Annotated in this window: 51 protein-coding genes and 4 pseudogenes; 20 read left to right on the forward strand and 35 right to left on the reverse strand. The window is 69.7% G+C overall.

Annotation, left to right across the window (positions count from 1 at the left end; translation table 11 throughout):
• On the reverse strand, positions 1-874 hold an 874-nt coding region (locus ACFYXM_RS30375), incomplete at its 3' end, for a transposase (RefSeq protein ID WP_389294166.1).
• Between ACFYXM_RS30375 and ACFYXM_RS30380 the strand changes: the two genes are divergently transcribed.
• A complete protein-coding gene (locus ACFYXM_RS30380; protein ID WP_389294168.1) occupies positions 861-1,679 on the forward strand; it encodes an IS701 family transposase in 819 nt (272 codons plus the stop codon). The genes ACFYXM_RS30375 and ACFYXM_RS30380 overlap by 14 nt on opposite strands.
• On the opposite strand, the gene amaP is transcribed toward ACFYXM_RS30380, so the two are convergent.
• From amaP to ACFYXM_RS30405, 5 genes are read right to left on the reverse strand one after another with little or no spacing between them, the layout of a single operon-like run.
• A complete protein-coding gene (gene amaP / locus ACFYXM_RS30385) occupies positions 1,676-2,272 on the reverse strand; it encodes an alkaline shock response membrane anchor protein AmaP (protein WP_389294169.1) in 597 nt (198 codons plus the stop codon). The genes ACFYXM_RS30380 and amaP overlap by 4 nt on opposite strands.
• Positions 2,273-2,280: 8 nt before the next feature.
• Positions 2,281-2,964: a DUF6286 domain-containing protein gene (locus tag ACFYXM_RS30390; protein WP_389294171.1), complete on the reverse strand. Its 684-nt coding sequence runs from the start codon at positions 2,962-2,964 to the stop codon at positions 2,281-2,283.
• Complete coding sequence (locus ACFYXM_RS30395; protein WP_389294173.1) at positions 2,961-3,413, reverse strand: Asp23/Gls24 family envelope stress response protein; 453 nt, start codon at positions 3,411-3,413, stop codon at positions 2,961-2,963. The genes ACFYXM_RS30390 and ACFYXM_RS30395 overlap by 4 nt, the downstream gene beginning before the upstream one ends.
• Before the next feature lie 5 nt (positions 3,414-3,418).
• The gene (locus ACFYXM_RS30400) at positions 3,419-3,640 is read right to left on the reverse strand and encodes a hypothetical protein (RefSeq protein ID WP_389294175.1); all 222 of its coding nucleotides are present in this window, start codon (positions 3,638-3,640) and stop codon (positions 3,419-3,421) included.
• Between the two features lie 38 nt (positions 3,641-3,678).
• Complete coding sequence (locus tag ACFYXM_RS30405) at positions 3,679-4,110, reverse strand: Asp23/Gls24 family envelope stress response protein (RefSeq protein WP_389294177.1); 432 nt, start codon at positions 4,108-4,110, stop codon at positions 3,679-3,681.
• Between the two features lie 178 nt (positions 4,111-4,288).
• Between ACFYXM_RS30405 and ACFYXM_RS30410 the strand changes: the two genes are divergently transcribed.
• The gene (locus ACFYXM_RS30410) at positions 4,289-5,077 is read left to right on the forward strand and encodes a hypothetical protein (RefSeq protein WP_389294178.1); all 789 of its coding nucleotides are present in this window, start codon (positions 4,289-4,291) and stop codon (positions 5,075-5,077) included.
• A gap of 53 nt (positions 5,078-5,130) precedes the next feature.
• Here ACFYXM_RS30410 and ACFYXM_RS30415 read toward each other — a convergent pair.
• Positions 5,131-5,772, reverse strand: a pseudogene (locus ACFYXM_RS30415) (IS3 family transposase); the annotation flags it as partial.
• Here ACFYXM_RS30415 and ACFYXM_RS30420 point away from each other — a divergent pair.
• Positions 5,773-6,550, forward strand: a pseudogene (locus ACFYXM_RS30420) (transposase); the annotation flags it as partial.
• Positions 6,514-6,903 (forward strand): annotated as a pseudogene (locus ACFYXM_RS30425) (transposase); the annotation flags it as partial. The pseudogenes ACFYXM_RS30420 and ACFYXM_RS30425, both read left to right, overlap by 37 nt.
• A 974-nt stretch (positions 6,904-7,877) precedes the next feature.
• On the opposite strand, the gene ACFYXM_RS30430 reads toward ACFYXM_RS30425, so the two are convergent.
• From ACFYXM_RS30430 to acsA, 5 genes are read right to left on the reverse strand one after another with little or no spacing between them, the layout of a single operon-like run.
• On the reverse strand, positions 7,878-8,129 hold the full coding sequence (locus ACFYXM_RS30430; protein WP_389294180.1) for an acyl carrier protein: 252 nt from the start codon (positions 8,127-8,129) through the stop codon (positions 7,878-7,880).
• The gene (locus ACFYXM_RS30435) at positions 8,126-9,454 is read right to left on the reverse strand and encodes a dihydrolipoamide acetyltransferase family protein (RefSeq protein ID WP_389294182.1); all 1,329 of its coding nucleotides are present in this window, start codon (positions 9,452-9,454) and stop codon (positions 8,126-8,128) included. The genes ACFYXM_RS30430 and ACFYXM_RS30435 overlap by 4 nt, the downstream gene beginning before the upstream one ends.
• Position 9,455: 1 nt before the next feature.
• Positions 9,456-10,457 (reverse strand): alpha-ketoacid dehydrogenase subunit beta, encoded by a 1,002-nt coding sequence (locus ACFYXM_RS30440; protein WP_389294184.1) that lies wholly within the window; start codon positions 10,455-10,457, stop codon positions 9,456-9,458.
• Positions 10,454-11,521 (reverse strand): pyruvate dehydrogenase (acetyl-transferring) E1 component subunit alpha, encoded by a 1,068-nt coding sequence (gene pdhA / locus ACFYXM_RS30445; RefSeq protein WP_389294185.1) that lies wholly within the window; start codon positions 11,519-11,521, stop codon positions 10,454-10,456. Before pdhA ends, ACFYXM_RS30440 begins: the two co-directional genes overlap by 4 nt.
• 25 nt (positions 11,522-11,546) lie before the next feature.
• Positions 11,547-13,337: an acetate--CoA ligase gene (gene acsA, locus ACFYXM_RS30450; RefSeq protein ID WP_389294187.1), complete on the reverse strand. Its 1,791-nt coding sequence runs from the start codon at positions 13,335-13,337 to the stop codon at positions 11,547-11,549.
• Between the two features lie 480 nt (positions 13,338-13,817).
• Here acsA and ACFYXM_RS30455 point away from each other — a divergent pair, with 480 nt between their 5' ends.
• The 3 genes from ACFYXM_RS30455 to ACFYXM_RS30465 all read left to right on the forward strand — a co-directional run bounded on the left by ACFYXM_RS30455 (position 13,818) and on the right by ACFYXM_RS30465 (position 16,054).
• Entirely contained in the window at positions 13,818-14,282 is a 465-nt protein-coding gene (locus ACFYXM_RS30455; protein ID WP_389294188.1) for a universal stress protein, read from the forward strand.
• Positions 14,283-14,636: 354 nt separating this feature from the next.
• Complete coding sequence (locus ACFYXM_RS30460) at positions 14,637-15,014, forward strand: Hsp20/alpha crystallin family protein (protein ID WP_389294190.1); 378 nt, start codon at positions 14,637-14,639, stop codon at positions 15,012-15,014.
• A 362-nt stretch (positions 15,015-15,376) separates the two neighbouring features.
• A complete protein-coding gene (locus tag ACFYXM_RS30465) occupies positions 15,377-16,054 on the forward strand; it encodes a CBS domain-containing protein (RefSeq protein ID WP_389294192.1) in 678 nt (225 codons plus the stop codon).
• Positions 16,055-16,280: 226 nt separating this feature from the next.
• Here the strand turns inward: ACFYXM_RS30465 and ACFYXM_RS30470 are convergent, their stop codons facing one another.
• Positions 16,281-16,466, reverse strand: coding sequence for a CBS domain-containing protein (locus ACFYXM_RS30470; protein ID WP_389294257.1), 186 nt, complete (start codon positions 16,464-16,466; stop codon positions 16,281-16,283).
• A 924-nt stretch (positions 16,467-17,390) separates the two neighbouring features.
• Between ACFYXM_RS30470 and ACFYXM_RS30475 the strand changes: the two genes are divergently transcribed.
• Positions 17,391-18,812: a wax ester/triacylglycerol synthase family O-acyltransferase gene (locus tag ACFYXM_RS30475; RefSeq protein ID WP_389294194.1), complete on the forward strand. Its 1,422-nt coding sequence runs from the start codon at positions 17,391-17,393 to the stop codon at positions 18,810-18,812.
• A gap of 287 nt (positions 18,813-19,099) precedes the next feature.
• Here ACFYXM_RS30475 and ACFYXM_RS30480 read toward each other — a convergent pair whose 3' ends face one another.
• From ACFYXM_RS30480 to ACFYXM_RS30525, 10 genes are all read right to left on the reverse strand, one after another.
• A complete protein-coding gene (locus ACFYXM_RS30480; RefSeq protein ID WP_351633444.1) occupies positions 19,100-19,381 on the reverse strand; it encodes a dsRBD fold-containing protein in 282 nt (93 codons plus the stop codon).
• Between the two features lie 287 nt (positions 19,382-19,668).
• Complete coding sequence (locus ACFYXM_RS30485) at positions 19,669-20,304, reverse strand: V-type ATP synthase subunit D (RefSeq protein WP_351633447.1); 636 nt, start codon at positions 20,302-20,304, stop codon at positions 19,669-19,671.
• Positions 20,301-21,680: a V-type ATP synthase subunit B gene (locus ACFYXM_RS30490; RefSeq protein ID WP_389294196.1), complete on the reverse strand. Its 1,380-nt coding sequence runs from the start codon at positions 21,678-21,680 to the stop codon at positions 20,301-20,303. The genes ACFYXM_RS30485 and ACFYXM_RS30490 overlap by 4 nt, the downstream gene beginning before the upstream one ends.
• Positions 21,677-23,410 carry a V-type ATP synthase subunit A gene (locus ACFYXM_RS30495; protein ID WP_389294197.1) on the reverse strand — a complete coding sequence of 578 codons (1,734 nt, stop codon included), beginning with the start codon at positions 23,408-23,410 and terminating at the stop codon, positions 21,677-21,679. The genes ACFYXM_RS30490 and ACFYXM_RS30495 overlap by 4 nt, the downstream gene beginning before the upstream one ends.
• On the reverse strand, positions 23,407-23,931 hold the full coding sequence (locus ACFYXM_RS30500) for a hypothetical protein (RefSeq protein WP_389294199.1): 525 nt from the start codon (positions 23,929-23,931) through the stop codon (positions 23,407-23,409). The genes ACFYXM_RS30495 and ACFYXM_RS30500 overlap by 4 nt, the downstream gene beginning before the upstream one ends.
• The gene (locus ACFYXM_RS30505) at positions 23,928-24,140 is read right to left on the reverse strand and encodes a V-type ATP synthase subunit F (protein ID WP_389294201.1); all 213 of its coding nucleotides are present in this window, start codon (positions 24,138-24,140) and stop codon (positions 23,928-23,930) included. The genes ACFYXM_RS30500 and ACFYXM_RS30505 overlap by 4 nt, the downstream gene beginning before the upstream one ends.
• Before the next feature lie 11 nt (positions 24,141-24,151).
• Complete coding sequence (locus tag ACFYXM_RS30510; RefSeq protein ID WP_351633462.1) at positions 24,152-24,571, reverse strand: ATP synthase subunit C; 420 nt, start codon at positions 24,569-24,571, stop codon at positions 24,152-24,154.
• The gene (locus ACFYXM_RS30515) at positions 24,568-25,974 is read right to left on the reverse strand and encodes a V-type ATPase 116kDa subunit family protein (protein WP_389294203.1); all 1,407 of its coding nucleotides are present in this window, start codon (positions 25,972-25,974) and stop codon (positions 24,568-24,570) included. The genes ACFYXM_RS30510 and ACFYXM_RS30515 overlap by 4 nt, the downstream gene beginning before the upstream one ends.
• Positions 25,961-26,743 carry a hypothetical protein gene (locus ACFYXM_RS30520; protein WP_389294204.1) on the reverse strand — a complete coding sequence of 261 codons (783 nt, stop codon included), beginning with the start codon at positions 26,741-26,743 and terminating at the stop codon, positions 25,961-25,963. Before ACFYXM_RS30520 ends, ACFYXM_RS30515 begins: the two co-directional genes overlap by 14 nt.
• Before the next feature lie 116 nt (positions 26,744-26,859).
• Positions 26,860-27,351, reverse strand: coding sequence for a hypothetical protein (locus ACFYXM_RS30525; RefSeq protein ID WP_351633470.1), 492 nt, complete (start codon positions 27,349-27,351; stop codon positions 26,860-26,862).
• A gap of 380 nt (positions 27,352-27,731) precedes the next feature.
• On the opposite strand from ACFYXM_RS30525, the gene ACFYXM_RS30530 reads away from it, so the two are divergent.
• Positions 27,732-28,010, forward strand: a complete 279-nt coding sequence (locus tag ACFYXM_RS30530) for a hypothetical protein (protein WP_389294206.1) — start codon at positions 27,732-27,734, stop codon at positions 28,008-28,010.
• Between the two features lie 88 nt (positions 28,011-28,098).
• Here ACFYXM_RS30530 and ACFYXM_RS30535 read toward each other — a convergent pair whose 3' ends face one another.
• Positions 28,099-28,287 carry a hypothetical protein gene (locus ACFYXM_RS30535; protein WP_389294208.1) on the reverse strand — a complete coding sequence of 63 codons (189 nt, stop codon included), beginning with the start codon at positions 28,285-28,287 and terminating at the stop codon, positions 28,099-28,101.
• A gap of 39 nt (positions 28,288-28,326) precedes the next feature.
• Positions 28,327-29,025: a CBS domain-containing protein gene (locus tag ACFYXM_RS30540; protein ID WP_389294209.1), complete on the reverse strand. Its 699-nt coding sequence runs from the start codon at positions 29,023-29,025 to the stop codon at positions 28,327-28,329.
• A 358-nt stretch (positions 29,026-29,383) separates the two neighbouring features.
• On the opposite strand from ACFYXM_RS30540, the gene ACFYXM_RS30545 reads away from it, so the two are divergent.
• The 3 genes from ACFYXM_RS30545 (at position 29,384) to ppsA (ending at position 35,214) form a co-directional block, all read left to right on the forward strand.
• Positions 29,384-30,259, forward strand: coding sequence for a universal stress protein (locus ACFYXM_RS30545; RefSeq protein ID WP_389294211.1), 876 nt, complete (start codon positions 29,384-29,386; stop codon positions 30,257-30,259).
• A gap of 709 nt (positions 30,260-30,968) precedes the next feature.
• Complete coding sequence (locus ACFYXM_RS30550; protein ID WP_389294213.1) at positions 30,969-32,477, forward strand: ATP-binding protein; 1,509 nt, start codon at positions 30,969-30,971, stop codon at positions 32,475-32,477.
• Between the two features lie 259 nt (positions 32,478-32,736).
• A complete protein-coding gene (gene ppsA, locus ACFYXM_RS30555) occupies positions 32,737-35,214 on the forward strand; it encodes a phosphoenolpyruvate synthase (protein WP_389294215.1) in 2,478 nt (825 codons plus the stop codon).
• A 153-nt stretch (positions 35,215-35,367) separates the two neighbouring features.
• On the opposite strand, the gene ACFYXM_RS30560 is transcribed toward ppsA, so the two are convergent.
• From ACFYXM_RS30560 to ACFYXM_RS30585, 6 genes are all read right to left on the reverse strand, one after another.
• The gene (locus ACFYXM_RS30560) at positions 35,368-36,750 is read right to left on the reverse strand and encodes a Ni/Fe hydrogenase subunit alpha (protein WP_389294216.1); all 1,383 of its coding nucleotides are present in this window, start codon (positions 36,748-36,750) and stop codon (positions 35,368-35,370) included.
• Entirely contained in the window at positions 36,747-37,541 is a 795-nt protein-coding gene (locus tag ACFYXM_RS30565; protein ID WP_351633489.1) for an oxidoreductase, read from the reverse strand. Before ACFYXM_RS30565 ends, ACFYXM_RS30560 begins: the two co-directional genes overlap by 4 nt.
• 1 nt (position 37,542) lies before the next feature.
• Positions 37,543-38,349: an FAD/NAD(P)-binding protein gene (locus ACFYXM_RS30570; protein WP_389294218.1), complete on the reverse strand. Its 807-nt coding sequence runs from the start codon at positions 38,347-38,349 to the stop codon at positions 37,543-37,545.
• Complete coding sequence (locus tag ACFYXM_RS30575; protein ID WP_389294259.1) at positions 38,340-38,813, reverse strand: cyclic nucleotide-binding domain-containing protein; 474 nt, start codon at positions 38,811-38,813, stop codon at positions 38,340-38,342. Before ACFYXM_RS30575 ends, ACFYXM_RS30570 begins: the two co-directional genes overlap by 10 nt.
• Before the next feature lie 5 nt (positions 38,814-38,818).
• Positions 38,819-39,988, reverse strand: coding sequence for a 4Fe-4S dicluster domain-containing protein (locus tag ACFYXM_RS30580; RefSeq protein ID WP_389294220.1), 1,170 nt, complete (start codon positions 39,986-39,988; stop codon positions 38,819-38,821).
• 208 nt (positions 39,989-40,196) lie between these two features.
• The gene (locus ACFYXM_RS30585) at positions 40,197-40,715 is read right to left on the reverse strand and encodes a hydrogenase maturation protease (RefSeq protein ID WP_389294221.1); all 519 of its coding nucleotides are present in this window, start codon (positions 40,713-40,715) and stop codon (positions 40,197-40,199) included.
• A gap of 147 nt (positions 40,716-40,862) precedes the next feature.
• On the opposite strand from ACFYXM_RS30585, the gene ACFYXM_RS30590 reads away from it, so the two are divergent.
• The 5 genes from ACFYXM_RS30590 to ACFYXM_RS30610 all read left to right on the forward strand — a co-directional run bounded on the left by ACFYXM_RS30590 (position 40,863) and on the right by ACFYXM_RS30610 (position 46,444).
• Complete coding sequence (locus tag ACFYXM_RS30590) at positions 40,863-41,339, forward strand: Hsp20/alpha crystallin family protein (RefSeq protein WP_389294223.1); 477 nt, start codon at positions 40,863-40,865, stop codon at positions 41,337-41,339.
• A gap of 473 nt (positions 41,340-41,812) precedes the next feature.
• A complete protein-coding gene (locus tag ACFYXM_RS30595) occupies positions 41,813-42,487 on the forward strand; it encodes a CBS domain-containing protein (RefSeq protein ID WP_351636129.1) in 675 nt (224 codons plus the stop codon).
• A gap of 250 nt (positions 42,488-42,737) precedes the next feature.
• Positions 42,738-44,624 carry an ATP-dependent zinc metalloprotease FtsH gene (gene ftsH, locus ACFYXM_RS30600; RefSeq protein ID WP_389294225.1) on the forward strand — a complete coding sequence of 629 codons (1,887 nt, stop codon included), beginning with the start codon at positions 42,738-42,740 and terminating at the stop codon, positions 44,622-44,624.
• Positions 44,625-44,764: 140 nt separating this feature from the next.
• A complete protein-coding gene (locus tag ACFYXM_RS30605; protein ID WP_351635677.1) occupies positions 44,765-45,208 on the forward strand; it encodes a CBS domain-containing protein in 444 nt (147 codons plus the stop codon).
• Between the two features lie 318 nt (positions 45,209-45,526).
• Positions 45,527-46,444: a pyridoxamine 5'-phosphate oxidase family protein gene (locus ACFYXM_RS30610; RefSeq protein WP_389294227.1), complete on the forward strand. Its 918-nt coding sequence runs from the start codon at positions 45,527-45,529 to the stop codon at positions 46,442-46,444.
• A 389-nt stretch (positions 46,445-46,833) separates the two neighbouring features.
• Here the strand turns inward: ACFYXM_RS30610 and ACFYXM_RS30615 are convergent, their stop codons facing one another.
• Together ACFYXM_RS30615 and ACFYXM_RS30620 are read right to left on the reverse strand one after the other, a co-directional pair.
• A complete protein-coding gene (locus ACFYXM_RS30615; RefSeq protein ID WP_389294229.1) occupies positions 46,834-47,505 on the reverse strand; it encodes a CBS domain-containing protein in 672 nt (223 codons plus the stop codon).
• Between the two features lie 25 nt (positions 47,506-47,530).
• The gene (locus ACFYXM_RS30620) at positions 47,531-47,782 is read right to left on the reverse strand and encodes a hypothetical protein (RefSeq protein ID WP_351635664.1); all 252 of its coding nucleotides are present in this window, start codon (positions 47,780-47,782) and stop codon (positions 47,531-47,533) included.
• Positions 47,783-48,143: 361 nt separating this feature from the next.
• Here ACFYXM_RS30620 and ACFYXM_RS30625 point away from each other — a divergent pair, with 361 nt between their 5' ends.
• From ACFYXM_RS30625 to ACFYXM_RS30635, 3 genes and pseudogenes are all read left to right on the forward strand, one after another.
• Positions 48,144-50,567, forward strand: coding sequence for a DUF4118 domain-containing protein (locus ACFYXM_RS30625; RefSeq protein WP_389294232.1), 2,424 nt, complete (start codon positions 48,144-48,146; stop codon positions 50,565-50,567).
• Positions 50,568-51,031: 464 nt separating this feature from the next.
• Positions 51,032-51,272, forward strand: a pseudogene (locus ACFYXM_RS30630) (alpha/beta hydrolase); the annotation flags it as partial.
• Positions 51,273-51,818: 546 nt separating this feature from the next.
• Positions 51,819-52,790 (forward strand): ferritin family protein, encoded by a 972-nt coding sequence (locus ACFYXM_RS30635; RefSeq protein WP_389294234.1) that lies wholly within the window; start codon positions 51,819-51,821, stop codon positions 52,788-52,790.
• Between the two features lie 275 nt (positions 52,791-53,065).
• Here ACFYXM_RS30635 and ACFYXM_RS30640 read toward each other — a convergent pair whose 3' ends face one another.
• Both ACFYXM_RS30640 and ACFYXM_RS30645 read right to left on the reverse strand, forming a co-directional pair.
• A complete protein-coding gene (locus tag ACFYXM_RS30640; RefSeq protein ID WP_389294236.1) occupies positions 53,066-53,941 on the reverse strand; it encodes a universal stress protein in 876 nt (291 codons plus the stop codon).
• Between the two features lie 123 nt (positions 53,942-54,064).
• Positions 54,065-56,380 carry a heavy metal translocating P-type ATPase gene (locus tag ACFYXM_RS30645; protein WP_389294238.1) on the reverse strand — a complete coding sequence of 772 codons (2,316 nt, stop codon included), beginning with the start codon at positions 56,378-56,380 and terminating at the stop codon, positions 54,065-54,067.
• Positions 56,381-56,516: the final 136 nt, after the last annotated feature.

Raw genomic sequence — 56,516 nt, forward strand, 5'->3', positions numbered from 1 at the left:
CCCCCAGGTCATCGACTTCGACAGGGGGCACACAGCCATACCGGACCCGGGGGCCAGGCGCCCCATTGCGGGGCACGAAAAAGGTAACGGGGGGGGCTGCGGGTCGGCGAGCCGGTCGGGGGCCGCGCTGGCAGCGAGGGCGGTCAGGAACGCCAGGGCGAGCATGGCGAGCGTGATGTGCCGGTGCCACGAGGTCCAGTGTCTGACCTGGTAGTGGTCGAGTCCGACCTGTCCCTTGGCGGCCTGGAAGCATTCCTCGACGCTCCAGCGGACACCGGCGACGCGGACCAGCTCCGCAAGGGTGACCGTGGCAGGTGACCAGCACAGGTAGAAGGCGAGTTCCCTGGTGGTGCGGTTGCGGCGGACGAGCAGGTGGCGGTGGCTGTCGCTGCCGATGTGGATCCAGGCCCAGTCGTAGTAGCGCGGGCCTTTCGCACCAGGGCCGACGCTCTGCCGGGTGCCAGGCAGTGGCGGGCAGGTGGCCTGCGGCGGTGTCCGCGCGGACGGGGGTGCGGCCGTGGTTGATCCGCACCCTGGTCGAGCAGGCGACGGCCAGGACGTAGCCGATGCCGCGTTCTTCCAGGCGGGCACGCAGGTGCGGGTCCTGGCCGTAGGCTTCGTCGCCGGTCACCCAGGAAGCGGTGATCCCGGCGTCCAGTGCGGCGGCGATCATCTCCCCGGCCAGGCGGGGCTTGGTCGTGAACTGCACTTCATCGGGTATCCCGGCAGTGTGGCGGCGTTCGGGATCGGAGCACCAGGAGTCCTCGGGCAGGTAAAGCCGCCGGTCGATCAACGCCCGTCCCCGGCTGGCCTGGTGCACCGATGCCGAGCGTCGCGAGGCTGCCGGGATACCCGAGGCGGTGCGGTTCGCCACCAAGCCACGTCTGGCCTGGGAGATGATCGCCGCCGCGCTGGACGCCGGGGTGGAGGCACCGTGGGTGACCGGTGACGAGGCCTACGGGCAGGACCCGCAGCTGCGTGCCGCCCTGGAGGCACGCGGGACCGGCTACGTGCTGGCCGTCGCCTGCTCGACACGGGTACGGATCAACCACGGCCGCACTTCCCTGCGGGCGGACACCGTCGTCGGGCGCTTGCCGGTCACCGCCTGGCAACGGCAGAGCGCCGGAATCGGCGCGAAGGGCCCGCGCTACTACGACTGGGCCTGGATCCGCATCGGAACCGGCAACCGCCACCACCTGCTCGTCCGCCGCAACCGCACCACCGGCGAACTCGCCTTCTACCTGTGCTGGTCACCCACCGAAGTACCCCTGGCCGAGCTGGTCCGTGTCGCCGGTGCCCGCTGGAGCGTGGAGGAGTGCTTCCAAACTGCCAAGGGACAGGTCGGACTCGACCACTACCAGGTCAGACACTGGACCTCGTGGCACCGGCACATCACCCTCGCCATGCTCGCCCTGGCCTTCCTGACCGCCCTCGCCGCCGACGCGGCACCCGAACCACCCGCAGACACGTACCACTTCGCCCGCAGCCGCGATCCGATCACGCTGACCGTCCCGGAGATCCGACACCTACTCGTCACCGTCTTCAGACCACCAGCCGTAGCTACAGCCAGACTGCTGCACTGGTCCAACTGGCGCAGACACCACCAGGCAACAGCCCGCCGCAGCCACTACCGACGACGAACCCGCTGGATAGATCACGAAACCACACTGGAGTATTAGGCGACGCGGCGGGCGCGGTGGCGGACTTCCCGGAGCCGGATATCCGACGGAAGGCGGTCCAAGCCTGCCGAGTCCCGTGCGTGTGCGAGCGTTTCCCCGCTCAGTTGCTCCAGAGTCCGCGCCGGTTCTGCGTGAGGCCTGAGCAACAGCCGTACTCGTGCGGCCGGAGCAGCACGCCGACCCGTCAGCCGCACATGAGCCCGCGAGATCCCGTCCAGGACCTGCGCCTCTTCCTCGATTGCGTCCTCCAGCGCACGGCCATTGAGTCGGGCCGCCGCGTCGCCTTCGCTCTCGATGAGGACCTGGCCCAGCCGGTGTCTGTGCAGCTGCGCCAGAAGCCACCACAGCAGCAGGGCGAGAAGCACTGCGAGCACCGCAATGACGGTCGGCCACCACCAGTCCTCTTCCCGCCATCGGGTGCGTCCCTCGGTGCCCAGCACGACATCGTTCGGACCTCGGAAGGGCCACCAGCCCGGCACGTCGAATCCCCAGTGGCGCTGCAGATCCAGCCCACCCAGCAGCACACCGCCACCCAGGGCGAACAGTCCAAGGCCGAGTAGCCCCAGCAGCACCCGGTTCACTGCCTTTAGCATGGGACATCTCACCCCTTCTTCGGGCGCCGGACGCGCACGTCCAGCTTGGGCTGCTGGGCGAGACCCAAGTTCGCCACGGCTTTGCTCAGCGCGGCGTCCAGATCCGCGTGGACCTCGTTGAGATCGCGGAAATGGGCCTGTGCCCGGGCTTTGACCTTCCGGCGGCCGACATCGACCCGTGCCGATTGCACACCGGACACCCGTACGGCTCGGTCGCGCAGAATCAGGGCGGCTGCGTGGCGGTGGAGCCCGGCGCGGACCTCCCCTGTTCTGGGGATTCCGGTGGGCTGCCGCATGGGTAGCAGTCTGCGCAGTCCCGGCGTCACTGCCAGCAGGAAAAGCCACAGGCCAAGGGCCATTGCCACTGCGGCCCCGACGGTCATCCAGATGTCATGCAGTGGTCGTGTGGCCAGTTCCTCGGCGAGTCGCTGTCGCCAGCTCATCCCGGGGCGGTCTGCCCGCACCGAGACCACGTCGTACAGGAGCAGCCCAATGGCTGCGACGGACAGCAGCGCCACAATGGCTGCGGGGATCCGTCGCGCGCACCAGAAGCGGCGCGCCGGCCGGCCCGCTTTATGGACCGCTGCCGTCGCGCCCGTGCCCGGGGGGTCGCCCGGGGACGAAGCCGCATGTCCCGTACCGGAGGGAATGTTGCCTTCGCCGGTCGGCTGCCGCCTGGTGTTCGCGCTCATCTCACTCTCTCCCGGTCTCTATGCCGCGAGTGCACCGAGTGCAGCCTCTCGACCGACACCGTGAGTTCGGACACGTCCATGCCGGTCCATGTTCTGAGCCGCTCGATGATCTCGCGGCGCACCGCAGCGCACTGAGCCCCGATGTCGGACGGATAGCCGAGCTCCACGGCGATGTGCATCCGTACTTCGCCGAGCAGGGCTGGACGGCTATTGGCGGGATCGCCGCCCCGTCCTGCGGCGTGCTCGTTGCGCTCCGGTGCCGGCCGCACAGATGTCGTCACGCGTGGTGTCCGGCGGCCGGGCGGTACATGGCGGGCCGAATCGGTGAACCGGCTCAGCGCCTCGCGGGCCACGTGGGAAGCGATCTTCGCGACGGCATGGTCGGAGACGGTGGTCGCACCCCGCTCTCCGCGAGGAATGCCCGGCCGGCGATCGACGTCACTGGTCACTGCCGTCAGTCTCCCCGAGCCTGTCGCCGGTTATCGCGCATCCGCTGGTGGTCGTCATGGCGGCGGCGGATGAAGTCACCCGGCTCGAGATCACCTTCCATCAAGCGCCCGGCGACAAGGCCGACGGCGCCCAATACCAGCACCAGCAGGAAGGCCCAGAAGCCACCGAAGTACCCGGCGAAGCCCAGTGCCATTCCGGCAATCAAGCCGACCACAGCCTTGCTCATCACGCGCTCCTTCGCTCAAGCGGGCTGCTCCCCCTTGGCTACTGAACCCGCTGCCGCTCTTCCTCTTCGTCCTCCTCGTCGGGCAGCTTCACATCGCTGACCGCGATGTTGACTTCCACGACTTCCAGGCCCGCCATCCGCTCCACTGCGGAGATCACGTTCTCGCGCACGTCACTGGCCACGTCCGTGATTGAGACGCCGTAGTCGACGACGATCTCCAGATCGATGGCCGCCTGTACCTCTCCCACCTCGACACTGACCCCGCGCGTGACGGATCTGCCACTACCGGCGCCGGGAATCCGCTCCCGCATGGATCCCATCGAGCGTGCGAATCCACTGCCCAGGGCATGGACGCCGGGCACATCGCGTGCCGCCATTCCGGCGATCTTCTCTACCACTACGTCGGCAATGGTCGTCCGACCGCGAGAGCCGGGCGCGCTGCCGTGCTTTCCGCCGGTGTTCTCAGTCATCGGGCTGTTCCTCCCTGAAGGAGATCACCTAGCACTCTTTAATCGGATTATATTCGTTTTAGTGGGTTTTATCAGAGGTGTGGGTCATGAGACGGGGTGGTCCAACGAGTGGTCCGCAGTGCCCCTGCAGGGGCACTGCGGAGTCAGGGCGCAATGTGAGAGGAAGAGAACCGCGGCCATGGAAGAGGGTGAGAGGCCGGTGCAAACTGAGGCGTGGATGCAGGCAGTACGGCGCCAGCTCGACCTGGGTCGGTTGCTCCCTGTCGGAGGGCCTGACGACGGGACGTGGATCACCGAGCAAGCGGCCGTCCTGGCCCTCGGACGCACTGCCGCTGAGATTCCCGGCGTTTGGCTGGAAAGCCTGCGCATCGGACCGGCATCGCTCGGGCCCGTGTTCGAGCCGTCCGTCCGTCCGCCGGCCAGCGCGCTACCGCCTGGCCCGCTCAGGATCGAGGCGGCATTCACAGCATTCATGGGGCAGCCACTGCCCCGCACCGCGGAGCAGTTGAGGAACGCATTGCTCAACGTGGCCACTGAAAGGCTCGGTCTGGCCACTGAGGCAGCTGATCTGCGCGTCACGGATCTCCACGAAGGCCCGGAGAGAGGCGTCAGGCCACAGACCGCAGAGAAGGCCATGGGGCCCCCACCGGAGGCTGCAGCCGCGCGAAGCTCGCTCCCAACGACCGGAACGCGACCCATGCGGGGCCTCATCGGGGAGCTCGCCGATGTCGCAGCGGCTGTTCCGGGAGTGGCCCGCCTCACCGCCGTGCTGGGAAGCCGTCCGGTCAAAGTGGAGCAACATGACCATCCACCAGGCCGGCACATCGAGGTCCAGCTTGCGGTCGCACCCGGGTACCACCCGCTGGAAGTAGCACTCGCTGTCCGGGCGGCGGTAGCCGACGCAGCCACCAGTGACACCTCGGGCCCGGTAACCGCCGCCGTCCTCATCGCAGAAACCGCGGCCTAAGCTCAATACCGGTAACGGGCCTTGTCCCTTGAGGGTGGACACCATTCGTGTCGTTATGCGGCAAGTGTCAGGGTAGCTGACTGCTGCTCGTGGACGATCGGGGCTTGCTGTCCGTTGGCCGAGTGCCGTCGGCGGGTGTTGTAGCGGGTGAGCCAGCGGAAGACGGCCTGGCGGCAGGCGCGGGCGTCCTCGAAGCGGCGGGTGCCCTTGAGCGTCTCGCGTTTGAGGGCTGCGTTGAACGACTCGGCGAGGGCGTTGTCCGCCGATGTGCCCACCGCGCCCATGGACCGGCTCACTCCCAACTCGGCGCATACGGAAGCGAATTCACGAGACTTGTACTGCGACCCGTGATCGCTGTGGAAGATGGCTCCGGCCAGGCTGCCACGGGTGGCTGCGGCGGCCTGGAGAGCATCGCTTATCAGCGAGGTGCGCATGTGGTCGGCGATGGCCCAGCCCACCGGGCGGCGTGAGAAGCAGTCGATCACGGTCGCCGGATACAGAAACTCGCCGTCGCCCACTGGCAGGTAGGTGATGTCTCCGACGTACTTGGTGTTCGGTGCCGCAGCGGTGAAGTCGCGCCGCAGCAGGTCCGGCAGGGCAGCGGCAGACGGCTCGGGCACAGTGGTGACCTGGCGCCTGCGCAGCCGCAGTCCGGCGATGCCGTGCGTGCGCATCACCCGTCCGACGCGCTTGTGGTAGGTGTGTCGCTGCATCTGGCCTCGGCGTATGCATCGGCGGCGGTCGACTGGCGGCTGTTCCTGCCGGAGACCTGGGCGCCCGGCTCGCCGAAGGCGGATCCGCATAAGGTCGCCCGCCGCACCGCGTGCCGGATCCCCGAGGACGTCGGGCACGTGGAGAAGTGGCAGCTGGCCCTGGACATGCTCGATGAGACCCGCTCGTGGGGGATCGAGGTGCCATTGGCCGTCGCCGATGCCGGATACGCAGACGCCGCCGCTTTCCGGCACGGGGTGCAGGCCCGTGGCCTCAACTATGTGGTGGGGATCTTTACCACGCTTTCGGTCCAGCCCGGCGAAGCGGTGCCGGTGACCGAGCCCTACTGCGGGACCGGACGGCCGCCGGTGGCGAAGTACCCGGCCAAGCCACAGTCGGTGAAGCAGCTGGTCATCGCGGCGGGCCGGAAGGCGGCCAAACCCGTGCAATGGCGGGAGGGATCCCGCCCCGGCAAGAGCAAGAGCGGCCTGAAGCGGATGTACTCGCGGTTCGTCGCCCTGAGGATCCGGCCCGCCGGACGCGAGATCCGGCAGGCCATCGACGGTCCGGAACTGCCCACGTGCTGGCTGCTGGCCGAGTGGCCCGCCACCGCGCCCGAGCCGGTCCATTTCTGGCTCTCCGACCTGCCCGCTGACCACGCTGGTCCGCCTGGCCAAGCTCCGCTGGCGCGTTGAACACGACTACCGGGAGATGAAGCAGACCCTGCCTATATGCGTGGGCTGGTGTCGTCGCTGGAGCGGAAGAACGCGCGGACGGTCGCCGAGCAGGCGGGGCATGACCCGCCGGACCGCTTGCAGCAGCTGCTCAACACGTGTGACTGGGATGCTGACGAAGTCCGTGATGACGTGCGGGAGTTCGTGATCGGACACCTTGGCGACCAGGACGCGGTGCTCGTCGTGGACGACACCGGTTTCCTGAAGAGGGGGATTCGCTCGGCCGGGGTCCAGCGCCAGTACACCGGCATGGCGGGTCGGGTCGAGAACAGCCAGGTCGGCACATTCCTGGCCTATGCCACTGATGCCGGTCACACGCTGATCGACCGGGAGCTGTACCTGCCCGCGTCCTGGACCGATGACCGTGAACACTGCCGCGCCGGACCGCCTTGGAACGCGGCTTCTCAGCACGTGCAGAGCCGACCCTCTGCCCGCCCCGCATGGTCGGGGTCGCGACCGAGGTCCGGGTGGGCCGCCCGGCAGACCGGTGGGGGGAGTCGGCGTCTCTCAGCCGACCGCCGCGTACGACGGTGTGAATCCGGACAGGCCCGTCTGGCCACCACTCCGGCCGCCGACGCGTCCGTCATGGGCGGCTGCGGCGGCATCGGTCTGGGCCAGGTCCTCGCGACCCGCGTGTAAGCGGCAAGTCGTCTCGGCCTGCACGCCCCCATCCCCCACAGGCACGCGAATGTACCCAGTCCTTCAAGATCCAGTGCACGAATCACCTGTAAGCAATGAACGAATCGGAACAGACAAACCACCCGCCCCACTGCCCGTTGGTAGCCCATCACGGAACTCGGGAGCCGGGATGTGTTCCCGTCGGAACTCGGTGCGCTGATGACCAGCTATGTCGAAGGATGGATTCCGGACGGCCCGATCACGTTGGACGCGTGATCCCAGTGGACGCCGCTCGTGTCGGCCACGGTTTGCGGGCCCGGCCGCGCCGACCCTGTGCCGGCACGGCCGGGCCCGCGCCGATTGTCCGGAGCATACGCGGCTTCGTCCCGCTCCGACGCAGGCAGCGTCCGCTCGATGCCAGGACCGGACGCATCGGAAGCGACCATTCGGCCCTGCCGAACGGCGGGAACCGTGTTTCAATGAAATGTGCGGAGGGAGCCTGATTCGAGGATGCGGAGAAGCGGCTCACGGCCGCGCACCGCACAATCGGGAACCGCGAGAAGCGGTTGGCTTCTTCCGCCCCGCGTGTCCGGAGCCGCCCGTACGGGTCCGGACACGGAGCAAGGTGGCCGTCGGCGGGCGGAACTCCACTGAGGATGTCATGTTTCCGTGGCATGCCGCGACCGGAGACGCGAGTGAAGTGCCTTGAGACTTCCGGCCAGACCGTCGGCCGGCACCTACGCGCTTGACGTCCGCGATGCGACGTAGTCCGCGCAGCCGCTGAGCGTGGTCAGTGAGGGGTAGTCCTTCTCCGGGAGTGTGAGGCCCGTTCGCCCGCTCAGGCGCTCGACGAAGTTGAGGAAGTCCAGCGAATCCATCTCCAGTGCGACCCGGAAGTCCTCGTCGGGTGAGAGTGCTGAGATGTCGGCGCCGGGCACCACATCTGTCAGGATCTGTTTGATCAGTTCGAGGGCCTTGTCCTGGTTCACAGTTCCTCCGGTCGTTGGAGCAGTCGGTCGAGTGCTGTCAGGAAGCGGGCGCCGGTCGCGCCGTCGCTCGCCCGGTGGTCGGCGGAGAGCGTGGCTGTCACGGTCGGGTGCACCGTGAGCATCCCGTGCACGGCCACGGGGCGCTCGACGACACACCCGAGGCCCACGAGCGCCACCTGCGGCGGGTAGATCACCCCGAAGACGGTTTCGACTCCCTGGTCGCCGAGATTCGTCACCGTGAGCGTGGGATCAGCCGTCTCCGAGGCGCGCAGGTGCCCTCCACGGGCCCGTGAGACCAGGTCCCTGAGCGCCGCCATGAGTTCCGGCAGGGTCATGGTGTCGGCGTTCGCGAGCGCCGGTGCCGCGAGGCCGTCACCGCGCAGCGAGACCGCGACGCCGAGCCGCACGGTCGCGGCCTCCGCGAAGCTGTCGTCCTTCCAGTAGCCGTTCATCCGGGGTACCTGGCGTGCTGCGAGAGCGACGGACTTCAGAAGCAGGGCTGCGGGTACCAGGCGTTCTTGCACGGGGCTGCTCGCGTTCCGGTCGCGCATCCATGCCATGGCGGCCGCGAGGTCGATCGTCGTGGACAGGTAGTAGTGCGGTATCTCGCGGTTGGCGCGCGCCATCAGAGCGGAGATCGCCGCACGCGGGGCTGGTTCCTCCGTAGCGGGCCCGGCCGACCGCGGGGGAACCGGCCCCGGATGCTTCTCCGCTGTGGGGCGGCGGGCGTGGGAACGCGCAGTGCGTTGCTCCGCCGCGGCACGCACGTCGTCGGCTCTGATGGCACCATGACGTCCCGTTCCCCGGACCCGGCCCAGGTCCACGTCCAGCGACTCCGCCAGCCGACGGGCCAGCGGCGACGCCGGGACGCGGCCTCGCGGCCGGGACGCCGCCCGTTCCACGTCGGCGCGGGTGACGCGCCCTCCACTGCCCGAGCCGCGCACGGTGGCCAGGTTGACGTTCTTCTCCCGCGCCAGGTGTCGCGTCAGGGGCGTCGACACGGAGTCGGCGTCGAGGCCGAGGGGTGCCGGGCCGGTCTCGCCCCGCCGAACCGACAGGCCCCGTGCGGCGACAGGGGCGACTGGCTCGGCCGCCGTGTCGATGACCGCGAGGGGGGCGCCGACCGGCACGGTGGTACCCGGGGTGACCAGGAGGCGGCTGACGGTTCCCGAGTCGAAGCACTCGACCTCGATGGTGGACTTGGAGGTCTCGACGACTGCTACGACGTCGCCCCTCGACACCGTGTCGCCCTCGCCGACCAGCCACTCCAGCAGTCTTCCCGCGTCCATGTCGGCGCCCAGGGAAGGCATGGTGAACTCGGGCATGTCAGCTCACCACCTGGCGGACCGCGTCGACGATGGAGGCCGGTTGGGGCAGCGCCGCCTCCTCAAGCTGCCGGGCGTACGGGATGGGCACTTCCGCGCTGCACACGCGCTGCACCGGGGCGTCGAGGTCGAAGAACGCCTGCTCGGTGATGCGTGCGGAGATCTCGGCGGCGAGGCTTCCGCTGCGCCAGGCCTCGTCCACGATCACGGCCCGGTGGGTGCGGCCCACGGACTCCATGATCGTTGCGTCGTCCAGCGGGCGCAGGACGCGCAGGTCGAGGACTTCCGCGCTGACCCCCTCGCCGGAGAGGATGTCCGCGGCGGCCAGGGCCTTCGGCAGCGAGCCGCCGTAGGTGACGACGGAGACGTCCGTGCCGGGCCTGCGCACCGCCGCACGGTCGAGGTCGACGGCCTCGACTGCGGGGTCGAGAACGCCTGCGGCGTTGTAGAGGCTGCCGTGCTCGAAGAGCAGCACCGGGTCCGGGTCGGCGAGCGCGGCCGCCAGCATGTGCCGTGCGTCCTCCAAGGTCGCCGGGGCGAGGACGCGGATGCCCGGTATGTGGGCGTACCAGCCTTCCAGGCTGTGGGAGTGCTGTGCGCCGAGCTGCCGCCCGGCCCCCGTGGTCATGCGGATCACCACGGGCACGTTCAGTTGCCCGCCGGACATGTGCAGCAGGGTGGCCGCGTTGTTGAGGATCTGGTCCATTGCGAGGAGGCTGAAATTGACCGTCATGATCTCGACCACCGGCCGCATCCCGCCGATCGCGGCACCGATGCCCGCGCCGACGAACGCGGACTCCGAGAGCGGAGTGTCGCGGACGCGATCGGGGCCGAACTCCTCCAGAAGTCCGAGGCTGACTCCGAAGCAGCCGCCGTATCTGCCGATGTCCTCGCCCATGAGGAACACCCGTTCGTCCCGCAGCACTTCGCGTAGTGCTTCACGGAGCGCTTCCCGGTACGTCGTGGGCGGTGGAGTGCTCGTGGATGTCCGGCGTGTGGTCATGAGGTGTCCCTTGCTGCGCTTGTCACGCTGCGGAGCAGGTCCGCGACGGGCTCTGTCGGTCCGTCCTCCGCCGACTGGACGGCGCGCTCGATCACGTCGAGCACATCCTGTTCCATCTGCCGCATCGTGCTGTCGTCGAGATGTTCTGCGGAGCGCATCCGGTCGGCGAGCTCCTGGATCGGATCCCGCTTCTTCCACTGCTCGATCTCGGACTTGGGCCGGTAGCGGTCCGGGTCGTACATGGAATGGGCGCGGAACCGGTACGTCTGCGCTTCGAGGAAGTGCGGACCGCCGCCCCCGCGCACGGATTCCGCGGCCCGGTCGGCGGCCGATTCGACGGCGAGCACGTCCATGCCGTCGACGGTCCAGGCAGGCATGCCGTAGGACGCGGCACGCATCGCAAGATTGGTCTGCGCGTGTTCGCGGGCCAGGCTCGTCCCCATTGCGTACAGGTTGTTCTCGCACACCAGCAGCAGGGGCAGCTGCCACAGCGCCGCGAGATTGGCCGTCTCGTGAAACTCGCCTTCGGCGAAGGCTCCGTCGCCGAAGAAGCAGCAGGTGACACGTGCGCTTCCACGCATCCGGTCGGCGAGCGCGAGCCCGGCGGCCAGAGGCAGTCCGCCCGCCACGATCGCGTTGCCGCCGTAGAAGCGGCGATCCGCATCGAACAGGTGCATGGAGCCTCCGTGCCCGCGGCTGCAACCGGTGGCCTTTCCGTACATCTCGGCCATCACCGCGTCTGCGGGCACCCCGCGGGCCAGCGCGTGTCCGTGTTCCCGGTAGGTCGACACGACCGCGTCCTCCTGGCGCAGGGCGGCGTTGACGCCTACGGCGACGGCCTCCTCGCCGATGTAGAGGTGGACGAACCCCCGGATCTTCGTGCTGCTGTACAGCTCGACGCAGCGTTCCTCGAACCGGCGGATGACGAGCATGGCCCGCAGCAGCGACAGGCGGTGCCCGGAATCGGAAGTGATCCGCTCCGCCGTGGTGCCGACCTTCTTGCGTGTACTTCTGCGCACCGGCGGCTGGGCAGGTCGTTCGGTGCGCGCGGTGGTGCCGCTCATCGTCGTGCCTCCGTTCGTGGGCGGTTCACTCCGGCTTCTCGATCGTGGACAGGTCCCCTTCGGGCAGTCCGGTCTCCCGGGCGCGCAGGAGCCGGCGCATCACCTTGCCGCTCCGTGTCCTGGGGAGGTCCTGCTCGAACTCGATCTCCCGGGGGGCCACGGCCGGCCCCAGACGTCGGCGTGCGAACGCCAGGAGCTCGCGTTTCAGCGGCATGCCAGGGGTACACCCTGGTCGCAGTGACACGAATGCCTTGACGACCGAACCGGCCACGGGGTCCGGACGGCCGACGACCCCGGCCTCCGCGACGGCCGGGTGTTCCATGAGCGCGCTCTCCACTTCAAACGGTCCGATCAGATGCCCCGCCGACTTGATGACGTCGTCGGCACGGCCCACGAACCAATACCAGCCGTCTTGGTCCCGACTGGCGAGATCGCCCGTGAGATACCAGCCGTCGGCGAAACACGCCGCGTAGCGGGCTTCGTCATGCAGGTAGCCACGGAACATGGAGGGCCAGCCCGGACGCAGTGCGAGCTCCCCCACCCGGCCCGATTCACCGATCACACGCACGTGCCCCGCAGTGACCTCGGCGCGCCCGTCCTTGCCGCGTTCGAGCAGACCGGCTTCCACACCGGGCAGGGGGCGTCCCATGGACCCCGGACGGATGTCGCCGGAGGCGAAGTTGGCGATCATGATTGCGCCCGTCTCCGTCTGCCACCAGTTGTCGTGGATCGGCAGTCCGAGGACGTCCTGCCCCCACAGGATCGCTTCCGGGTTGAGCGGTTCTCCCACGCTGGCGATGAAACGCAGGGCCGACAGGTCGTATGGCCCCGGGAGCCCATTCGGCGCGCTACTGAGGGAGGCACGCATCAGCATGCGGATCGCCGTCGGTGCCGTGTACCAGACCGAGACTCTCTGGCGGGCCAGGATGCGGTACCAGCGGTGCACGTCGAACTCGCCCTCGTCCACCACCACGGTGACCCCGTGCGTGAGCGGAGCGATGATCCCGTACGAGGTACCGGTCACCCAACCGGGGTCAGCCGTGCACCAGTAGACGTCCCCCGGGCGCAGATCGAGCGCGAACTTTGCCGTCGCGTGGTGGGCGACGACCGCCTCGTGGACGTGGACCGCTCCTTTGGGCGCGCCGGTGGTACCGCTCGTGAAGTGCAGCAGTGCCATGTCCTCCGGCGAGGTGGGCGGAACGGTGTACTCGGGCGAAGCCCGTCTCAGCATCTCGTCGAACGACGCCGTTCCGGGTGGCGGATCCTCGACGGCACCGACGAGCAGGACGTGTTCCAGGGACGGCAGGCGGTGCCGGTTGTCCGCCACTTTGCGCCGGTACAGCTCCTCGGTGGTGACGAGAACGCGCGCGTCGCCCAGCGCCAGCCGCTGCCGGACGGGCTCCGGTCCGAATGCCGAGAACAACGGGCACAGCACCCTCGCCCCGCGCAGCGTGCCCAGAACCGTCGTGTAGAGCTCCGGGCAGCGGCCCAGCAGCGTGAACACCCTCTCCTGACGGGCCACCCCCATGAACGTGAGCGCGTTGGCGAATCGCCCGGTGAGGCGGGCGAGCTCGCCGTAACTGACGCGAGAGACCCTGTCCCCGGCGGTGACGCACCGTAGGGCCTCGCGCCCGCCCAGACCCGCCGCGACCTGACGGTCCACGGCTTCGTAACCCATGTTGAGCCCCCCGCCGGGGAGTCCGGCCAGCCGCGACCGGGCCTCTTCCCAGGTGAATTCGGCACGGGCCCGTTCATAGTCCTGGAGCTCGATGGCGAACCCGGGGGTCGGCCGTTGATGGATGACACGGTTGTCCATGACCGGGTCCTCGTCCTCGGTCCGCACTCCCGGAGCAGTGCGGGACGTGTCGTCGTGCCTGTTGCGGGCGGCAGCCGTTGGTCTCCGGGTGCGGCGGCCGGCCCGGGAACGGTGGTGCCGGGACACGCCGGGCACCGAACCCGCCGGGTTTACGGTCACACGGTTGACCACCGAGACCACCCGTTGATCTGCTCGGCGAGTCGGGTCAGGACCGCGACCCGTTCGGCGGCTTCCAGCCGACGCCCCAACGACAAGGCGATCGCCGGGACGGGCTCGTATGGCAGTCACCGCTTCCTCATGGTTCCGCTGTACTCAAACTGCCACGCATGGCGTGCCGCCGCATGAGAAGGAACACACAATGCCTGAGACCGGCCGCCCCGTCGCCGGGCCCTCTGCCCCAAGCAGTCCCCGGCACCGAGGCACTCCCCGCAGAGGAGACGGAAACGGCGGAAGAAGCCGAGCACGACCAGGAGGTGCGTGATGAACGATGAGGCACCGTCCGCTCCGCGGATCGTGGTGGGCATTGACGGCTCCGAACCGTCGAAGGCAGCCTTGCGGTGGGCGGTCGATCAGGCGGAGCTGACCAGTGGGGTGGTCGACGCGGTCACCGCCTGGGAATTCCCGACATCCTGGTACGGCCTGGCGCCGCCCACGGACAAGAAGCCGGAGGACTACGAGGCGCAGGCGCGTACGTTCCTGAACCAGGCGATCGACCAGGCCCTCGGCCCGAGTTCAGGGCGGCCGGTCCCCATCCACGCCCGCGCGGCGCACGGACACCCGGCCGCCGTCCTGCTCGATGCCGCCGCAGGAGCGCGAATGCTGGTCGTGGGCAACCGAGGCCACGGAGGGTTCACCGAGGCACTTCTGGGCTCGGTGAGCCAGCACTGCGTGCAGCACGCCCCCTGCCCCGTCGTCGTCATCCGCAGCCATACCCATGAAACGTGAACAGCCCGTCCCGACCGGGAGGGCACGTATGTCAGGGGCGGACGACGTCCTACCTGGGGGCTTCGCTCAGTGGTCTACACCTTTGTTGGGGCGCCCGGTGAGCCGCGGCCCATCCCTCAGCGGCTTCGGGGAGTTTCCATACCGAAGGGCACACAACGGCATGGACCACGTACCGGCCGGGTCAGGCCGAAGGCCCGTCGCCCGACAGCTCGTCCACGTGCTCAGCCCTGACCAGGTGCTGAAGCGCGAAGCCTGCACTCAAGGTGCTGCGGCACGGTCGCAAGCCGCCCGATTCGCGGGGCGATTCGAGACCACGCAGCATGGAAATCAACGCAAGGCTGTCGTTTCGTGGAGGTGAACCGCGATGACCCTGCCCGTACACCACCGGCCCGGCCCGCTCCTGGAACGCCCGCTCCCGGCCTTGAGCTGGGGAGAGCCGACCGCCGCCGAGTTCGACGACCTCTTCGAACGGATGACGCGCTTCCTGCAAGCCGCCAGCGTCACGCCCGCCGCCGGGGCCTGTGCATCACCGGTGAGTACAAGCAGTGCGAGCGCGAGGGCATCCTGCGCCGCAGCACCCGGCGTACCGGGCGCTTCGAGTACTGGGCACTGCTGCCTGCGGACGTCAAAGCCGAAGAGATCACAGCGGAACTGGTCGACGGGGTGCTGACCATCACCGCGCCCAAGGGCCAGGCGGCCAGGCCGCACCACATCGAGATCACCCAAGCATGAGGTGGAGAGAAACGTGGGGCCGGGCATCCTTCCCCACGTCCCGTGATGCCACTCACGCCTGGACGCGCGATACAGCTCTGCCGATCCTCTGCGGCCTCGCCGAGGCACAGCGCGACCTTATCCACGACGTGCACACCGCGGTCACCAACAAAGCCGACATCATGCGGTAAGACCCCCGCCTTTCCTAGGCGGTTTCCCGCCCGCACGTGTGAAACGGGCCCGGCACTTGATCGCACTCTGTTTGTCCATGTGGCCGGGGTGGGCGGACCGGGTCAGAGCCGCCAGAGTGCGGCTGCCGAACTTGTACGCGTCCTACGGCGCGGGCGATGTGCCCCGATGGGCGAAAGAAGGAAGGTCCGGACGTGCATGCAACTCCGCACATCGTGAGCGATGTGATGACCCGGAAGGTGGTCGCCGTCAGGCGCAACGCCCCCTTCAAGGAGCTCGTCCGGACCATGGGGCGATGGAAAGTCAGTGCCCTTCCGGTTCTGGAAGGCGAAGGACGCGTCATCGGTGTGGTCTCCGAGGCCGATCTGCTGCCCAAGGAGGAGTTCCGCAACGGCGCTCAGAGCTTGTACGGGCAGCATCAACGTCTGGCCGACATCACCAAGGCGGAAGCAGCGACCGCAGAGGAGGTCATGAGCTCGCCCGCCATCACGGTGCATCCCGACGTCACGCTGGCCCAGGCGGCCCGGATCATGGCAGTGAGGCATGTTAAGCGCCTTCCCGTGGTCGATGACGAGGACATTCTGAAGGGCATCGTCAGCCGCGGGGACCTGCTGAAGGTCTTCCTGCGAGCGGATAAGGACATCGAGGAAGAGGTGCGCCGCACGGTGGTGTCCTACCTGTTTCCCGCTCTCAGCCACACCATCCACGTGAATGTGTACGAGGGAGTCGTCACTCTCCGCGGGCAGGTCCAGGACACCTCGCTCGTCTCGGTTGCCGTGCGCCTCGCCAGCGCCGTGGAGGGCGTGGTGGGCGTCGAGCCGCACCTCACCGGCGAGTCCGGCCCCCTGGCCACACCCGAGGGCGGACAGTGACAGGACCGCCGAAGCGGGTGGGAGTCGCGCACCCGGCCCTTCTGCCTACTCATGAAAGGTCTCAGGGACCTTCCTGGCGACATCGACCACACCGCCAGATCCGCCAATTCCTGAGCCCCCAGCCGCCAGAACAGATCGTGGCCTACCGCGTGTTTGCTTGCCGAATGCGCCCCAAAGGACCCCACCGGGTGTCTGAGACGTGATCGGCATTCGTGATGTCGGCGAATCAGGAGGCTGCGCAGACAACCTCGACGAAGTGGCCCACCTGTTCATCCGGCAGGTGGCGTGCGAGATCCGCCTCACTGATCATCCCTACGAGGCGGTGGTTCTCGATGACTGGCAGCCGCCGGATCCTGTGCTCCTCCATGGTCCGAAGGACCCCTTCGGTGTCTGCGTCTGCGTCAACCGTGATCGGCTTGCCCTGTTCGAGCCTGTCAGCGCGCGGACCGCGTCACCGAGGCCTGCTGGGCTTCGTGGCTGCTCTGCACGCGCCACAGCGGGCGCCCGCTGTTCACCCCCGCGAGCGGTGCCCTTCGGTCCGCCGACGGGCACACGCCGACTCGCGGATTGATGAGCAAGCCCGCCGTCCTGGCCACGCGATCACGCCCTGATGCTTGACGCTCGCTCGGCGTGCATACGACATAGGAAGCGCCCAGAATGAACCATAAACGTGCGACCGAGGGTGGGCCGGACTCAGAGCTCTCTCGGTGCCGGATCCCTCGACGCTCTAGGGAGAAGGCCATGACCACTGCACGGGAGATCATGCACATCGGGCGCGACCTGCATCCGGGAGAACGAGACGCTTGGCCGACGCGGCGCGCACGATGAAAGAGCTGGGCATCGGAGCCCTCCCGACATTTCACCACGATGTCACGGTCGGTGATGATCCCGTGGAGGCGGTCGTCCTCCCCGCAGACCGCTCGCCCAGGGCAAGGACCCCCGGACGGTGACCGCAGGTGCTCGGCCGTTCCCAGGTACGTCCTGCCTTCGTAGGTCGACCAGGTGGGGCAGTTGTCTTCTTGGATACCGGCCAGGGCGGGCGCAGACGTGCTGGGCCGGGACCCGGATTGCGGGGCGGTTGGGGTCAGGTCAGGATGGAGGCGACCCGAATGCCGCAGTGCGGCGCGGATGTGACCTGCAATTCCGAGTGCCGCCGCCGTACGGAAGCCGGAGCCGGAGAGGCCAGCGCGTCCCACGATGAGGCCGACAGTAACCATCCTCGAGGCGTAGACCACCGAGCCCCGCTATCGAGATCAAGGGCTGAGCGGTCTCGGCTGCGATCGTCCCAGCACGGCGGGAGGCCAGTCGGTGGGGGCAAGGAGGGGTCTTGCGGCAATTGAGCGCGCTCGATACGCAGTTCCTCGGTTACGAGAGCGACATCAATGTCGCCAACATCGGAGGCTTGTCGATCGCCGACGGGCAGCTCTCCCGGGGCGACTTGATCGAACTGGCAAAGGAGCGCTGCGCGGTCACCCCGATGCTGCGGCAGAGACTGATGACGGTGCCGTTGGGCCTGGACCGTCCGTACTGGGTGGAGGACGAGGCCGTTGACCTTGGCTACCACGTACGCGAGCTGGCCCTGCCGCGACCCGGCAACGACCAACAGTTGGCTGAGCTGGTTGCTTGGCTGCACGAGCAGCGCCTGGACCGCCGCTATCCGCTGTGGGAGGTGTACGTGATCAGCGGGCTGCGCGGCAGGCGTGCAGCGGTGTACGTCAAGGCGCATCACGCGACGGTCGACGGCGTGGGCGGGGCGGTGCTGCTGAACGCTTTCATGGACCGGGAGCCGAGCCCGCCGCGCCAGCAATCCGGCCCGTGTGCGCAGCCTGATCGCGTCCCGCCCAGGGCTGAGATCCTGGCGAGGTCCGTCGCTGGGATGGTCGCCCTTCCCGCGCGCCTGACGCGGTCTGTCGTTGAGACAGTGCCGTATCTCGACGAGATTCCACTGGTCTCCCAGCTGCCGGGGGCGGTCCCGGTGTCGAGGGCGGTCCGGTCCGTGACCCGGCGCCTCGCTGGGCTTGAGAGGGTGCCGGAGCTGCCGAGCCTGGCCGTGCCGTGGACGCCCTTCAACGGACCGATCTCCCGACACCGGCGCTTCGCTTTCTCGGATCTTCCGCTGGACGAGGTGAAAGGCATCAAGAACGCTTTCGGCGTGACGGTCAACGACGTGATCGTGGATCTCGCCGCAACGGCCGTACGACGTTGGCTGATCGGCCACGACGCCCTGCCCGATGAGCCGCTGGTGGCCTGCGTTCCGTTCGCGCTGCGCAAGAAGGGCGCAGAGGAGACCGGTAATCGGGTCACCGTGATGCTCACCTCACTGGAGACCCAGATCGCCGACCCGCGTGAGCGGCTACAGGCCATCCACGAGGCGATGCAGAAGATCAAGGAACGCTTCGATCTGGCGCCGGCCCAGTGGCTGGAGGGGCTCTGCGAGAGCGTGCCTTGCGCGTTGACCGGTCTGGCTGATCGCGCGCTCTTCGGCCTGCTGGCCCGGGGGCGCCCGGCGGTGAATCTGACCGTCTCGAACGTCCCCGGCCCGCAGGTCCCGCTGTACGTGTGCGGCCGAGCGGTCCTCGTTCAGTACCCGGTGTCCCTGATCAACGATGCCGGCGGCGGCCTGAATATCACTGGGTTCTCCTACAACGGTGAGCTCGGGATGGGGATCGTGGTCGACCGTGCGATGGTTCCTGATGTCTGGCACATCGCCGACTACCTGCACGACGCGTTGGAGGAGTTGAGGTCGCTGGTCGGGTGAGGTGCCCGGGGGCCTTGGGGTCCGGGTCCGGTCCTACGGCAGCTCCTCGCGCTTCCGGTCACCGCGACCGGGCGCGGCGGTTGTCACGCCGTACCGCACGGTTCTGCTCGTGGCGCGGCCAAGCCTGCACCACGATCTCGGTGCGACCGTTGTGCGGGCCCCAGGGGGACCAGCGCCGGTCGGCGACGACGTCGTCCTGGAGTACGGACGGTGGCTCCGCGACGACCGCGACGCCTGGCAGGAGGCCGCCCGCCCGCTTCGCGGGCGGCTCCCAATCGTGCTCTTCCTCACTCGGGGGCGGCGAGGTCGCTCCGCGCGGCGTCCTTGCTTCCGGCGCGGAGCAGCTGATTGCCGAGGTCGATCAGGGCCCGGCCGGCAGCGTACTCGTCGCCTATCTCGGGGACGGGTACGTCGTGAGGGTTGCGTTGTGCGGAGGTGCGGCTCTGAAGCGTGGTGTCATCGGTGTCGAGTACGGCATGAGCCTTGGTGAGGTCACCTTCCTCGAAGAGGTCCAGACGCACGCTCCACTGCTTGGTGCGTGATTTCTCGGTGCTGGTGTGCCGGGGCATGGTCGGGTCCTTCCGCTGAATGCTGCAGGCTGACTGGAAGGCGTGCCACTCGGCGGCACCGTGCCTCTCCCCGCCGGCGAAGCGGCAACCGTCTCCTCGACCTGCTCAGGACTCCAGACTGTGCTGTGCGGGGCGTCCCCGGCTTGGGCCTATTGGAACCGCAAGGTGTGCCGGACGGGTCCGCCCGGTACGTCTTGCGGCCTGTCGGCGCCGGTACTGCATCCTGTGGGCGCAAGCCCGGAGGCCGGTGGCGCACACTGAGTTTCGTATCCGCGGTGGTCGGCGTTTCATCGGGAGGGCGGTCCTTCTTCCCGACGCACGCCAGAGGCCCAGCGCCGTCGGACAGCATCCTCATGTTCGCTCTCTTCCAGGGCGAGCTCGGTTTGGGCGAGTCTTTCGCGCAGATTCGGGATCCAGTGGCGTTGCAGGGCGCGAACCCGTTGGCGGGTGCTCAGCACCTCCGCGCCGATGATGCGGGCGGCGGCTGCGGCAACGGCGTGCTCGGCGGCCGCCCGGACCACCTCTCGGTACGCGGCCTCCGCGTGCACCAAGGCGGTGTTGGCCGGTGCGGCAGCGGCAGGCGGGCGCGTGGGCATGGTGCAGGAGACGTTCGCCGGGTATCGGGCGCCCATCGAGCTGGTCCAGCGGGCCGTTGCATCGGTTCGGTCCAGCGCTTGCGCCGCCGCCTCCAGGGCCCCCTCCCCGCTCAGCAGAACACCGCGTACCAGCCAGGTTTCGGCCTCCTTCACCCGCTCGTGCCAGACATGCGCGGCGGCTTCCTGGGCCTGTTGCAGACGCTGGTGCTCGGCGCGCAGGATGCGGAGCTTCTGTTCGAGGAGGTCCGCGCCGCGCTCGGCGACGTCCAGGCTGTGCCGAAGACGGAGGCGTCCGGCACGTCCGGGCGGGACGTGAAGGGTGCTCACGGCTCTGCCCCGTGCGCGTCGAGCAGGGCGGTTGGCAGCATGGCGAGCTGGCTGCGGGGCAAGGTGAGGAGCACCTGCCAGGCGTGGTCCAGGGTCTGGTCCAGGGTGCGCAGCTCGTCGGGTCGCTGATCCACGAAGCGGCGCAGGAAGGCCCGGTCGAACTCCAGGTACCGGCGGTCGGCCGGGCTCAGGGACGTCTCCCCGACCAGATCGGAGAGCTCGCGGACCTGGCGGGCGCGGGCGAGCGAGGCCAGCAGTTGCGCCGCGACATCGAGGTGGTCGTCGCGGGTGCGGCCGGGCCCGGCGCCCTTGCGCATCAGCCGGGAGAGCGAGGAAAGCGCGTCCACGGGAGGGTACACGCCCTGGGCGTGGGTCTCGCGGGAGAGGACGACCTGGCCTTCGGTGATGTACCCGGTCAGATCGGGAACCGGGTGGGTGATGTCGCCCGCGGGCATGGTCAGCACGGGCAGGACCGTGACGGAGCCCGGCCGGTCCTGGATCCGCCCGCAGCGCTCGTAGAGGGAGGCGAGGTCGCTGTAGAGGTAGCCGGGGTAGGCGCGACGCGCCGGGATCTCGCCGCGCGCCGCGGACACCTCGCGCAACGCCTCCGCATAGCTGGTCATGTCGGTCATCACCACGAGGACGTGCCTGCCACCGTCGAACGCGAGGTTCTCGGCGATGGTGAGTGCCAGACGCGGGGTGAGGATCCGCTCGATGACCGGTTCGTCAGCTGTGTTGAGCAGCAGCACCAGCTCGTGGGCGGCGGAGCGTCCTTCCAGGGCGTCCCGGACGAAGGAGGCATCGGCATGCGTGAGCCCCATACCGGCAAAGACCACGCAGAACGGCTCGCCAGCAGTGGTGGACTGAGCGGCGATCTGGACGGCCAGCTCCAGATGGGGCAGACCCGCGACGGAGAAGACCGGCAGCTTCTGCCCGCGTACCAGTGTGGTGAGCCCGTCGATGGCGGCGACACCGGTGAGTACGGGCTCTCCGGGTGGCTGTCGGCGCACCGGGTTGATCGGGGTGCCACCGACGGCCGCGGTGGTTGGCCCGAAGACCGGGGGACCGCCGTCGACCGGCTCGCCGCGGCCATTGCAGACGCGGCCCAGCCAGCCGGGGCCGACAGGGATGCGAAGCGGCCCTCCGGCGAAGGCCATGCGCACACATGCGGGATCCATGCCGGCGGTGTCTTCCAGGACCTGCACCACAGCGACCTCGCGGTCCACTTCCAGCACGAGGCCGTGCCGTTGCTCGCCGGACTCCAGGGTGACCAGGACGAACTCGTCCCAGCCGACTCCGCTCACCCCGTCCACGACGGCGAGCGGGCCGCGCAGCTCACGGATGGCCGTGTATTCGACCTCGCCCCAGGCGGTCACATCAGCTCCCGCAGTGCGGCGAGCACGGAGTCCCGCCGGAGGGCCACGCCCGCAGTATCGTGCGGGCCGACTTCCTCGCGGGCGCGCAGCAGGGGGCCGAAGTCCGCCTCCTCGATGGAGCCTGCCGGCACACCGGCCTCGGCCAGCTCCCGGCATTGCGCGATAACCGTGAGGACCGCTTCGGCCAGCGCAGCGGTCTTCTCCGGACCGCAGTAGGCGTCCCGGCCGGACAGGGCACTCTGTTGGAGGACCCCTTCGCGCACCAGTCGGCCACCGAGCACGCTGACACGTTCCTGGCTGGGGAGTGCGGTGATGCCGACCAGGTCGACGAGATCGGTGAGCCGGTCGGCCTCCGCCAGCAGGGAGCTGATCTCTGCCTGCCTGCCCGGCCACGCTGGGTCGCCGGCCTCCGCGTGCCCGGCCGCGAGGGCGTCGGCGTCGCGCGAGAAGGAGCCCGCCCAGGAGATGGCCGGGTAGCGGCGGGCATAGGCGAGCTCGCGGTCGAGCGTCCACAGGCAGCGTACGAAGCGCTCGGTGTGGGCGGTCACCGGCTCGGCCATGTCCGCCCCGGGTGGGGAGACCGCACCGATCACGGTGACCGAGCCCCGGTCACCCCCGAGGGTGGTCACCGCACCGGCGCGCTCGTAGAACGCGGCGATCGCCGAGGCGAGACCCGCTGGATAGCCCTCCTCGGCCGGCAGTGCGCCAGTGCGGGAGGCGAATTCGCGCAGCGCTTCGGCCCACCGCGACGTGGAGTCGGCGATGACCACTACGTCGCGCCCCATGTCCCGGAAGTACTCGGCGACCGTCGCACCGGTGTAGATGCTGGCCTCCCGGGCCATCATCGGCATGTTGGAGGTGTTGGCGATGACCACCGTGCGCTCGACCAGCCGGCCTCCGGTGCGCGGGTCCGCGAGATCGGAAAGTTCGGCGATGACATCGGCCATCTCGTTGCCGCGCTCGCCGCAGCCGACATAGACGATGACATCGGCTTCGCACCACTTGGCGATCTGCTGGAGCAGCAGGGTCTTGCCGGTCCCGAATCCGCCGGGGACGGCTACCGTGCTGCCCCGGGCGACAGGGAAGAGCAGGTCGATCGCACGCTGACCGGTGTGCAGCGGCTGGCGGGCGTCAAGGCGTTCACGCACGGGGCGCGGCCGGCGGATCGGCCAGTCGGCGGTCATCCGGACCTCGGCGCCGCCGACGACAGCCAGCAGCGAGTCCTGGGTGTAGTCCCCTTCCGGGACGATCTCCTCCACCGGGCCGGTGCAGCCGGGCGGTGCCAGGATCTGCGTCTGCACAGGGCCCGCCTCCCGGACCTCGCCGAGTGTTTGCCCCCCTGTCACCCGATCGCCGACCTCCACGGCAGGGGTGAATCCCCAGGCACGCGCCTCGTCCTCGCTCCCCCCGCTTCCGGGCAGCAGCCAGTCGCCAGAGCCGGACAGCGGGCGGAGGAGGCCATCGAAGATCCCGCCGAGCAGACCGGGGCCCAGCCGGGCCGACAGCGGGCTGCCCCGGGGGCGGGCGCGGTCTCCGGGTGCCAGGCCACCGGTGTACTCGTACGCCTGGACGGTCACCACCGTGTCAGTGATCGCCACCACCTCGCCGGGCAGTCCGGCCTGTCCGAGGGAGACCAGGTCGTTCATAGCGGTGTCTCCGGTGTACTCCAGCTCGACCAGCGGTCCCGTGACCCGCAGGATCGCGGGACCGGCTCGGGGCGAGCCGGTCATGGCGCCCACAAGGCTTCCGTGTCCGCGCCCAGGCGGTCGAGTGCGCGGCCGGCCAGGGCGTCCAAAGTGAAGTCGGCCCGACGGCCGGCAGCGTGGGCGGCCACCCCGCCACCGGGCTGTTCCGTAACGGTGGCGTCGGGACCGAGGAGCTGCCGCGCCCGCCGTTCCAACCTGTCGCGCAGGCCGGGGTAGTCCGCCGTGTACCGCAGGGCCCGGAAGCGTTCCGTCACCTGGCGCCGGAGCTCCTCGTAAGCTTCCAGGCGGGCGGCCTGCTCGCGGGCCCTGGCAGTGCGGCGGGCCCGCAGCAGCTCCGACGCTCCGGCGGCAGTGCCCTCTGCCGCACCCTCGCGACGGGCCTGTTCCACGATCTCCTCGGCCTCGTTCCTGGCGCGTTCGAGCACCGCCTCGGCATCGCATGCAGCCTGGACGATCAGTGCTTCGGCGTCGGCCCGGGCCGAGCGCAGCAATTCGGCCCGTACCGTCGTGAGGGTGTCTGTCCGGTCAGCGCCCGGTGTCGTCATTCCGGCATCACCGCGACCAGGGGCCGCGTGCCCTGCAACTGCGTCTGGCTGAGCACCTCGGCTGCTGCCGGGGTGACGATCACCAGCGTGACCTCGTCCGACACGCTCTGCCAGGCCCGGCGTACCGCCTCGGGGTCTTCTGCGACGAGGACGCCCACCCCCGCCAGCGACAGCCCGGCCACCCGTGCCTGTGCTCCGATGGCCACCACCCGTCCCATGATCAGGCCTTCCCCAGCAACAGGACCGCGACGACCAGCCCGTAGATGGCGATTCCTTCGGCGAGTCCGACGATGACCATCGCCCTGCCGAACAGCTCGGGACGCTCGCTCATGGCGGCCAGTGCCGCAGCCCCGGTGTAGGCGACGGCGATCGACGCGCCGATCGAGGCCCCTGCCACCGCGATCGCGGCGCCGATCAGAGCGGCGGACCCGGCACCGGACCCGGCAGCGGCCGTGCTGGATGCCGCCCGCGCCGCGCCGCCGCTGAGCGCGACGATCAGCACAGCGAGCGCGCCGCCGAACAGCAGGACGTCAGCCGCGATGATCAACCGGAGGGCGGCTCGTCCGTGCCGACGTGCCAACTGGCGGGTGACAGCACAGATGACCGCGAGGGAGGGAAGGGCGATGAGCCAGGCGATCACGGTGCCACCTCCGTGTGTTGCGTGGGTACATGCCAAGGGTGGAAGGGACGGCCCCAGGTTTCGAAGACCCGGGAGAAAAGCTCGTAGAACTCCAGCCGCAGGGCCTGTACCCCGGCGACCAGCGCCTCCAGTGAGAACGCCAGGGTATTGCCGATGGTGAAGACCGCAGCCGCTGCTATCAGCCCGCCCGGACCCATGTGCGCAAGTGTGGTCGTTCCCCTCCACACGACAGCGCCGAGCGCTGCGTGCGTCAGCCCGAAGGCGGCCAGCCGTGCGAAGGAGACGGTGTTCGAGAAGATCCGTACCACCGAGTCGAAGAGCTGAACCGCGGTCTGCATCACCCCGGCGACACCGCCCCCCGAAGTGGTGAACAGTCCCGAGGCGGCCAGCATGAGACCGCTGGCCGCGATCCCGGCTCCCGTGAGGGTCAGGTATGTGTGGTGCAGATACCCACCTGCGGCGAGGCCGACGAAGCCGACGAACAGGGCTGAACCCGCGATGCCGGAGACCGCATACAAAGCCCGCGCCGGGCCGCCCTCCCGCCAGCGATTGACGATGCCCGCGCCATATGCCCACGCGAGCAGCACTACGCCGACTCCGCCAGCGGCCACAAGCAGCCGTTCGGGGTGGTCCAGAGGGGCCAGCCACAGTACGGGGAGGACCTTCGTCGGACCCAAGAACTCGCCGTAGGCGAAGCCGAACGCAATGCTTGTGCCCCCAGCCCCTGCGAAGAAGGGCCACATCGCACGGAGCCGTCCCAGCCTGCGGGGGCGGCCGGTCCGCAGCAGGAGCGCCATCAGGAGCAGCAGTGCGCCGTGCCCCGCGTCGCCGAACATCATGCCGAACATCACCACGTACGCGATCCCGGAGGGCCACGTCGGGTCGACATCGACGTACGGCACTGTCCCGTAGGTGCGCACCAGCGAAGTGAACGAACGGTGCACCGGTCCGGTGCTGCGCAACAGGGTCGGCGGGTCGACACCCTGCGGCGCTTTCAACGCCACGAGCGCGCCGCCGAGTTCGGCCAGCCGCCCGGCCGTCGCTGGTACCTCGTCGGCTGGGCACCAGCCGGCCAGCGCCACCACGCTTCCGCGCCGCACAGCGCTGGCGGAACGCTCCTCAAGCTGTGCCTCGCCCGCCAGCAAACTCGCGTGGCCCTCGTGTTCGAGGGCGTCGAGGTCGGGAGGATCGGCGGAGAGCATCGCTCTCGGCGGCTCGGTGCGCAGGAGCTTCAGCCGACGCGCTGCCGGTCCACGCTCGCCCTGCCCGGAGCCTTCGGTCCGGTCGATCTCGACGCACCCGGCGTCCGCGAGCCGCACCAGCGTCTCCCGGAGTGCCTCACGCGGCGCGACGATCGCCACCCGCTGCATGCGGACCGGTGTCATGGCCTCAGCCCAGCGCATCGAATGCCTCCAGCGCGTCGCCCCGTGCGGCCGACTCCAGCGCCGCCCGTACCCGCCAGGCGTCCGTCGAGAGCAATGCGACAGCACCGACGACCGGGGCGGCGTCCAGGCGCGAGCCGCGCAGCAGCGCGGAGCCTTCCTTTTCGACCCGATTCCACCAGCGCGCCTCGGCTCGCCAGAGGTCGGCCGACTCGTCGATGCCGTCCACCGCCCAGCGCGCCGTGCCCGGCAGCTGCCGACGGAAGTCGACGAAGGAGGCGGCGCGAAGGACTCCGGGGCCGAGGACCCGGGCAGCGCGCCGACCGGACGGTTCCGTCAGCCGACGCCCGTGAACGAACAGCTCACGGGCGACCAGCAGGGCAAGACGTCCTGCTGCCCAGGACACTGCCTCCGGCACGGCCCCCGCTGTGCGGGTGGTGGCAGAGACCCGCATGCCGATGCCCACCGCAGCCGCCGAGTCGTCCCCCGGATCCCCCCATGCGCAGGAGGCCAGCGCGGCCCGGAGTTCGGCCGGGGACCGGCTTTCGGCCAACCGAGGCCAGGCCGTCGCCAACCCGCCGAGCCTGTACGGGCACGGCCTGTCGACGGCCGCGCCTGACAGCACCCGCAGGTGCTCCTCCACGTTGGAGATCTCGAAGCCCGCCGCCAGTAGGCGGACCGTGCCTGCCCCTTGACGCGGCAGCCAACCCGCGACCACCCGCAGATGCCACAGCAGGGTCGCTGCTACGGACCGCTGTGCGGCCGCCAGCCCGGCCTCTGTGTCGAGCATGCGCCGGTACGGCGTAGCTGCCAGCTGTCCGAGGGCATCATCGAGCGTGGCTGCGGCCGCCACTTCACGGGCCGCGCGGATTCCCGGACGGTGCGACGCCATGGCTCTGGCCCGGGTCACCCCCGCGACCCATTGCGCTCCCACCGAGACCTCCCCTCGGCGTGTTCCCCTGCGTGCACCGCCGAGGCGCTGATCTGTCCGATGTCCGCCAGCGCGTGCTCAACGAGGGAAGCCATGCGGTGCTGCGCTCGGCGCTTCAGCAGGACAGCTTTGCGCTCCGACTCCGCAAGACACTCCGCTGCCTCGGTCTTGGCCAGGCCGTAGGTATTCGCGGCGCTCTCCATCCGCACCTCACGTGCGCGGGTCCGGGCCAGCCCCACGATCTCCGCGGCTTTGTCGGCAGCGGCCCGTCGGTTCTGTTCCGCCAGCTGAGCGGCCGCTTCGCGGATCTGTTGTGCCTCGGTCTCCGCCTGTCCCAGGCACGAGAGCACTGGGTCCAGTTCGGCCGCGAGGTCCGCTGAACGATCTGCGGGCACACCCATTGTGGCCGCCGGGCCCGGCGAACCGGCCGGACGGAACCGCATCAGGAAGTCCCGGAACGCCGTCACGAAAGCTCCTCAAGCCGCGTCCCCTCTTCAGTCTCCATGGCTGCGGGGCCGCTGTCGCCCTGGACTGGGCCGATCGGCCCGCACCGAGGCATGCCTCTTCGCGGCTCATCCAGTGGCTGCCGGACTGATCACCGAAAGCTCCTCCCGTGACTGACCTGGAGATCCGCCTTGCCACCGAGCGATCTCGTCGAAGGCCGGCTGGTGGACCGTGACGGGATGACCGATCCCGACTGCCTGCGGACTGTGGTCACCGGTCTGGAGGAAACGCCCGACTGTATGGGCTGAGCCGATTGCAGTCCACGCGGTGCCGCTCGGCGTGCGCCCATTGCCGTGGAGGTGTGTGGCCCGCCCGGGATCCGCGGGAGTCACGACGGGGCACCGTGAGCGACAACGGAACCGACCGCTGCAGCAAGGAGCGCCATCGGCTCAGTACGTTGCCGGACGATCTCCTGGGGCGCCTCGATGTCGTGGAGCGTGGCCCTGCCGAAGCGGCCCTGCTGCTGGAGACCGGCATGTCGGTGGCCCGAGGGCTCGACCTGCTCCAGGTGCTGCGCTCAGGGCAACGGCCCAGGAGCGTGAACACCATTTCCTGCCGGGCCACCCCCAGGGACGTGAGTGCATTGGCGAAGCGCCCCGTGAGGCCGGCGAGCTCGCCATAACTGATACGAGTGACCGTGTCGTCCGCTGCGATGCAGCGCAACGCCTCCCGCCTGCTGATGCCTGAGGCCACCTGACGGTCCACGGCTCCTATCCCATGTTCAGCCCACCACCAGGCAGCCCGGCCGACTGCGACCGAACCTTGTCCCAGGCGAATTTGGTGCGGATCCGGTCATAGTCCTGGCGCATGAAGGCGGCGTCGGGCCCAGGCTGCTTGCGGATGCCGCGGTGGTTCATGGTCGAGTCCTTGTCCTCGCTCAGGAATCCTGAAGGAGGCATTCCGGCGTTCGTGGTGGCGGTGACGCCGCCAGTGCGGCGTCACGGCTCTGCGGACGGTCCGTGCGCGGTACGCGGCGGGGAATCGGGCACGGGGCCATCCACACGTGTGCTTACATGGTTCACGACCCCGACCACTCCGTCGAGTTGTTCGGCAAGGCGTGTCAGGATCAGGATCTGGCTCCGGCTCGCCAGCTGGCCTTCCAGGGTGACGACGCCGTCCACCACATGGATGGTGACCGCGGCGGATCCGATCCCCATGGTGTCTTCGAGCACGTCCTCGACGAGGCGTCGTCGTATCTCCGCGTCGGGTCGCAGGAAGAGACGCAGCAAATCCCGGCGTGTGACGATGCCGACGAGCCGTTCCTCGTCGTCCACGACCGGGAGCCTGTCCACGGCACGGCGGGTCATCAGACGGGCGGCGTCCGGTGCGGTCTTCTCCGCGTGGACGGTCACGGCCGGCGTCGACATGACTTCGGCAGCGGTGATTTCGGTGCCGGACGAGACCATGGTCCGGGTGTCGGCGTCAGGAGCATCGCCCGTCACCGGATGTCCCGTCGCCTGCCGACTCAGCAGGTCGCTCTCGGAGACGACGCCGATGACCCGGTCTTCGTCGTCGAGCACGGGAAGTCCGCTGATGTCGTGCTGAGCGAGCAGTTTCGCGACCTCCTTGAAAGGGGTGACCGAGACGACTGAGACGACTTCTTCGGTCATCAGGTCTCCCACTGTGATGTGCCTCATGGAGGCACCTCCTGCTCTCTCACGGGGACCCGCACGGAAGCGATGCGGGCGACTCGTTCAGAAACCACGATTCACTGGCTGTACCGGAATGAGGAGGGCCGAATGGGCCTGTGCCGGGACCAGTCGGACCGGCTTGGGTGCTCGGACACGGCAGGATTCTCTCGACAGCGCACACCGGGGAGTCCGCTCCCGTGGACAAAGACGCCCGCTCACTGCTGGGTGCCGGGACCCATTGTGGTGCGGGGACGGGGGCCGAACGATCCGCACCCGGGCCGAACCGGCCCTCGCATTCGGCCCGCTCCAGTGAAACTGTGAGGACAGGTGCTTCCTATCGGTCCAGCGGAAGGCGGTGGCGACGATGAGACTGCCCCTGGTCTCAGGTGTGGACGGATCGCAGACCAGCCTGAGGGCGGTCGACTGGGCCGTCGACGAGGCGGCCCTGCATGGGCTGCCGCTGCGAGTGGTGTACGTGTCCGAGGAGGAGCACCGTGGGGACGCCGCCCAGGCGCTCGGCCCCGGTCGCCGTTCGGAGCAGGCGCTCGCCGACAACATCGTCGATACTGCCGCCGAGCGCGCCCGCCGCCGGAATCCGGACGTTAGCATCACGGCCGAGGTGCTGCCCGGGGACGCGGTGACCGCCCTCCTGCGTGAGGGGCACAATGCCGGGGCACTGATCGTCGGCGAACGAGGCCACGGCGGAGTCACCGGACTCCTCCTCGGCTCCGTCAGCCTCGCCGTGGCTGCGTCGCACCCTTGCCCCGTCATCGTTGTGCGTGGGGACAAGGCCGGCATCGAAAGTATGCACGGGCGGATCCTCACCGGTGTGAAGGAAGCAGAAGGAGGATCGGCGGCGGTCCGGTTCGCTTTCCGTGAGGCCGGAGCAAGGGACTGTGTCCTGGACGCCGTCCATGCCTGGCACTGCCCGCCGCGCAATCGCGCCGATCATCCTCGTACTGCCAGCGAGCCGCACCTCTACTGCAAGGAACGCGCAGCGACCCTGATCGACCTCGCGGTGGCCGACTCCGTGCGTGAGCACCCGACGGTCCGGCTGCACTCGGCAGCGATCGAGGGAACGGCCGCGAAAACGCTGGTCCAGCGCTCGGCCGCTGCGGATCTGATCATCATCGGGGCACATCGTCGCCGTAGTCATCTCGGCCCCCACCTCGGCCGGGTCGCACGTACCCTGCTGCACCAATCCGATTGTCCAGTGGCTGTCATACCTCTGGCGACTTGACCGTACGAGACTTCCCCGCCTCACTCACACGGTTCTGACGCCTGATCGGGAGGCACGGTTTCTGCCGTGGCGGGCTGTGTCTGCTTGGTGAGCCCTTTCGCCCGCGTTCAGCGGCGATACTTCGGCCGACGCCGACCGAGGCCGGGTGCCCCGTCGGACCCATCCCAGCTCACGCGCGACACTGTTGGACCCGGCGAGCTCCTCGGCGTGCCGCGCTGCACGGCTCGTCAAAGGCTTCGACGACCTCAGGCGGCTGCACGACGGAGCCAGCGGCCGCAACCTCCTTCCGGCCGATCTGAACGTGCCCCTCATCGCGTGCCTGGACGGCTTCGAGTCCGGCGGGCACACCATCGGTCTCCGCCCGCCAGAAGACCTCATGCTCGGGTGCCGCCCGCCTCGATGCGCGCGGCTGGGAATCCGCGCCCTGGACGATTCGCCACGACGCGGCGCGGCATGCAGGCATCTCACGCGGTGCGGCGTGCCGACGTCTTCCGGTGCCGACAATTTCAGGGTGGCGCGGATGGCCGGCCGGTACGAATCGGCCGGCCCGGCACCGGGCCGTACGGCTCCGCATAGCCCCTCCGCCCCGGGCCCGGACATGCGATGGGTCCGGGGCGGCCCCCGCGACGGGACGACCGGTACGGCGGGCGCCCGCCGCCCGCCCGTCCGACAATGGATACGCCCTCAGCGACTTCCGGAGGTGCCCGGTGTGAATGCCCTACACGGACAGCGCACGACCGCGGTCGTGGCCCCTGGATGCCCGGCCAAACCCGACCGCCTCTTCGACAGGGAAAGCGAATGGGCGGCCCTGACATCCTTCGCCGGCCACCCCCACCCGGGGACGGATCTGGGCGTCGTCATGGGACGTCACCGCCAGGGCAAGACGCTCCTGTTGGAATCGCTGGCACAGGCGACGGGCGGATTCTATTTCTGCGGTCAGCAAGCCACCGAGGCCGAAGCCCTGCGCAGGGCGGGGGGAGAATACGCGCGCTACCGACGGCTCGCGCGGCCCGTTCGCTGGCGCGGCTGGAAGGAGTGCCTCGACACGCTGCTGGCGCTGGGGGACGAGCGCCCCATGCCCGTCGTCATCGACTCGTTCCCCGACCTTGTCGCGGCGAGCCCGGCCCTGCCATCCATCATCCACGGGGCCCTTCGGCACCTCGACCGGCCGCCTCCGGAAAACCGCGCGCGGCTGCTACTCGGAGGCGAGACCGCCCCCGTGATGACCCGGCTGTTCGCCTCGTCCTCACCTCTGCGTGCCCGCACCGGGCTGATACTCGACGTGCAACCCGTGGACTTCCGGGGAGCGGCGCGCCTGTGGGGCCTCGACGACCCCGATCTGGCCCTCCTCGTCTACACGGTGGTCGGGGGCACCCCCGCCTACCGGCACGACTACGTGAACAACGACGTCCCGGCCGACCGGGACGACTTCGACGCCTGGGTATGCCGCACCGTCCTGAACCCACGCATGCCCCTGTACCACGAGGCCCGCCATCTGCTCGACGAGGAGACCGGACCGTGGAACCGCGGTGTCTTCCACTCCGTGCTCGCCGCGCTGGCCACAGGCCGCACGACCCACGGAGAAATAGCCGGCTTCCTGGGACAGCAACTCACCGACACCTCACGTGCCCTGGCCGAGCTCCGCGACCGCAGTCTGCTCCGGTCCCAGCCGGACGGACTGCAGCCGGGAATCACACGCCACCACATCGCCGACCCGCTCCTCTCCTTCGAACACGCCGTGGCACGCCCTCGCAGGGCCGCTCTGGAACAGAGCGACGCCCGGACCGTGTGGGAGGAGGCACGCCCTGACTTCGACACGCTGGTCGCCGGACCCGGATTCGCCCAGGTCTGCCGGGACTGGGCGGTCTCCTTCGCCGACTGGGGCCTGGGGACCGAACGCGTCACGGCATCGCACGGCTGCCTCAGCGACCCCTCGGCGAAGGCCGGACTCGACGCCGAAGTCGTGGTCCGGCGAACGGACGGCCTCTTGAGCGACCCGCTGGTGTCGTTGGGACTCACCCGCCGGCACACCGGCATGGACACGCACCATCTGCGGCACCTGCGCAACATCCTGGACCGTCTCGATCCCCGAGACAGAGTCGGCCCCGTCCGTCTGACGCTCTACGGCGCCTGCGGATTCAGCCCGGAACTGCACTCCGCCCAAGCACGCGGTGAGGTCATGCTCGTCGATCTTGAGCGTCTCTACCAGGGCGCCTGACAGCGATTCCAGCCCCGGCGATCCAGGGCAGGAAACGGTTCGGCCCCTTTGCGCAGGGACCACTCGGCACAACGAGAGCCCGCGTTTTCCGGAGAGACCTGGAGAGGCCCCCCAGAAGAGGAGAGAGCGATGTGGTCCGTACGGATCCGGATCAGACCACCGAAACCCCGCAAGCCCTTCCCGCAGGACCTGCGTACCCCTTCCGGCCGCCCGATGCCCTACTGAACCCGCCCATCCCGTGCGCACAGCGGAGGACAGCATGCCCACCACGCCACGCATCCTGCCGTTCGGAGAGATCCGCCGCGAAGACGTCCCCCTCGTCGGTGGGAAGAACGCCTCACTGGGGGAGATGACCGCGCATCTGACGTCCGCCGGAGTGCGGGTACCGCCCGGGTTCGCAACGACCGCCGACGCGTACCGGGAACTGCTGGCCGGACACGGCCTGCGGGCACGCATCGAGGAACAGATCGCACGCCTGCACGGCGGGGCGGCGCTGGACGAGGTGGGAGCGGCCGTCCGCTCGATGATCATGGCGGAGCCTCTGCCGAACGGACTGCGCACCGAAGTCGTCGCCGCCTACGAACGGCTCGCGCACGAGCAGAGCCGCGAGGACCCCGATGTCGCCGTGCGCAGCAGCGCCACCGCCGAGGACCTCCCCGAGGCGAGTTTCGCCGGGCAGCAGGAGACCTACCTGAACGTGCGCGGAGCGGCCCGGCTGCTGGAGTGCTGCCACCGGTGCTACGCCTCCCTCTTCACCGACAGGGCGATCGACTACCGGGAACGCATGGGCTTCGACCACCTCACGGTCGCGCTCTCCATCGGCGTTCAGGTCATGGTCCGTTCGGACCTCGCGGGGGCCGGCGTGATCTTCACCCTCGACCCGGAGAGTGGCTTTCCCGGGGTCGTCGTGGTCAGCGCGGCCTGGGGACTGGGAGAGACGGTCGTCAGCGGCCGGACCGACCCCGACGAGTACACGGTCTTCAAACCGAGTCTGAAAGATCCGGCGCTCGACCCCGTGATCGACATCCGGATCGGAGCGAAGCGGCGGAAGGCCGTTTACGGCGAACACGAACTCACCAGGACCGTCGACACCACCACGGCCGAACGCGCCCGCAGGGTCCTCTCGGACGCAGAGGTCCGCCTGCTCGCCGCATGGGCGGCGGCCGTCGAGGAGCACTACGGGTACCCCATGGACCTGGAATGGGCCAAGGACGGCGTGACCGGTGAACTGGCGCTGGTCCAGGCACGTCCCGAGACCGTGCAGTCCCGGCGCCGTGCGACGACGCTCCGCCGTTGCCGTCTCACCGCCACTCCCGGACGGAGCCTCGTCGATGGCATCGCGGTCGGCGAGGCCATTGGCGAGGGTCCGGCAGTCGTCCTCGACTCGCCCGTGGAACTCGACCGGTTCCCGACCGGCGGGGTGCTCGTCACCGGCATCACCGACCCGGACTGGGAACCGCTCATGAAGCGTGCCGCTGCGGTCGTCACCGACCACGGCGGCCGGACCTCGCACGCCGCCATCGTCAGCCGCGAACTGGGCGTCCCGGCGGTCGTCGGCACGGGGCGGGCCACCGAGGTCCTGCACGACGGCGTCGATGCGACGGTGTCGTGCGCCGAGGGCGCCCGCGGCCACGTCTACGCGGGGCTGCTGCCCTACGAGGAAGAGGAGACCGACCTCTCCGGGCTTCCCGCCACCCGGACGCGCGTGATGCTCAATCTGGCCGACCCGTCCGCCTCCTTCCGCTGGTGGCGCCTGCCCGCCGACGGCGTCGGGCTCGCACGCCTGGAGTTCATCGTCGCCCATCAGGTCAAGATCCACCCCATGGCACTGCTTCACCCCGAGCGACTGGACCGGCACGACCGTCGCGCCGTCGAGCAGCTCACCGAGGGATACCCGGACCGCGGCCAGTACTTCGTCGACAGACTGGCCTTCGGCGTGGCACGCATCGCGGCGTCCCGCTGGCCCGAACCGGTGGTCGTGCGCACCAGCGACTTCAAGACCAACGAATACGCGCGCCTGCTAGGCGGCCGGCCCTTCGAACCGGCCGAGGCGAATCCCATGATCGGCTGGCGCGGCGCGAGCCGCTACTACAGCGACGGTTACCGCGAGGGCTTCGCGCTGGAGTGCCGGGCGCTGCGCCGGGTGCGGGACGAGATGGGGCTGACGAACGTGATCGTGATGATCCCCTTCTGCCGGACCACCGAAGAGGCCGACCGCGTTCTCGACGGCATGGCGGAACAGGGACTGCGCAGGGGCGAGCACGGTCTGAAGGTGTACGTGATGGCGGAGATTCCCTCCAACATCATCCTGGCCGAGGACTTCGCCGAGCGGTTCGACGGCTTCTCGATCGGGAGCAACGATCTCACCCAGCTCACCCTGGGCGTCGACCGCGACTCCGAACTGCTCGCCCATGTCTTCGACGAGACCGCCCCCGCAGTCGCGCGCAGCGTCCGGTCACTCATCGCCCGCGCCCACTCCGCCGGACGGCCGGTCGGCCTGTGCGGCCAGCGCCCCAGCGACGACCCCTCGTTCACCGAGTTCCTGGTGCGGACCGGCATCGATTCCATCTCGGTGGCACCGGACAGCTTCGCCGCGGTCAAGCAGCACGTGTACGCCGCTGAATCGCACACGAACGACGACGAAGGGACGACCGTCCCACCGGGCCCCGCGACCGCCGACGGGACGCCGGACCGCGGAACGGTCCCCGGACACGGACGGGCAGCGGAACGCCGGTGAGCGTCACCGGCGACGAGGAGGGCGCCGTCGGGAGTTCGGTGTGTCCCGCCAGGAACTCATCAGGTGTTCCAGGGGCGGTCTCCGTGCTGCGGGCGATCAGTGCGTTGACCTCCGTGCCCGGACGCCTTGCGTGGGTCCGCGTGGCGGCTCCGGTCAGGAGCCTTCCGGAGTCTGCTCGATCTCCAGGTCCAGGAAGTGGGCCGAACACGAGATGCAAGGGTCGTGGTTACGGATGACGCGTTCGCACAGTCGGACGAGTTCGGCCTCGGACTCCTGTCCGCGATCGAGTGCGGCCTGGACGTTCCGGCGCAGGTCCTCCTCGATGGCCCCCTGGTTCTGAGCGGTCGGCGGAACGATGGAGGCGTCGGTGACGCGTCCCTCATCGTCGAGTACGTAGCGGTGGTAGAGCAGCCCCCGGGGTGCCTCGGTGGCGCCGTGACCGATGCCGCGCCGGGCAGGCACGGGCACGTACGGAGGCGTCGGCCGTTCGTACTCCGCGATGATGCGGAGCGCCTCCTCCACGGCGTAGAAGACCTCCACGGCGCGGACCAGGATGCTCCGGAAGGGGTTCCTGCAGACCGTGCCCGGCCTGGCACCGTCGGTGACCGCGCACAGCGGGGGATTGTCCAGTCCGGCCGCCGCTGCCGCTTCCAGCGCGGTCGGGGAGAGCAGGTGTCCGCTCACGGCGTAGCGGGCGAGGGCGCCGGTGAGGTGCCGTCGTCCGTCGAGACGGGAGTGGAGAGCGGTGGAATGGGGCACCTGCGCTTCCGTGACGTGGTCGGAGAAGGTCCGGAGGGGGAAGCTCCATGACGGGCGTGTGGCGTCGTACGGGACGACGGTGGGCACACCGGACTCGATGGCGTAGGTGCCCGGCTCGGCCAGGGCGAGCAGGTCGGCCTCGCACTCGGTCTCGGGGAAGTCGAAACCGGCCACCCAGTGGACGGTCTCCCAGGCATCGTCGAGAGCCAGGCGCAGTCGCTCCGCCAGGGGGCGGAGTTCGGTGCGGGTGGGGGCGCGGTGGAAGCCGCCGAGGCGCACGCCGATGGGGTGGACGGCGCGTCCCCCGAGCAGCTCGATGACGGCGTTGCCGGTCTGCTTGAGCCGCAGTCCGCGTCTGACGTGGGCCGGGTGGGAGCGGGACATGCCGATCACGTCGTCGTGGCCGAGGAAGTCGGGAGCGTGCAGCAGGTAAATGTGCAGTGTCTGGCTCTCGATCCATTCTCCGCAGTACAGCAGACGTCTCAGGGAGGCGAGCGGGCCGTCGACGCCGACACCGCACGCGTCCTCGACGGCCCGGCAGGCGCTCAGCTGGTACGCGACCGGGCAGATACCGCAGATGCGGGAGGTGAGGTCGGGGGGTTCGGTGTGGGCTCGGCCCCGGAGAAGGGCTTCGAAGAACCGGGGGGCCTCGTAGATGCCGAGCCGGGCCTCGGTGACGGTCCCGTCATGGATCCGCAGGCGCAGCGCGGTCTCCCCCTCGACACGCGTGAGTGCGGGGACGCGCAGGACCCGGGAGCGGTCCGAGGGCTGGTTCATCCGGGTCCTTCCTCCTCCACGGCAGTGAAGGCGGTCACGTTGAAGGTGTGCAGGTACCTGGCGATGTCCGTGTCGTCCATGCCGTCTCGGTGCATCAGCGGGAGGAGCGCGGGGAGGTTCGTGGTGTCGGCCGGTCCGAAGCAGCCGTAGCAGCCGCGTCCGTAGGTCGGGCACAGGGCTCCGCAGCCCGCGTGCGTGACGGGCCCGAGGCAGGGCACCCCATGGGCGACGGTGACGCAGACATTGCCCCGCCGCTTGCAGGAGAAGCAGACGGAGTGGTTCGGGATTCCGGGTTTCCGGCCGGCAAGGAAGGCCGTGATGACCTCCAGGAGCTGGCCGCGGTCGATGGGGCAGCCCCGCAGCTCGAAGTCGACGGGCACGTGTGCGGCGATGGGCGTGGAGGTGGCGAGGCTCTCGATGTAGTCGGGGCGGGCGTAGACGGTCGCCAGGTACTCCTCGATTCCGGCGTAGTTACGCAGTGCCTGCACACCGCCTGCGGTGGCGCAGGCGCCGATGGTGACGAGGTACCGGGATTCGGCGCGGACGCGCCGCACGCGTTCCAGGTGTTCGGGCGTGCTGACCGATCCCTCGACGAGGGACAGGTCGTACGGGCCGGCGGCGACCGCGCTGGATGCCTCCAGGAAGTGGGCGATCTCCCACTCGTCCCCGAGGCCGAGCAGTTCGTCCTCGCAGTCGAGGAGGGTGAGCTGGCAGCCGTCGCACGAGGCGAACTTGAACACGCCGAGCCGGGGGCGGGACGGCGGTCGGGATGTGGCGGTGGAAGCGCTCATCTCACAGTTCCCTCACGCTGAGCAGGGGTTCGGCCAGGTCGTAGCCGACGACCGGGCCGTCCCGGCAGAGCAGCAGGGGCCCGAGCTGGCAGTGTCCGCAGTGGCCGGTGGCACAGCGCATGGTGCGTTCGAGAGAGACCTGTACATGGCCCGGGCGCACGCCGCGGTGGATCAGTGCGCGGGCGGTCGCGCGGATCATGACCTCTGGGCCGCAGAGGAAGGCGATGGTCCTCGCCGGCCGGAACCGGGCCTCACGAAGGAGCGTCGTGACGACTCCGACCCTGCCGCCCCAGTCGCCGGAAGGCCGGTCGACGGTGGTGGCGCTCAACGGCCTTCCCCAGGCGGGGAACTCGTCCTGGTACAGAAGATCGTCGGGGGTCCGGGCACCGGCGAGGACGTTCAGCCGTCCGTACCGGTGCGGCTGGGCCAGGACCGTGTCGACCAGGGGCCGCAGGGGTGCCAGGCCGATACCGCCGCCGATGGCGAGCAGGTCGCGGCCGCGGGCGGCCGCGATGTCCCAGGGCGTGCCGAAGGGGCCGCGCACTCCGACGAACGCGCCGGTTGTGAGCCCGCACAAGGCGCGCGAGACGGCTCCGACGGCGCGTACCGTGTGCATGAGCCGGTGCCCGCCCGGGGCTCTGGACAGGGACACGGGAATCTCGCCGACGCCGAACGCGTACAGCATCGCGAACTGGCCCGGTGCGAAGCGTTCCAGCGGCTCCCCGGCGGGATCCAGCACGAGTGTGACCGTGTCGTGGGTCTCCTCCCGTCGATCCACCACCCGGTAGGGACGGGGGATCAGGGACATGGCGCCGGTCCGCACTCGTGCGGTCCGTACAGGTCGAGCAGCCGGGTGCGGGTGGCGCGCAGCCGGTCGCCGATGGTCTCGGCGACGAGGGTGACCAGCGCCAGGCCCAGCGCCGGGCGTTCGGCGCACAGGGCGCGCACCGCGGGCGCGTCGAACTCCCAGGCCAGAACGGGGTCCCTGGCCTCGGCACCGAGGTGCCACTGCCGGGGCGGGCACAGCCATGACCAGCCGAGCAGATCGCCCGCGCCGATGGTCTCGACGACCGCGCGTCCGCGACCGGGCACCTGGATGTCGAGCGCGACCGTGCCGGAACGGATGATCCAGAAGCGGTCGGCCCTGCCGCCCTCCTCGAAGATCCGCGTGGCGCCGGGGAACGCGGCGTCGCGGGCGAGTTCCATCATCGGCCCGCGGTGCTCTGCGGGCAGAGTCGCGAGCATGCCCGAGCCGGGGAAGCCGTCGGCCATCCGGATCACGGCGCGGCCTCCTTCCGCGACGCCTCCCGATGCAGGGCACCGGCCTCCTCGGTGAGGTCGATGCCGGTGGGACACCAGACGATGCAGCGACCGCAGCCGACACAGCCGGAGCTGTCGAACTGGTCGTGCCAGGTCCCCAGCTTGTGCGTGAGCCACTGGCGGTACCGGCTGCGCGGCGTGGCCCGCACCGGTCCACCGTGCAGGAAGGAGAAGTCCAGGTCGTAGCAGGAGTCCCAGCGGCGCCACCGCTCGGCGTGGTCACCGGTGAGGTCGGTGACGTCCTCGGTGGTGGTGCAGAAGCAGGTGGGACAGACCATGGTGCAGTTGCCGCAGCTCAGGCACCGGGAAGTCACGTCGTCCCAGCGTTCCGCCTCAAGGCTGTCCCGCATCAGGGAACGCAGATCCACCGGGGGCATGGACCGGCCCATGTGCTCGGCGGCCTCACGCACGACCCCGGCCGCGGCCGTCCGCACGGACTCGTCGGCGCTCCGGCGGGGGAGTTCCGCGAGCACGGCGGCGCCCTCCTCACTCCCGCTCCGGCACAGGAAGCGGTGGCCGGACGCGTCCACGAGCTCGGTGAGCGCGAGATCGTACCCGGCGTCCACGCCCGGTCCCGCTCCCATGGACACGCAGAAGCAGGTGGCTCCCGGCTCGGTGCACTCGACCGCGACCAGGAAGGCGCCCGTCCGCCGGGACAGGTAGTCGGGGTCCCGGTAGCGGCCACCGCCCATGACCCGGTCCAGAATTCGGATGGCCCGCAGATCGCACGGCCGTACACCGAGGAACGCATAGGAGACGCTCCTCGGTTCCTCGGCGCGCACGACCGGTCCGTTCGCGGCATCGCGGTCCACGGTCCACTGCCGGGCGCGTTCGGGGTGCAGATACGTCTTCCACGACTGCGGCCCCGCGCTGTGCGCGAAGGCCGCCCCGTCCGGACGGCGGCGGATCCGGTACTGCCCCGCCTCCAGTTCGACCCCCCAGCCGTGGGGCAGCTCGTCCGCGGAATCCAGTTCGTCCAGGACGATCGCCCCGTCGCGCACGGTCGGGCCGATCACGGTGCGCCCGCGCCGCTTGAGGGCACGCACGAGCGCGTCGAGTCCGCCAGGGTCGAGCACCGCCTCCGCCCGGTCGCCGGAGTCCGCTCGGTCGTCTTCGAGGTCGTTCATCCGCCTGTCCCTCGTCTCCGTCGTCTCCGCGCCCTCGCGTCACCGTGCCGCTCGCCGAAGGGACGGGGCCCACCATGACCCGATCACTTCGCCGCACGGGGTGTGGCTGTCCACGACAGAGTGTCAGGCGGCTGTGATCCGTGCCCGGACCTGGACGGCGTGTCCGGCCTGCCGGTGTGCTCCCACGCCCGAACGGCCGGTGCGCCGCTCAGTCGGCGCGGTGGCCGCGCGACGGCGGTCTGCCGCGCTCCTCGATGTCGACCGTGATCCGCCTGGCCAGACGGGGTACCGCGTGCGCCACCTCCGGGGTCAGTCCGAGGCCCGGTGAGTGGTCCGCTCCCTCCACCGCGTACAGGACGAGACGGTCCGGGAGGCTCCCGAGGCTCTCACCGAGCCGCAGGGCTTCGGCGAGGCCGAGTCCGTGGGTGCTGTGCCGTCCGGCGGCGGCACGCAGAACACCGGTCGGGTCGTCGCACCATCGGTGCGTCCGCCCGGGACGTGCCGAAGGGGGAAAGCAGGCGTCGACGACGACCGCGAGACCGGCGTTCTCCCACAGCGCGATCAACCGGCCCGGTTCGCCGTCGGACTGTGCGAGGACGGTGTCCACGGGCAACGGCAGCCTCGTGCTCTGCTCTCCCAGCAGCGCGACCACGGCCCACCCCACCCCGTCGTCGCGGCGGAACTCGTTCCCGATCCCGATGACCGCCGTACGGGTGAGCGGCTTCATCGATGTCCTCCTTTCCCTCGGCGGCCCTCGCCTCCGCGGCCGCGTCCACCCGGCAGGGCAGCCCCCAGGGAAGCGGTCGCCTGATTCCGGCGCGACGCGCACCATGGATAGTGACCTGAAAACCCTGCTCCGCGGAGGCGAACCGCGATGACACTGCCTGCACGACATCGGCCCGGCGGTCTGCTCGAAAGGTCTTTTCCCGGTCTGGGATGGAACGAGCCGGTCGCCGCAGAGTTCGACGAATTGTTCGAGCGGATGAACCAGTTGCTGGGCTCCGCCGCCTCCGCACCGGCCGGGCTCACATGGTCCCCCGCGGCGGACATACGGGACACCGATGACGCCTACGTCATCGAGGCAGAACTCCCGGGCATCAAGCGGGACGACATCGACATCGAGATCAGCGGCCGGGAACTGCGTATCACCGGAGACCTCAAGGAGCGTGAGCGGGAAGGGGTACTGCGGCGCAGCACCCGGCGGACCGGGCACTTCGAGTACCGTGCACACCTGCCGTCCGACGTCAGGCCGGACGACGTCAGCGCCGGCCTCGGCGACGGCGTGCTGACCGTCACCGTGCCCAAGGCGCAGACCGTCAAGCCCCGGCACATCGAGATCACCGGCACCTGACCAGGCGGACCGGCTCTCGACCCGCTGACCGAGCGCCGCCCTGTGCCGCGGGCCAAGGGCATATGACGGCGCAGTGACGAGGTACCGACCGGGTGCCACGGGGCCGAGTAGCCGCAAAAGGCCGGGGCGGCAATCGGCTCGGGCCCCGAGCGAACCGCTGGTGCGGTGCGCGGTTCTCGTCGCGGGACCTGCTGCGGGCGCGGAACGCGGGATCGAGTACCGGGAGCAATCGAGTGCGGTTCTTTTTCGCATGGAGCCCGGCGCCGAGCGCCGCGTCTCGGCCTGGAAGCAGGGCAGACTGGTCAGAGCCCTGTCGCTGTCCGACGTCAGTCGCGCGGTGAACCAGCTGAAGGACCGCCGCGCCGACGTGCTGAGGGATCATTTCGGCGTCAGGGCCCCTGTGTCATTCCGTCTCCTGCTTCCGCTGAGGCGGCGCCGCCTCAGCGTTCAAGACGCCCGGAAGGGAAAGTCAGATGCGTCATCGCACGGTTGCAGAGCTCATGACCCACGATGTCGTCCGGGCGCGGCACGATCTGCCGTTCAAGGAGATCGCCAGGCTGCTGGCAGCGAATGATGTCACCGCGGTGCCCGTGGTGGACGATCAGGACCGGCCCATCGGCGTGGTGTCCGAGGCCGATCTGCTGCGCAAGTCCGCCGACCGGGCCGACCCGTCCGGCCTGGTCCCGGTCCCGCATCTGGAGGCGTGGGAAAGGGCCAAGGCGGAGGGGGCCAGGGCGGAGGAGCTGATGTCGGCCCCCGCCGTGTGCGCGCGTCCGGAATGGACCGTGGTCGAGGCAGCCCGCCTCATGGAGGCACAGAACGTGAAACGCCTGCCCGTCGTGGACCAGACCGACAAACTGCTGGGCATCGTCAGCCGCAGCGACCTCCTGCGGATCTTCCTCCGCCGGGACGAGGCCATCCAGGAAGAGATCCACCGGGACGTACTGCAAGAAACAATGGGGCTCGCTCCGTCGGCAGTAACGGCCGAGGTCAGGCAGGGAGAGGTGGCTCTCAGCGGAAGCGTCGAGCTCAAGAGCCTGATTCCGATCATCGAACGGCTGTGCCAGAGCGTTGACGGCGTGGTGTCCGTGCACGAGCACATCGCCTATCGGACCGACGACGCCAGAAGGCCGCACAAGGGCATATGAGATGACCGTGCCGCGCGCCGACCGCCTCGCTGGGAAATCGGCTGAAGGAAGTCGTCGAGAGGGTGCCCGCTCTCGCGGCAGCGCGCTGTGTTGATGTGACTGCGAGACGCGTGCACGTCTGTCGATCGGTGCCTGGTCGCCGACTGGCGGCCGTGAGCCCGGGCGGACTCTGCCCGGACGCCCCCCTCAGGGCCGTCCGCGGGGTTCATGCCGACGGAAGGGCGTGGGATCAGTGATCACACGAGTGCGGATGCCGCACAGGCACCTGACGCCGCCCGCCAAACCCGGGCCGCCGCGCGAGCCGCCCACGCCCCCGCCCCGGCAACCGCAGCCGGTCGGCGGACGGTGGCTCTTCTGGTGGATCCTGATGACGCTCATCATCGTCCTGTTGCTCGCTCGCGCCCGCTCCGGGCCACATCCGACCTCACTCTCCTACAGCAACTTCATCGGCAAGGTCGGCACCAGCCAGGTGCAGACGGTCGACGTCAACGACAGAGGCGCGATCAGCGGCACCCTGAAAAACGGAACGAAATTCACCACGCAAATCCCCACCGCGCTGGACACCGGCGCCCAGCTCCAGAAACAGCTGACCTCACACCACGTGCAGATCAAAGCCAGTCAGAGCAGCAGTGGCGGCTCGGCGTGGTTGTCCGTGCTCTTCGCATTCCTGCCGTTCCTGCTGTTGATCGGCTTCTTCGTGTGGATGGGGCGCCGGGCCGCGGGGTCGGTGACCGGCGGGCTGAGCGCCATCGGACGCTCTCGCGCGAAGATCATCGAGGCGGAACGGCCGACCACCGGTTTCAACGACATCGCCGGCTATGACGGGGTCAAGCAGGAGATCAGCGAGGTCGTCGACTTCCTGCGCAATCCCGCCCGGTACACCGCCGCAGGCGCCAAGGGACCCCGTGGCGTGATCATGGTGGGGCCGCCCGGTACGGGCAAGACACTCTTCGCCCGGGCCGTCGCCGGCGAGGCCGACGTACCGTTCCTGTCGGTGACGGGCTCCGCGTTCGTGGAGATGTTCGTCGGCGTCGGCGCATCCCGAGTACGCGACCTGTTCGGCGATGCCCGCAAACGTGCTCCGTCGATCATCTTCATCGACGAGATCGACGCGCTCGGATCGCGCCGCGGCGGTGGAACACGGCTGGGCGGCAATGACGAGCGCGAGCAGACTCTCAACCAGCTGCTGTCCGAGATGGACGGCTTCGACCAGTCCAGCGGCATCGTCGTCCTCGCCGCCACCAACCGGCCCGACGCCCTCGATCCGGCCCTGCTGCGCCCCGGACGATTCGACCGGCAGGTCGCCGTACCGCTGCCCAACCAGGCCGAACGGGCCGCAATTCTCTCCGTACACACCCGCGACAAGAACCTGGCTCCGGACATCGACCTGGACGTCGTCGCCCGTGCCACACCCGGATTCTCCGGGGCGGATCTCGCCAACCTGGTCAACGAGGGCGCCATCAATGCCGTACGGGACGACCGAACCCGGATCGAGCCGCACGACCTGGACGCCGCTCGCGATCGCGTCCTGCTCGGACGCCGGGAGTCCTCGAACGCGCTGCTGCCCGAGGAACGTCGCTCGGTGGCCGTACACGAATCGGGCCACGCCCTGGTCGCGGCGTTGTGTAGACACGCCGATCCGGTGGCGAAGGTCACCATTCTGCCGGCCGGCGTCTCCCTCGGCGTCACCGAACAACTCCCGGAAGCAGAACGCCGCTTGTACAGCGAGAGCTACCTGAACGACCTTCTGGCGGTGCGCCTGGGCGGGCGTGCGGCCGAGCTCGTGGTCTTCGGTGAGGGATCGACGGGAGCCGCCAACGACCTGGCCGGAGCCACTCAGATCGCCACCCGCATGGTCCGCGAGTTCGGCCTCTCTCCTGAACTCGGCCCGATCGGCTACGCCTCGTCCCACCAGCATTTCCTTGATGAGACCGCCGAGGAGCCCGGCAGGCCAGCGTATTCGGAGCAGACCCAACGCATCGTTGACCAGGAGGTCGCCCGGCTGCTGCGCCAGGCCGAAGAGCGCGCGCTCACGCTGCTGCGCGGCCACCGGCCCGCCCTGGAACGCCTGGCCGGAGAACTGGTCACCCACGAGACCGTCGACGGTTCCGTCGTCCTCGACGTCCTGCGCCAGTAACGCAGCTAGGCGGACGGCGTCCTGCCCGCTCGACCCGGCGGACCATACGGGCGCATCGAGCCTCCGGCAGGAGCGGGCGAGGTGACGCCGAGACGGTTGGACGAAGAGAGAAGAGCACAGCGATGAAGGTCTCCGAACTGATGAGCTCGCCGGCGGTGACCGCCGCTCCTGCAACGTCTCTGCGGAATGTGGGCAGGTTGATGGACGAGTACGGCGTCGGTGCCGTGGTGATGACGGAGAGCGGGTACCCCGCCGGGATCGTCACCGACCGCGACCTCGCTCTGCGCGTCCTGGTCGGCGGTCTGAACCCCGAGTCTCCTGTGAGTGGTGCGATGTCGAGCCCGGTGATCACGGTGGATGTGAACGACGGGGCGCAGGAGGCGTACCGGATCTTCCGCCGGTGCGGTGTGCGCCGCCTGCCTGTCCTTGACGAACGGCAGGTCATCGGGGTCCTGACCGTCGACGACATGCTCATGGATGTCTTCCGCCGGATGGCCGACCTGCTCGGCGGCCCCATCGCCTGGAGCGTCCTGGAAGAGCCTCCCGGCCCACCAGGACAAGGGGCCGGCCCTGACATCACGTAGGCGCACTCGTACCGAGTCTCCTTCTGAGGCGGAGCACGAAACGGGCCATCCGCAGGTGACCGGGCTCGACCGTGCGGGACGACGGCGACGGGGCGGCGTGTGTGCGGGATAGCGGTCTGGGGCACCGGTCCGAGCGGCGGCCCCGGGACAGGATGGTGCCTGTGTCGGCCGAGGTGCGCGATCGTGAGGGACGCTCGGTGCGCGAGCGTCTGCGCCTACACGTCCGTATGGCCGCAGATCCCGCGTGGCATCCGATGCGGCGGCACGCTACGCGTGGCACGTTGGCTACAACGGCATCGGCAGGAGGCGGTAGGGACCATGCAAGCTCACCTCGGCGACCAACTCGTGATCGAAAGCCCGGCAACCGGTGCTGTCAGGCGCGACGGCGAGATCATCGGACTCCACCATGAGGACGGAACACCTCCCTACGACGTGCGCTGGTCGGAAACGGGCGAGGTGACGCTCGTGTTCCCCGGGCCCGACGCGCACGTCCGTCACCTCGCGCATGCGCCCGGCGGACGCCAGGCGCCTTCCCGGCCTGGTGTGGACGAAGCCAGTGCCATATCCGCCGCGCCCCCGCCCGACGGCACCGCCAGTCCTGGTGACATCGGCCGACGCGTGGTCGCCGAACGTACACGGCAAGGACTGTCCCGCGAGGAAATCGCCGACCGGGCCGGCATGGCGCGCGAATACCTCGCCTACCTTGAAGAACGGCCAGCCGATCCGAGCCTGGCGACGCTCATCAGGCTGGCCGACGCCCTGGGCACGACCGTCGCGTCGCTGCGCGGAGTCGGCATCGAGGCACCGCCCGGCCAGGGGCAGGCGCTCCTCCACCCCCGACTGCAGGCTCTCAGCCGTGACGAGTGCCGCGTCCGCCTCTCCACTCACGGCGTGGGGCGCGTCGCGGTGTCCACCCCGGACGGCCCGGCGATCATCCCGGTGAATTACGAGGTCGTCGACGACGCTGTCGTCTTCCGTACCGCTCCTGGCTCAGCCCCCGCCGCAGCCGTGGGAACGAACGTCGCCTTCGAAGTCGACCACATCGACGAGGCCATGAGCCAGGGCTGGAGCGTGCTCGTCGTCGGCCCGGCCCGCGTCGTTTCGGAGCCCGGCGCCATGCGGCGGCTGGCCGATCGAGCCCATACCGAGCCGTGGGCCGGGGGCGAGCGCGGGATGTGGATATGCATCCAGCCCACGCGCCTCACCGGCCGCCGCATCGGGCCGGCAGACCAGTGAGTGACCGCAGGCTGCAGTTTGCTCAGGCGCACACCCACGGCCACGAACCCGTGTCAACCGGCCCGTGGGTCCCAAAGGACGTCTCCGGCGGATGAGTGGCCACGATGCGGTGCCAGGCTGGAGACGGCTGGGCCCGCGGGTTCGGCTGATGGCCGACATCGGGTGGCGACGGCAGTGGACGTTCGCCCCACCGCCGTGTAAAGGCGCTGACACAGCGACCCGCTCGGATCAGGTCAGCGCGGGACGCTCCCGGCGCCCTGCGACTCCGCCTCCCGCGTTGTCGTCGGTCACCGACGCGCCGCGTCGCCTCCCTCCTCCGCCTTGGATTCGAAGCCGCATGACGCCGCTCGCTGATCCACCCCCTATTGCTCCCCAGGTCGTAAGACCGGTCACTGCGGCGGTGTGCCGACTGCGGTGTCAGGCTCCGCGCGGAGGTGGTGGGTGACGTCGACGACACCGTCGACGCTCTGGCACAGGCGTACGGCGATGGGGATGAGGCTGCTCTGCGGCATGGTGCCGCTGAGCGTCACCCGTCTGTCGGTGACCTGGACGGTGACCGCGCCGGGAGCCACGCCGAGGGTCCGGGTCAGGACATCCGTCGCGATCTCCTCGCGGATCGCCGGGTCGCGCCGCAGGAAGACACGCAGCAGGTCACCACGGCTCACGATGCCCACCAGCCTGTCGGCGTCGTCCACCACAGGCAGCCGCTTGACGTGGTGGCGAGCCATGGCACGGGCCGCCTCTACGACCGACCACCGCAGTCGCGCCGTGACGGCTGGGCTGGTCATCACCCCCTCGGCGGTCAGTGCCTGCGCCTTGGCGCGTTCCGCGGGCTGCAGGTAGGCGATGGTCAAGTGTCCGCCCGGATCCGCCTGGCTCTCCTGTTTGCGTAGCAGGTCCGCCTCCGACACCACGCCGATCGGGCGGCCTTGGTCGTCGACGACCGGCATCGCCGTGATGTCATGCTCCGCGAGGTGCCGGGCGATGTCCTTGAAGCCTGCATCCGGCCGCGCACTCACAACGGCTGTGGTCATGACATCTTCGACCATGTGATGCCGCATGTCACCGCTCCCTTCCCGGGTGTACTCAAGCCCCGTTGGCGCCCTCCCTGTGGGGGACACATGCCGGTTCGGCTTCGCTGGTGATGTCGACCAGCCACTCTTCCTCGTCCACGATGGGCAGCCGATGGATCTGGTAGTCCTCCATCGCCTCCGGCACCAGCTTGATGTCCGTGCCCGCGGTCGCCGAACGGTTCTCCGCTGGGAACGCTCTTTCCTGGGCGCGTTCCCCGGTGGTCGTCTTCTCGGGGTCGCCATCCGTGGACGCCCTCCCCGGCATCGCGTCGCCTCCTGGACGTCCTGAGCCTGTACTCCATCTTTATGCCGGTCGCCCCGACCCGCATCCGAGGCGCGGCCGGAGCGCGTCTCGGATGCGGTGTGCATCGCCGCCAGAACAACAGGCAGCGGTGATCCGGGTGCCGATTCTGCGCCCTGAGCAGACCGGGGCATGACACCAGCTGCCGCGACGCCACAGACGTGCCGGACCGGGTTCCGCTCCCCGGCCAGAACGGGAGACCGCACCGTATGGGCTGTTGCGCCGTCACCTGGGCAGGTGGTGCCTCGCTGCGCTCCGTCCCTCCGGGTACACCATGGAGGGAGGTGCGCGGCGATCGGTGCGACGAGCCGACGGGAGCCCGGGGATGGCGCGTGGACGGCTGCAGATCTACCTGGGGGCAGCCCCGGGTGTGGGGAAGACGTACACCATGCTCGAAGAGGGCCAGCGTCTGCGTGCCGCCGGAGCCGACGTGGTCGCGGGTTTCATCGAGCCGCACGGTCGGCGGCCGACCGCTGCCGTGGCCGAGGGTCTGGAGACGGTGCCGCGGCGCGCGGTATCCCACCGAGGAGCGGCGTTCACCGAGATGGACCTCGACGCGGTGTTGGCCCGCCGCCCGCAGGTCGCGCTGGTGGACGAGCTCGCCCACACCAATATCCCCGGCAGGGGAACTCGCAACGCCAAGCGGTGGCAGGACGTGGAGGAGCTGCTGGGGGCGGGGATCGATGTCATCACCACACTCAACGTCCAGCACCTGGAGTCCCTGAACGATGTCGTCCGGCAGATCACGGGGGTGCTCCAGCGCGAGACGCTGCCAGACGAAGTGGCCCGCCGAGCCGATCAGATCGAGCTGGTCGATCTGCCGCCGGAGGTGCTGCGCCGCCGCTTGGCGCACGGCGACATCTACCCGCCGGATCGGATCGAGGCGGCTCTCACCCACTACTTCCGGGTGGGTAATCTCATCGCGCTGCGCGAGCTGGCGCTGTTGTGGCTCGCCGACCGGGTGGAGGAGGGACTGCAGCGCTACCGCGCGGAGCACGGCATCGCCATCCCCTGGGAGACCCGTGAGCGGATCATGGTGGGGCTGACCGGCGGTCCGGAAGGCGAGACACTGATCCGCCGCGCTGCCCGGATCGCCGCGCGTACTCCGGGCAGCGAACTGCTGGCGCTCCACGTCGTACCGACCGACGGGCTCACCCACGCCGATCCGACGGCCCTCGCAGCCCAGCGCACCCTGGTGGAGTCCCTGGGCGGCACCTACCACCAGACGACGGGCGAGTCGGTGGTCGAGGCACTGCTGCAGTTCGCCCGGGCCGAGAACGTCACCCAGATCGTGCTCGGCGCCAGCCGCCGTGGCCGACTGTCACTGCTGCTGGACGCCGGGGTGGGACATCGCACGATCCTCGGCTCGGGCCCCATCGACGTCCATGTGGTCACCCACGAGGCGGCCGCCAGCTCCGCCCTCACGACGCGGCGGCCACGCCCCGGCCATGGCACCGGGCCACGCCGCTTCTGGTCGGCGACGGTGGGTGCCGCACTGTTCCTGCCGGCGCTGACCCTGCTCCTGACCGCGCCCGCCCCACGGCTCACCCTGTCCGGGGTGCTGGTGGTCTACCTGCTCGCCACCGTGGGCATCGCCCTGGCCGGCGGGCTGGTTCCCGCATTGGGCGCAGCCCTCGCGGCGGCGCTGCTCGCCGACTACTACTTCACCGCACCCGTCCACTCGCTGCGGGTCGAGCACGGCGGCGACATCCTCGCGCTGGCGGGCTTCGTCATCGCCGCCACCGTGGTGGGAGGGGCCGCGGACGCAGCCGCCCGGCGCACCCGGCAGGCCGTACACGCAACATGGGAGGCGCGAGTGCTGAGCCGGCTGGCGACCGCCATGATGCACAGCCAGGACCTGCCCAGCCTTGTCGAACAGGTACGGGAGAGCTTCGGGCTGACCGCCGTCAGCCTGCTCGAACGTGCTCCCGAGGCAACACCGGCACCACGCTGGTACGTGGTCGCCAGCACCGGTACGCACCCGCCGGAGCAGCCGTACGCAGCCGACGTCGAAAGCCCGGTCGGCGACACCCTCACGCTGGCGGCCCGTGGCGTCCTGGCCACCGAGGACCAGCGGGTCCTGAGCGTGTGCGCGGCCCAACTCGGCATGGCCTACCTGCACGGCAAGCTCGCCCGGCATGCCGCCGAGACGGACACCTTCACCGCCGCCGAACGCACCCGCGCCTCCCTCATCCGAGCAGCTGATCGCGACCTGCGGGAACGGCTGCGCGAGGCGGAACAAGCCCTCGCCCGCCAGGACACGGATGCGGCTTGGGCGGCGGTCCAGCGCGCTGCCCAGGTCGTCACCGACCTCGCCGACCTCGACCGGCTCCAGGGCGGGGCCCTCGACCTCTACCTGCGCCCCGTCGGCCTGGACGAGGTGCTGACCGCGGTGCTGGACGACCTGGGCCCCGGTGGCCGCACCATCCAGGTCCGACTACCGGAGCAGGAGCCCGACGTGATCGCCGATGGCGCCCAGCTCACCCGGGTCCTGACAGCCCTCGCGGCCGACGCCCTATGCCACAGCCCAGCCGGGCAGCCCCCGACACTGACCGCCGAAGCCTTCGACGGCAGGCTTCGTATCCGCCTCACCAGCGGCCCCGACGGCACCCCGCGCGCCGACAGCCTCACGCTGCGACTCTCCCAGGACCTCACCGAGGCGATGGGCGGCACGCTCGAACCCACGTACGACGATGGGTGGTTGCTCTCAGTGACGCTCACTCTTCCTGCCGCCTCTACACACGCCTGACCTCACCCGACCTCACCCCGGGCACAGCCCGAGCCCGAGGGTAGCCTCCCTCGCCGCGCTGATCAGTACGAATTGGCTGGTTTCCTGGAACGGCCCACAGGCGGAGCGGCAAGTCGAGGGTGGTCGCCGCTCGGTAAGGGCTGTCCCGTAATCCATGGTGGATCAGCGTGCGGCGTCGGATGTGGTGAATCGCAAGGCGGAGGGGCGTCCGCATACCGGATGTATGCGGACGTTCCGACAACGTGGCGAGGTGCCGCAGCCGTCGTCGCGCGCCCGCCAGGGATTACGGGACAGCCCTTAGTCATGCGCCTTCAAGGGGGATCGTCGAGATAGTGAAGTTGTGAGCGGAAACGGGTGAGCTTCTCCGATGCTCGTGCCACGGGTTGCATGAGAGGGATGGAGAGGCGGAGAGCGCGGCAACTGCGGTCGTTTCTCTGGCGATCACAGTTGAAGGGAGCAATGCTGTGCGTAACGCTGTCGTGACGACCGAGGGTGACCGGATCCGCTGGATCGAGTTGCCGGGGCGGGAATCACACGTCGCCTGCCTACTTCGCGGAGATTGCGGTCCATCCTCTGCTGGCCGGCCGTCGTTCCTTGCTGATCGACTTGCTCGGTCACGGCATCAGCGACTGCCCGATGGGCTTCCACTACACCCTGGAGGCGCACGCGGATGCCCTCGCTGAAGCACTGACCGTGGCGCCGATCCCGGACTGCGGACACAACATCATGCTGGACAATGCGGACGCCTTCGCCCGCGTCACCGCGGATGCGCTCGCGCGCTGAGGCCGAGGACGACGAGGCTGTGGGCGGCGGCAGCCCGTGACGCGGCAACAGCCGCACGAGTTCTTCGCGCGTGATCACGAAGTTGGGTCCGTGCGGTCTTGTCTCCCGCAGATGCATCTCATGCACGGTGATCAGCCGCTTGAACCGCGGGTACGTGGTCCGTTCGATCGAGGTCGCAATCCCGCCCGGCCAAGAGGACAACCCGACGTCATAACCAACGACGTTGCGCCGAACGAGTGACGGGCCGGATGCTCAAGGCTTCAAGATCATCCCGTGACCTCTTTTGGGCTTGTTTCGGCGATTTCACACACGAGCGGGTGGCGAAGCACTCAGCCTTGATCAAAAGCCTGACCATGACTGAGTGTAGTCACTCGAAAGGGTGACGTGAAGGGGCAGGGAGCGTGCATGTGCGGGTGACATGAGGAGGGGCGCCGCACCCAGAAGGGCGCGCCCCGGAAGGAGGACGTCATGTTCCGCCACCCCATACGCGCTCTGGTGGTCGGCCTGTGCACGCTGACCGCCGCGTGCCAGACGGCCACGGCTATGGCCCTCACGACACCGACCGATCAGCGCCAGGCCGCGCACACCTCCGCCGCCCGGGCGCTGCGTCCGCAGACCCTCTCCGACCTGACCACCGGCATGAAGGGTGAGGCGTTCGCCTACGTCTCCTACAGCCTCTTCGCCGCCGAAGCCGACCGCCAGGCCCGCCCGGCTGTCGGCAAGCTCTTCCGCAGTACAGCGCACACCGAGCTGAACGAGCACCTGCGCGAGGCTGCCACCCTGACCGGCACCATCGGATCGGACGCCGCAAACTTGCGCCAAGCCATCAACGGCGAGACCTACGAGCACCAGGTCATGTACCGCGGCTTCGCCGACCAGGCACGCAAGGACGGCGACCCGGAGGCCGCCAAACTGTTCACCGAGATCGCCGCGGACGAAGGCCGGCACCGTGATGCCTACCGCGCCGCGCTCACGGTCGTGACCACCGGCCGCGGCTCCATCCCTGCGCCGCCGAAAGCCGACACAGTGCCGGTACCGGCTGGGCTGCCGAAGGTGAAGGCCGCCCGCACCATGGCCAACCTCGACACCGCGATGCACGGTGAGGCACTCGCCCACGCCAAGTACATGCTCTTCGCGACCCGCGCGCGGCAGACCGGAAACCCGGCGCTGGCCCGCCTGTTCGAGGGCACCGCCGGGGTCGAGCTGCACGAGCACTTCGCCAGCGAGGCGGCCCTGGCCGGGCTGGTCCGCACCACGAAGACGAACCTGCGCAAGGCCATCACCGGGGAGCGCAACGAAGCGACCGGTCTGTACCCGGGGTTCGCCAAGCGGGCCGCATCCATCGGCGACACCGCCGCCGCCGGCTACTTCCGCGACACCGCCGCCGATGAGGCCAGGCACGCAGCGGCCTTCCAGCAGGCACTCAACCAGCTGCACTGACTCCTCGATGAGCCGCGGGACCGGCCGGAAGCACGGCAAGAACATCCGGCCGGTCAACGGGGCATGGGGGCGGGTGACGGCCTGTTTCCACGTCAGCCGGTCACCGGAAAGGACGGCATCGGTAAGCAGTGCATCCTCGTTTGCCCCGTGAGCGGTTCCGGTCAGGGGCCCGTCCCGATCGGCGGCGATCGGCGTGCTCACACGAACAAGCCCGAGGGACCCCATGGCCAGCCTGGTGTGTCAATCAAGGGCGTTGGTGCCGTACGCTCCTCGTGTCATTCATGGGGAACGACTGCGACAGGGCAGCGCGCATGATGAACGGCGGCCTGGACCACGGCGCCGAGACGTGGCGCCAGGGCGGCGCGGCGCCGCCGTCGGCCGACGACCAGCAGGTCAGCACCGTCGGCTGCCCGTACCACAGCCTTGGCCGGGCTGACGAGTACGGCGCTGTCGGTCACCTCCACCAGTGGGAATCTGCCACGCCAGGGGCGGAGAGTCTGGCTGAGGAGCTTCTGTGCGTCCCTGGCGATTCCCTCCGTCACGTCGTGATCCACACCCCAGGGCGCGTATGCGTCCACGGGCAGACTCCGGCCGTGGACGACTCGGAGAGTCACACCACGCGCCGCGGCGGTCTTGAAAGCGAACTCGAGCAGGTCGTCGCAGGGACCATGCAGCTTCAGCCCCACCACCACATCGCGTCGTAGGGTTCGCGCGGGCCGCCGACCTTCTTCGCTCGTTTCAGCCCGTACCAGGACCACCGGACGCTCGGCCCGTGCCACGACGGACAGGCTGATGTCCCCGAGGAAGTAGCTCTCGACGGGCAGCAGCCCTCGCGAACCGAGCACGGTCATCTCGGACTCTGCTGCCGCTCGCACGAGCGCGCTCTCGGCGTCGTCGGCGACCAGGCTGCCGACGACGGAGAGGCCCGGGTGATGTGCCTGGATCTCCGCCCGTGCGTTGCGCAAGATCCGCCTCGCCCAGTAGTTCTGGTCTATCTCAGCGGGAATACGGGTAGGTTCCGGCACCAGCAGAGGCCAGGCATGGAGCAGGCGCAGCGTGAGCCTGCGCCGTCCGGCTTCGTCGGCGGCCCAGAGGGCGGCGGCCAGGCTCTCGGGCGATCCGTCGAGGCCGACGGTGACGACTGGCTCCATGAGACTGCCTCCGTTCCGCGAGAAGCCGAACGACGGTGCGTGAGCTGCCCTTTCCGCAAGGCTGTCACACCCTGCGCCAGGTCGCAGGGTGTGACAGGTGGCGTCAGGGGTGATCAACGGGCCTCATGGGGCCAGGGAGAAGTAGTTCTCTTCTTCCTGGGAGAAATGCAGGTGCAAAACGGTGTGCAGTCCGTAGAGACAAGAACGCAGGTCGTCGAGTTGGTCGGTGTCCAGGCCGCCGCGGGCGTGGGCCAGGTGCAGATGGGTGGCGATGCGGCGGGAGAGGCGTTCGATCTCGGTATGGGCGCGGCTCATGGTGGCGGTGGCCTCGGGGCCGCCGAGCGTGGGGGCGAGCGCGGGGTAGAGCTGGTGCTCCTCGGCGTGCTCGTGGGGCAGGAGCCGTTGGGTCAGCAGCCGGTGGGTTTCCTCGACGGCTTCCATGGCCTCGGGGCCCGGGGTGTCGGAGAGCCGGTCTGCGGCGGCGCGTACCGCTTCGAGGACGTCCTGCAGATCGTCGTGTTCGGCGGCGAAGCGGCGGATGAGCGCTTCGGCGGTGGGAGTGAGCGCCGGACGTATCTCGCGGTCGACGCGCAGCGCCCGCAGGGCGTTGAGGATGACTGCGACGTCGATGCCCTCCTGGAGCAGGGCGCCGGCGGCGGGCGGGAGGAGACCAACAGCAGCGGCGGCCATGGCCGCCAGCGACATCAGCATGCCGCCCAGCGCGCTCTGCACCGCGATGTGCCGGGCGCGTTTGGCGATGGCCACCGCATCGGCGAGGCGGTCCACGCGGTCTGTGGTCAGGACGATGTCGGCGGCTTCTGAGGAGGCGGTGGAACCATGGGCCCCCATGGCCACCCCTACATCCGCCGCGGCGAGGGCGGGGGCGTCGTTGACGCCGTCACCGACCATGACGGTGACGGCGCGGTCACGCTCGACGCGAACCGCAGCGACCTTGTCCGCGGGGGCGAGTTCGGCCCGAACACCGTCGAGGCCGAGGACCGCAGCCACCTCATGGGCGGGTTCGGCGCGGTCACCCGTGAGCATCATGATCCGCTCGATCCCCGCCGTGCGCAGGTGGCGCAGGGTTCTGGGGGCGTCCGTGCGGATCGGGTCACGCAGAAGGACCGCGCCCGCCAGATGCCCATCGACGGTCAGCCAGGCGACGGCTGCGCCGTCGAGCAGCGCACGGTTGTCCGCCGCCCGGGCCCAGGACGACATGGCGTCCGAGGCGCCGATCCGGCCGACGGACACCCGGTGCCCGTCCACGATGCCTGCGGCTCCCCGGCCAGGCTCCTCGGTGACGTTCGACGGCACCGACAGATCCAGCCCCCGTTCCCGAGCCCCGTCGACGATGGCGCGGGCCAGCACGTGCGGCGAGTACTGGTCGACCGACGCCGCCACGCGCAGCACCTGCGCCGGTTTCCACCCTGGTGCGGCGGCGACGTCGAGGACGCAAGGACGGCCGCCGGTAAGCGTGCCGGTCTTGTCCAGCAGCAGAGTGCGGGCTCGGCCGAGGTTCTCCAGCGCGCCGCCGTCACGAATCACCACGCCGAGACGGGACGCGCGGGACAGCCCGGAGACAATCGCCACCGGCGCGGCCAGCAGCAGCGGGCACGGCGTGGCGACCACCAGGACCGCGACCGCCCGTACCGGGGAACCGCTCAGGAGCCAGGCCAGGCCCGCCACCGCGAGCGACAAGGGAAGGAACCACGCCGCGTACCGGTCCGCCAGGCGGACCACGGGAGCGGATTCCGCGTCGGCCTGCCGCGCCAGCGTCACAATCCCGGCATAGGTACTGTCCTGCTCGGTGGCAGTGGCCCGCAGGTCGAAGGCGCCGCCCGCGTTGACCACACCGCTGCGCACCTCTTCGCCGTTCGCCCGCTCGACCTGCAGCGGCTCCCCGGTGAGCACCGACTCGTCCAACACGGCGACGGCGCTCTCCACCCGGCCGTCGACGGGTACTGCTTCCCCCGGGCCCACCACGAGCAGGTCACCGGCTTCCACCTCGGCGAGCGGCACCGTGCGCACCCCGGCGTCGGTGAGGCGCCGGGCCGTGCGCGGCGCACGTTCCAGAAGGGCCCGCACATCATGGGAGGCGTGCCGTTGAGCGGCGGCTTCGAGAGTGCGGCCGGTGGCCAGCATCAGGGCGATCAGCGCGCCGGCCAGGTACTCGCGCACGGCCAGGGTGCCGCCGAGGGCCAGAACGGCGATCAGGTCCACGCCCGCATGCCCCCGCCGCAACGCAGCCACGACCCACCCCACCGCCGGGACGACGGCGAACACGGTCCCCAGACCCCAGAACAGGTCCGCGAGGCTGCCCGCACCGGTGATCCAGGCCACGCCGCCAGCTGCCAGCGCAGCTGCCGTGACGCCGAAAAGAGCCGACTCCAGTCGCGCGGAAACGACGGCTGCCGACCTCGTTGCGGAGAAATGCTTCATGAGCACCCCATGCCGTCCATCCTCGGCCCGAACCCGGTTCATCACACCTCGATGCCGGGGCCATCCGGTCCGATGCGGTGCGTGAGACATGGCCACGTCCGGGGGCTGTCACCGGGCCCGGAAGCGCCAGACCACC

It is taken from the genome of Streptomyces sp. NPDC002476, assembly GCF_042889785.1.
In the GTDB taxonomy this organism is placed as follows: domain Bacteria; phylum Actinomycetota; class Actinomycetes; order Streptomycetales; family Streptomycetaceae; genus Streptomyces.

Bases quoted from the DNA above. Each gene is read 5' to 3' on its own strand.
- ACFYXM_RS30540 (WP_389294209.1), bottom strand. From the start codon at position 29,025: ATGAGGCACATCACAGTGGGAGACCTGATGACCGAAGAAGTCGTCTCA.
- pdhA (WP_389294185.1), bottom strand. From the start codon at position 11,521: ATGAGCGGCACCACCGCGCGCACCGAACGACCTGCCCAGCCGCCGGTG.
- ACFYXM_RS30565 (WP_351633489.1), bottom strand. From the start codon at position 37,541: ATGAGCGCTTCCACCGCCACATCCCGACCGCCGTCCCGCCCCCGGCTC.
- ACFYXM_RS30410 (WP_389294178.1), top strand. From the start codon at position 4,289: ATGGAAGAGGGTGAGAGGCCGGTGCAAACTGAGGCGTGGATGCAGGCA.
- ACFYXM_RS30585 (WP_389294221.1), bottom strand. From the start codon at position 40,715: ATGAAGCCGCTCACCCGTACGGCGGTCATCGGGATCGGGAACGAGTTC.
- ACFYXM_RS30435 (WP_389294182.1), bottom strand. From the start codon at position 9,454: ATGCCCGAGTTCACCATGCCTTCCCTGGGCGCCGACATGGACGCGGGA.
- ACFYXM_RS30605 (WP_351635677.1), top strand. From the start codon at position 44,765: ATGAGCTCGCCGGCGGTGACCGCCGCTCCTGCAACGTCTCTGCGGAAT.
- ACFYXM_RS30480 (WP_351633444.1), bottom strand. From the start codon at position 19,381: ATGCCCCGGCACACCAGCACCGAGAAATCACGCACCAAGCAGTGGAGC.
- ACFYXM_RS30520 (WP_389294204.1), bottom strand. From the start codon at position 26,743: ATGCTCGACACAGAGGCCGGGCTGGCGGCCGCACAGCGGTCCGTAGCA.
- amaP (WP_389294169.1), bottom strand. From the start codon at position 2,272: ATGCTAAAGGCAGTGAACCGGGTGCTGCTGGGGCTACTCGGCCTTGGA.
- ACFYXM_RS30405 (WP_389294177.1), bottom strand. From the start codon at position 4,110: ATGACTGAGAACACCGGCGGAAAGCACGGCAGCGCGCCCGGCTCTCGC.
- ACFYXM_RS30645 (WP_389294238.1), bottom strand. From the start codon at position 56,380: ATGAAGCATTTCTCCGCAACGAGGTCGGCAGCCGTCGTTTCCGCGCGA.
- ACFYXM_RS30610 (WP_389294227.1), top strand. From the start codon at position 45,527: ATGCAAGCTCACCTCGGCGACCAACTCGTGATCGAAAGCCCGGCAACC.
- ACFYXM_RS30640 (WP_389294236.1), bottom strand. From the start codon at position 53,941: ATGGAGCCAGTCGTCACCGTCGGCCTCGACGGATCGCCCGAGAGCCTG.
- ACFYXM_RS30400 (WP_389294175.1), bottom strand. From the start codon at position 3,640: ATGAGCAAGGCTGTGGTCGGCTTGATTGCCGGAATGGCACTGGGCTTC.
- ACFYXM_RS30580 (WP_389294220.1), bottom strand. From the start codon at position 39,988: ATGAACGACCTCGAAGACGACCGAGCGGACTCCGGCGACCGGGCGGAG.
- acsA (WP_389294187.1), bottom strand. From the start codon at position 13,337: ATGGACAACCGTGTCATCCATCAACGGCCGACCCCCGGGTTCGCCATC.
- ppsA (WP_389294215.1), top strand. From the start codon at position 32,737: ATGCCCACCACGCCACGCATCCTGCCGTTCGGAGAGATCCGCCGCGAA.
- ACFYXM_RS30595 (WP_351636129.1), top strand. From the start codon at position 41,813: ATGCGTCATCGCACGGTTGCAGAGCTCATGACCCACGATGTCGTCCGG.
- ACFYXM_RS30455 (WP_389294188.1), top strand. From the start codon at position 13,818: ATGAACGATGAGGCACCGTCCGCTCCGCGGATCGTGGTGGGCATTGAC.
- ACFYXM_RS30635 (WP_389294234.1), top strand. From the start codon at position 51,819: ATGTTCCGCCACCCCATACGCGCTCTGGTGGTCGGCCTGTGCACGCTG.
- ACFYXM_RS30390 (WP_389294171.1), bottom strand. From the start codon at position 2,964: ATGAGCGCGAACACCAGGCGGCAGCCGACCGGCGAAGGCAACATTCCC.
- ACFYXM_RS30545 (WP_389294211.1), top strand. From the start codon at position 29,384: ATGAGACTGCCCCTGGTCTCAGGTGTGGACGGATCGCAGACCAGCCTG.
- ACFYXM_RS30440 (WP_389294184.1), bottom strand. From the start codon at position 10,457: ATGACCACACGCCGGACATCCACGAGCACTCCACCGCCCACGACGTAC.
- ACFYXM_RS30500 (WP_389294199.1), bottom strand. From the start codon at position 23,931: ATGACGACACCGGGCGCTGACCGGACAGACACCCTCACGACGGTACGG.
- ACFYXM_RS30575 (WP_389294259.1), bottom strand. From the start codon at position 38,813: ATGGCCGACGGCTTCCCCGGCTCGGGCATGCTCGCGACTCTGCCCGCA.
- ACFYXM_RS30625 (WP_389294232.1), top strand. From the start codon at position 48,144: ATGGCGCGTGGACGGCTGCAGATCTACCTGGGGGCAGCCCCGGGTGTG.
- ACFYXM_RS30535 (WP_389294208.1), bottom strand. From the start codon at position 28,287: ATGCCTCCTTCAGGATTCCTGAGCGAGGACAAGGACTCGACCATGAAC.
- ACFYXM_RS30590 (WP_389294223.1), top strand. From the start codon at position 40,863: ATGACACTGCCTGCACGACATCGGCCCGGCGGTCTGCTCGAAAGGTCT.
- ACFYXM_RS30560 (WP_389294216.1), bottom strand. From the start codon at position 36,750: ATGAACCAGCCCTCGGACCGCTCCCGGGTCCTGCGCGTCCCCGCACTC.
- ACFYXM_RS30570 (WP_389294218.1), bottom strand. From the start codon at position 38,349: ATGTCCCTGATCCCCCGTCCCTACCGGGTGGTGGATCGACGGGAGGAG.
- ACFYXM_RS30615 (WP_389294229.1), bottom strand. From the start codon at position 47,505: ATGCGGCATCACATGGTCGAAGATGTCATGACCACAGCCGTTGTGAGT.
- ACFYXM_RS30515 (WP_389294203.1), bottom strand. From the start codon at position 25,974: ATGCGCTGGGCTGAGGCCATGACACCGGTCCGCATGCAGCGGGTGGCG.
- ACFYXM_RS30620 (WP_351635664.1), bottom strand. From the start codon at position 47,782: ATGCCGGGGAGGGCGTCCACGGATGGCGACCCCGAGAAGACGACCACC.
- ftsH (WP_389294225.1), top strand. From the start codon at position 42,738: ATGCCGCACAGGCACCTGACGCCGCCCGCCAAACCCGGGCCGCCGCGC.
- ACFYXM_RS30495 (WP_389294197.1), bottom strand. From the start codon at position 23,410: ATGACCGGCTCGCCCCGAGCCGGTCCCGCGATCCTGCGGGTCACGGGA.